Below are 55961 nucleotides of genomic sequence, written 5' to 3'. Positions count from 1 at the left end.
CGGCCAACGCCGCCAAAAGCGCCTTTCTCGCCAATATGAGCCACGAACTCCGCACCCCCCTGAATATTATTCTCGGTTTCGCGCGGGTGATGGCTAACGATCCCGGACTTCCCGCGGAACATCGAGAACACGTAGAGATCGTTCAACGCAGTGGCGATCATTTGCTGGGGTTGATTAACGATATCCTCGATCTCTCGAAAATCGAGGCGGGACGCTACACGATCGAGGAACGAGCGTTCGATCTGCTCGGTTCGATCGATAACCTGCGCTCCCTGTTATCGGAATGGGTTCACTCGAAAGATCTCCGCCTCTCGATCGAGATCTCGCCCGCGGTTCCCCGATGGATCGTCAGCGATCGCCAACGACTCCATCAAGTCCTCCTCAATCTACTCGGCAACGCCATCAAATTTACCGAACGCGGGGGAATTAACCTACGCGTGACCCCGGTGGATAGTCCCGTTTCCCCGGACGATAACGAACTCACCCTACAGTTCGAGATCGCCGACACGGGAATCGGCATCGCGCCGGCGGAACTGGAAGCGATCTTCGACGCGTTCATCCAGGCGAGATCGGAGGAGCGTTCGATCGGGGGAACCGGGTTAGGACTGACGATCAGCCGGAAAATTCTCCACCTGATGGGAGGGGAGATTTCCGCGCGCAGTGTCCCCGGCGAGGGTAGTACGTTTGTCGTTACCCTGCCCGTCCGCCGGGCGCTCGAACTCGTTTCCGTGTCGGGTTCGATCGGGCCTCGGGCGATCGAGATCGTTCCGGGACAACCGATCCGTCGTCTCCTGATCGTGGACGATCGCTCGGACAACCGATTACTCCTGAGACGATTTCTGAGCGAACCGGGGCTAGAAATTCGCGAGGCGGAAAACGGGATAGAAGCCGTGGAAATCTGGCGGGAATGGCGACCGCATTTGATCTGGATGGATATCCGTATGCCCCTCCTCGACGGGTACGCCGCGACGGAACGGATTCGCGCCCTAGAATCGGACGAAACGACGATTATTATCGCCCTCACCGCGCAAGCGTCCGAGGACGATCGCGAGCGATCTCTCGCCGCGGGTTGTAACGATTACATCAGCAAACCCTTTCAAGAAGAAATCTTATTCCGTAAAATGAAGGAATATCTCGGATTGGAATACCGGCTAGTAGGAACGGGTGGGGAGCGATCGATTCCCGCTCTGGCCGAGAAAAAATCCCCCGCGGAATTGAGGCAAACTCTCCAGAATTTACCGATAGAATGGCTAGAAGAATTAGAAAACTCGGCGGCGTGTGGCAATGATACCTCGATTCTTCAACTCGTCGATCGCGTCTCCCCGGAGTATCCCGAGTTAGCCGCTCACCTAGCCGACCTCGCCACTCAATTTCAGTTTGAACGAATCCTCGATCTCCTGTCCACTTAGGAGTCAGGAGGCGGGAAAGGGCGAAGGGGAAAGATAAATCGATTAAAAGTCGTCTTTTTCCGAAACCATTCCCCATCTCCCTCATTTCCCCCATCCCCTCACCTCCCGACACCCGACACCCGACACCCGACACCCGACACCCCGCTATGTCGTTATCCAGTGCAGATACTCCCGTTGAATTCCCCTTTTCCTCGTTAACCGATTTAGAGTCCTATAGCGACGAGTCGATCTACGCTCCGGGCTATATTCAACCGTTCGGCGTGTTGTTATACCTACGCGGGCAAAACCTGGAGATCGCGCGGGTGAGCGAGAACGTGAAAGAAACGCTCGGATTCAGCCCGACAGATTTGCTCGGTCAACCTCTGCGGGATTGGTTCTCCCCCGCGCGAGCGCGAGAGATCGCCCGCTATCTGACGCGAGAGGATTTTACCCCGAGCGAACCGATCGAGCTAACCCCGCGGCGTTTACCGGGAACGCGAGGGGGCGATCGATGGAGGGGAACGCTTCACCGAACCGAAGACGGGGTGATTCTGGAGTTGGAACCGCACCAGAATCTAGAAAACTCGCGGTTAACGGAGTTGTATACCGATCTGCAAACCGCCGGCACCCGTATCCGCGAGGCGATCGATCTCGACGATCTGGCGCGAACCCTCGCGAGGGAGATGAAACGGCTTACCGGGTTCGATCGGGTGATGATCTACCGTTTCGAGGCCGATCGGAGCGGGGTGGTGATCGCGGAAGAAAAGAACGATCACCCGTCGAGTTATCTGGGGCTACATTTCCCGGCGATCGATATTCCCGAGCCGGCCCGTCGCTTATTCTGTCGGAACTGGACGCGGCTGATTCCCGATATTCATTACATTCCCGCCCGCTTACTGTCCCTCTCCGAAGACGAGCCGCCCCTCGATCTGAGCGCGTCTATCCTACGGGGGGTTTCTCCCTGCCATATCGAATATTTACAGAATATGGGGGTGTCCGGCTCGATGACGATCTCCCTGCTCGACGATCGCCGGTTATGGGGGTTGATCGCCTGCCATCATTACCGTCCGAAACGCTTGAGCCACGAGATCCGCGGGGCCTGTCAATTTCTGGGACAACTCGCCTCTCTCGAACTGGTACACCGTCAGGAGCGGGAATCGATCGCCTATCGGGAACGGGCGGAATCCCTGCGCGAGGAACTGCAAAACGCCTTATTAGAGGAACCGGGGGCGATCGAACGGGCTTTATCCCGAAATACCGCCGGATTGCTCGATCTCGTTCACGCGACGGGGGCGGCGATCGTTCTCGACGATCACCTCTCGCCGATCGGTCAAACCCCCTCCGAAACGGAGATCCGAGCGCTGGTGGACTGGTTGGCGCGACGCTCCGGGGAACGGGTTTTCGCCACGGACGCGCTGACCTCGCTCTATCCCCCGGCCGGAAACTTTAAAGATCGAGCCTCCGGTCTGCTGGCGATCTCGCTCGGGCCCGGTCACGGTCAGGAGAGATCCTACCGGATTCTCTGGTTCCGTCCCGAACGCGCGCGAACGGTACACTGGGCGGGCAGTCCGCGGGAGGCGATCGAGTTCGACGCGTTCGGCCGGCCGAGACTTTGCCCCCGCGCCTCCTTCGATCTCTGGCAAGAAACCGTCCGGGAAACTTCCGACCCCTGGCAGAGAGCGGAATTAGAGGCGGCCGAACGAACGCGGGATACCTTGCTGTTAGCGGCCCTGGAGTTTTCCAGCGTCGCGCTACAACAGGCGGCCGAACGCGCGGCGATCGCCAATCGAGCGAAAACGGAATTTCTCGCCAAAATGAGCCACGAATTACGCACTCCCCTGAACGCGATCCTGGGATTTTCCCAATTAATGAACCGTAGCCCCCACATTACCCCGGAGTTTCAGGAGTATTCCGGCATTATCAGTCGCAGTGGCGAACACTTGTTAAGCCTGATTAACGACGTGTTGGAAATGTCGAGGATCGAGGCCGGTCAATTATTCCTCACCGAAAGCTGTTTTAACCTGCACCGATTGCTCTACTCCCTACAGGAAATGTTCATCCTGAAAGCCAGGGAAAAGGGCATCGAGTTGAAAATCGAGCTATCGGGGGAGATTCCCGTTCACGCTTGTGGTGATGAACCGAAATTACGCCAGATCTTGATTAATCTGTTGAGTAACGCCATTAAATTCACCGATAACGGTCAGATCGTTCTGAAAGTCAGTGTTTTTCACGAGCGAGAGGGCGGTTTCCCCGCGTGCGGGGGCTGTTCGCCGGATATCGCGAACGGTTCGGAAAATCCGCCGATCGCGCCGTCGCGCCGTGGCTGTACGTCGATCGGCCTGCGTTTGGAAGTCGCGGATACCGGGTGCGGCATCGAGCCGGACGAGCGCGAGGTGATTTTCGAGACTTTCGGGCAGACGGAACGGGGCCGCCGGAGTCAGGGAACCGGTCTGGGATTATCGATCAGCCGACAGTTCGCCCGTCTGATGGGGGGGGATATCGCGGTCGAGAGCGAGTTAGGCCGCGGCTCGATCTTTACCTGCGAGATCGTTCTCTCCCTGCCGGAGGCGCTCGATATCGAGCCGGAGAACGATCGACAGGTCATCCGTCTACAGCCGGATCAACCGGTTTACCGGATTCTCGTGGTGGAAGACACGGTGGAAAATCGTCATTTGCTGGTTAAAGTGTTAAGTTCGGTCGGGTTCGAGGTGCGCGACGCGGAAAACGGGGCCGCGGCGATCGAGCGATGGCGCGAATGGCGACCGGATCTGATTTTCATGGATATTCAAATGCCGGGAATCGACGGCTACGAGGCGATCCGCCAGATCCGCGCCGAAGAGGGAGCGAGCGACCCGGAAAGACCGAGAACGCGCATTATCGCCCTCACCGCGCGCGCTTTCGATCGGGATCGCGCGATCGGTTTCGACGCGGGTTGTGATGACTATATCGCCAAACCGTTTAGCGAGACGGTATTATTCGAGAGAATCGCCCGCTTTTTAAACGTTCGGTACGAGACCGCCGACACGTCCGCTCCCGAGGGGGAAATTCCCTCCCGACAACGGGAAACGCTATCCGATCAAGATTTGCAGATCATGCCGCCGGAATGGCTCGATCGACTCCACGAGGCCGCGCTCGATCTCGACGATCGCGCGATCTACCGTCTCATCGAACGAATCCCCCCCGAAGCCCGATTTCTCCGCGATTCCCTCATTTCTCTGGTCGATAATTTTCGCCTGGAGACGATCGCCACTCTCACAGCCCCGCGAGACGACAATCATGCTCACCCCCCTGAAAGCCCCTTCCGAAATTAATATCCTGATCGTGGACGATACCCCGGACAATCTGAGATTGTTAACCAAAATGCTGGAATCGCGCGGGTACACGATCCGGAAATCCCTCAACGGCCGGATGGCACTACAGGCCGCCCGTCGAGATCCGCCCGATCTGATTTTACTCGACATCACGATGCCGGATATGAACGGTTACGAGGTTTGTCAGCGGTTGAAAGCCTCGGAGATCACCGCTCACATCCCGATTATTTTTATTAGCGCGCTCGATCGAACGACCGATAAAGTTCGCGCCTTTGAATTGGGGGGACAGGATTATATTACCAAACCCTTTCAAGAACTCGAGGTGTTAATGCGCGTGAAAAATCAACTTTTGATCCAACACCAAAACCAACAACTATTGGTACAGAATCAACGTTTAGAAAAGGAAATTCAAGAGCGTATTAAAGCGGAAACGGAAATCCGAAAATTATCTCTCCAGGATGAACTTACCGGTTTATACAACCGAAGGGGTTTCTTTTTTTTGGCGAATCAACAATTGAAACTCGCCCAACACGCGCGGGTTTTCTTGTATCTTCTGTTTATCGATCTCGATGGTTTGAAGCAGATTAACGACTCTTTCGGCCACGAGGTCGGGGATAAAATGATTATGGAAGCGGCTGGATTACTGAAAAGAACTTTCCGCGATTCCGATATCGTTTCCCGGTTGGGAGGGGATGAATTCGTCGTGTTGCTTTCTTGTAATTCCGAGAGTGAAGGGGAATTCCGCTCGCGATTGCAGACGAATCTCGATCGCTTTAACCGAGAACGCGATGAACTGTACCGACTTTCCTTCAGTATCGGTGTCAAACGGTGCGAGATCGAGAAAGAAATTTCCCTAGAAAAGTTACTAGAGGAAGCCGATAAATTAATGTACGAACATAAGCGATCGAAAAGATTATCGACCCGAGAGAGAGCGATCGATTAAAGTTCGCTGGAAACCGCCACGCGTTCCTCGGGAGCGGTTTCGGGAATCTCGACTTTAACCAGACTAACTTTCGCCCGATACAGCAGTTTTTCCCCGTGACGGTAGCCGACATAGCGGACGAGGACGGTGGTTTCCGGTTCGGCGGTTCCGTCGATCAATTGGTGGGCGCGGGGATCGTAAGGGACGTGTTCGCCGACCGAGTGAATCGGTTCCACCCCCCAGCGTTGGAGTAAATTCCAGAGGGGTTTGACGAGGGGAAGAATTTTAACCGCGCTGAGTTCGGTATTTTTTCGCGCCACCGCTTCCGCGGTCGGCCACTGTACCAACCAGGACTCGATCGCCTCGATACTGGCACTTTGAAAGTCTCTGACTAACTCTTCCTTCTGTCGATCGAGTTTTTCCCGTAGATTCTCGCACTCTCTCTGTAAAGCGGCGATTTCTTCGGAACGATCCTCGACGGGAACGGTATCGATCCCGAAATGACGTAATAACTCGCCGGCGGGCAGTTGTAGCGCGTTGGCCAGTTTCGCGACATCCGCGGTCGGTAATTTGGCGATCAGTCCGTGGCGCACCCGTTGTAACTGCCAGGAGGATAGCCCCGATAATTGACTTAATTCCTGCAAACTCGTACAGTTTACCCGTTCCATCAACTGTTGTAACTGTTGTCGCGGGGATTCGTAGGGCGAGGGATTCATAGGACGTTTGTTAGGCGAGGTGTTTAGCTAACACGGCTTTCGGGGCGCGACGCACGCGACACACGATCGTTTCCTTGCCGAGACGCTGGTGCGCCTCGAAGCGATGACACCCGGAAAAACCGTAGTATTGTCCGTCCACTTCCAGAACGTCGATCGGTTCTCGCAATCCCTCGGCGGCGATCGATTCCATCAGGGCCGCCACTTTTTCGGGATCGGTTTGCCGGGGCAGGGGACGGCGAATGCTCGATAGGGGAATGGTTTTAATCTGTATCATACGTCAAGACGGTCACGATTCAATCTTTCTTAGGATCTCGATTCTAACGAACGGCGAATCGATTATCGTGTAAGGGATGGAGTTTGTACTGGAGTCGCGCCAATGACTACTATCACCCCGAAAGGAACGCTATACGATACCGATTATTATCGATGGGTCGAGGAGACGCTCGATCGACTTCGATCGCGCGATTACGAGGCGATAGATTGGGAAAATCTGATCGAAGAGGTGACGGATTTGGGAATAAGCCAGAAACAAGCGATCGAAAGTCTCACCACCCGTCTGTTAGAGCATTTTCTTAAGCTCGCTTATTGGGAGGCGGAACGGGAGTACAACGCTCGAAAATGGCGCTCTGAAATCGTGAATTTTCGCCGGCAAATTCTTAAATCCTTGCGAAAATCTCCGAGTTTAAAGCCGTATTTACGGGAAAATTATCCCGAATGTCTCGAAGACGCGCGAAAATCTATGTCTGAATTGTTCGATCTGCCGATCGAGATTCCGATCACTCTCGATCAAGCCCTCGATGAAGACTGGTTTCCCGAAATCGACAGCGAATAATCCCCGCCCCGATTCCCTCGCTTAGAATAGATCCATATCACTCCTCGGCATGGCGCGGGTATGCTTAGAAAGTCTTTATGGTTTGTCGTCGGTTTTATTGTCGCGGTTGTTTTAATTCCCTCGATCGTGTGGTCGGACTCGATCGGCGATCCGGGCATCTACGCCGATCGACTGCGATCGGAGCCGTATAATCTCTTCGGGCGGAAAATCGCCATCGGTCAGGTCGAGATCGGTCGTCCCGCCGTATTCGGCTTCGATAAAGTGGCCGCCTGGCAACCTCCCTACAAATTAGCGGGCGTTTTCTTCCGGGATTCGATCGCCAAACCGAATGCCAACCTCGACAATCACGCCGCGATGGTAGCCACGGTAATGATCAGCGACGATAAAAAGATCCCCGGTGTCGCGCCGGCCGCGAAATTATACTCGGGCGCGGTGGGTTCCCTGCGACGGGGGGGACAGCCGGAAGAGTGTTTAACCAGTCAAACCATCGCCCGACAGAATGGCGGCGACGTGCGCGCGATCAACTTCAGTTTCGGGGAATCCCTGCAACGCGACTCCAGAGACAACGCGAAACTCGACGGACAAGCTTTATTAACCAAGTGTATCGATTGGTCGGCGCGGGTACACGATACCCTGTACGTGATCGCGGGCAATCAGGGTAAAGGCGGCATCCCCATTCCCACCGACCACTACAATGGAATCACCACCGCGTACACCACCAAACGGGAAGGAAAATTCACGAAAGTCGATTTCGCGAACCTCAGCGCGTTACCGGTGGGTATCGGTCGTAATCTCATCCGACGGGAAATCAATGACGGGCAACGTCGATCGATCTCTCTGGTCGCGCCGGGGAATAAGATCGATCTGTACGATCTCAAGGGAAAAGTCAATAAAGTCAGCGGGACGAGTTTCGCCGCGCCCCATATTACCGCGTCCGTGGCGCTGTTGCAGGAATACGGCGATCGACAGTTACGGGATAAGCGAGCGGATTGGAGTCTCGATTCCCGCCGACACGAGGTAATGAAAGCGGTTCTTCTCAACTCCGCGGATAAAATTAAAGATACGGGAGACGGTTTACGTTTGGGAATGGCGCGCACCGTCCTCGCGAAAGATCAGAAAACCTGGCTGGATTCCGACGCGTATACCGATCCGAAAATCCCGTTAGATATACAGATGGGAACGGGACATTTAAATGTTTTTCGCGCCCACGAACAGTTTAGTGGCGGACGGGGACAACCGATCGAACCGGTCAAAGCGATCGGCTGGGATTACAATACCGTTATCCCCAACGGACATCGGGATTATCTTCTCTCGGAACCGTTACAAGCGAATAGTTTTGTCTCGATCACTCTCGCCTGGGATCGTTTGGTAGAACTGATCGATATGAATAATAACGATCGCTACGATCTCGAAGAAAATTTCCGCGATCGGGGTTTGAATAATTTAGACGTTTATCTATTACCGAAGGGGGAAGACAATCACACGAAATACACCTGCGCCTCGATTAGCGATACCGATAGCGTGGAACATATTTTCTGTCCCGTCCCCGCGTCGGGAGAGTATAAAATTCGCGTCGAGTACCGTCAACGGGTGAACGAGGCAGAACAGCCCTACGCGCTCGCCTGGTGGACGGTTCCCGCGAAATCGGACGAGTGATTCCCGATCGTTTTTCCCTTTCAATAGATAGTTATCCAATGGAGATTTTCATCGAGTCAACCAAGCAATTCGAGAGCGATCTAGAAAAATTTAGCGAACAAGCGCGAAACCTAGTAATGCAAAAAACTAATTGTTTCGTGTCTCTATTTCCCTCGGAAAAAGATTCCGAAGGATACCGTCGTAAATTACATCAACCCCCTCGAGCGATCGCTCTCAACGATTCTTCTGTATACACGTTGATAGTTTCTCCGAAACTACGGGTGATTTGGTCGATCGAGGAAGATATAGATCTCGATCGAACGGTTTTCACTCTCTTGCGGGTTGTCGATCGCGACGGACTCGATCGAGCGTATGAAAGTCTAGCCGAATCTCTATCCCGAGATCTCGATCGTCGAATTCCAGAAACCATCAAAATAGAGATTCGGGATAAGATCCCCTGCAAAAGCGAGAACCGAAATCGGTAAGCTTCTGGTGGGTTAAGCTTCGCGCTTCCCACCCCACGGCCTCTCGGAACCGTGGATCGATCGCCGGGATCGTCGGTATACAATAAGCATTGTCCCCTCATCGACCGTTTCATGTCCGCACCCTTCAGCCCACAAGAAATCGCCTCCGAAGGCATCAAACCCGAAGAATACGAGGAAATCGTCAAACGCCTGGGCCGCCACCCCAATAAAGCCGAATTAGGGATGTTCGGCGTGATGTGGTCGGAACACTGCTGTTATAAAAACTCCCGGCCCCTCTTAAAACAATTCCCCACCACCGGAGACAGAATTCTCGTCGGGCCCGGGGAAAACGCGGGCGTGGTAGACCTCGGTGACGGCTTGCGGCTGGCGTTTAAAATCGAGTCCCACAATCACCCCTCGGCGGTAGAACCCTTTCAGGGCGCGGCTACCGGGGTCGGCGGCATTCTACGGGATATCTTCACGATGGGGGCGCGGCCGATCGCTATTTTAAACTCCCTCCGCTTCGGCGACCTGGAAGATCCCCGCAATCGCCGCATCTTCGCGGGAGTGGTCGAGGGAATCAGCCACTACGGTAACTGTGTCGGGGTTCCCACCGTCGGCGGCGAAGTGTATTTCGATCCCGCCTACACGGGAAATCCCCTCGTCAACGCGATGGCGCTGGGTTTGATGGAAACGGGGGAAATCGTTAAATCCGGCGCGAAAGGTTTGGGAAATCCCGTTCTCTACGTGGGTTCTACCACCGGGCGCGACGGCATGGGCGGCGCGAGTTTCGCCAGCGCGGAATTAACCGATAAATCGATGGACGATCGCCCCGCGGTTCAGGTCGGCGATCCTTTCCTCGAAAAATCCCTCATCGAAGCCTGTCTGGAAGCCTTTCAAACCGGCGCGGTCGTCGCGGCGCAGGATATGGGCGCGGCGGGGATCACCTGTTCCACCTCGGAAATGGCGGCGAAAGGAGGCGTGGGGATCGAACTGGATCTCGATAAAATCCCGGTACGGGAAACGGGAATGGTTCCCTACGAGTACCTACTCTCGGAATCCCAAGAAAGAATGTTATTCGTCGCGGAATCGGGACGCGAGGGCGAATTAATCGAGATTTTCGAGCGTTGGGGACTGCACGCGGTGGTCGCGGGAACGGTGATCGAGGAACCGATCGTCCGGATTCTCTTCAAAGGGGAGATCGCGGCGGAAATTCCCGCGACGGCCCTGGCCGATAACACCCCCATCTATCACCGGGAATTATTGAGCGAACCGCCGGAATACGTCCGCAAAGCGCGGGAATGGGACGACAAGACGTTACCCGTCCCCGAATCCCCGCAAGATATTTTCCGGAAACTGCTCGATACTCCCTCGATCGCCTCGAAACGTTGGGTCTATCGCCAGTACGATCATCAAGTGCAGAATAATACGGTGATCTTCCCCGGCGGGGCGGACGCGGCGGTTATTCGAGTTCGCGAGAAAGATCGAGATCCGGGGAATTTTAAAAAAGGTGTAGCGGCGGTTACAGATTGTAACTCGTTATACGTGTATCTTGATCCCTATCACGGCGCTAAGTTAGCTGTCGCGGAAGCGGCGAGAAACCTTAGTTGCGTGGGGGCCGACCCCATTGCTGTCACGGATAATCTCAATTTCGGAAGCCCGGAGAATTCGGTAGGGTATTGGCAATTAGCAACCGCCTGTCAGGGTATCGCGGAAGCTTGTCGGGAATTCAATACACCCGTGACCGGGGGAAATGTCTCTCTCTACAACGAAACCGTTGACGCGAGCGGCAATCCTCGGTCTATTTATCCGACTCCCGTTATCGGGATGGTGGGAGCGATCGAGGATATTACGAAAGTTCGCGGTCAGGCATGGCAAGAGTCCGGGGATGTCATCTATCTTCTGGGCTGTCATCGTCCCACCTTGGGCGGTTCGCTCTATCTCTCCGCGATTCACGGGATCGTCGCGGGAAAACCGCCGGAATTGGATATAGAACTAGAAAAACAAGTGCAGGCGGCCTGTCGGGAGGGAATTCGTTCCGGACTGGTGAAATCCGCTCACGATAGTGCCGAGGGAGGGTTAGCCGTCGCCCTCGCGGAATGCTGTATCGCCGGATCGATCGGCGCGGAAGTCGAGCTATCATGGAATCGTGAGGATCGTCCCGATACACGGCTCTTTGGAGAGTCCGCCGGTTGTATTCTCGTCTCGGTATCTCCCGAAAATCAAGGCGATTGGGAGAAATTCCTGAGCGATCGACTGGGGGAAAATTGGCGGAGAATCGGTCGAGTGACGGAAAGAAACGGAAATTTAACGATTTCGGAGGTATCCGGTCGAAAATGGATCGACGCGTCGGTAGCCGAGATGACCGCAACCTGGTCGGGAGCGATCGAGCGGAGACTACACTGAACGAGATACGGGAACGCGTCTCGTGTATCCGGTTAAAACAATATTAAGATAAGTTAAAAGTTCCTGCAAACACACCCCAAACCCGAACCCCAATGAACAGCCATCGCGACTGTACTCCCTCCCTTCCCCGCGCCGATAAACCCGAAGAAGCCTGCGGGGTTTTCGGGTTATACGCCCCGGAAGAAGAAGTGGCGAAATCGACCTATTTCGGATTGTACGCCCTACAGCACCGGGGGCAGGAATCGGCGGGAATCGCCGCCTACGACGGGGATACGGTGCGCTGTCACAAGGAAATGGGGCTAGTTTCCCAAGTTTTTAACGAAACCATTCTCGCCACGATGCCCGGAACCCACGCGATCGGTCACACCCGTTACTCGACCACGGGATCGAGTCGCCGGGCCAACGCGCAACCGGCGATCGTCGAGACGCGCCTGGGGACACTTTCTCTAGCACATAATGGAAATTTAGTCAATACGATCGAGCTAAGACAGTTACTGGAAAAACGCGGCTGTGACTTCGTGACGACCACCGATTCGGAGATGATCGCGGTGGCGATCGGTCAGGAAGTGGATAGCGGTAAGGATTGGATACAGGCGGCGATCTCGGCGTTTCAATACTGTTCCGGGGCCTATAGTCTGGTGATCGGTACGCCGACGGGGATTATCGGGGCGCGCGATCCCAACGGGGTGCGTCCTCTCGTGATCGGGGTATTGGAAGAAGAGGGCAATCCCCGGCGTTACGTCCTCTCGTCGGAAACCTGCGGCTTGGATATTATCGGCGCGGATTACCTGCGGGACGTGCGGCCGGGGGAATTGGTCTGGATTTCCGAGGAGGGGTTAGCCTCGATCGATTGGGCGATGAAAGCGGAGAAAAAACTGTGCGTGTTCGAGATGATTTATTTCGCGCGTCCGGATAGTATCGTTCACGAGGAATCGTTATATACCTATCGTTCCCGTTTGGGGGAACAGTTAGCGCGAGAGGCTCCGGTAGAGGCGGATATGGTGATGGGGGTTCCGGATTCGGGGATTCCGGCGGCGATCGGTTTTTCCCGGATTTCCGGCATTCCCTACGCGGAGGGATTGATTAAAAATCGCTACGTGGGACGTACTTTTATCCAACCGACGCAACACATGAGAGAGTCGGGGATCAAGATGAAACTGAATCCCCTCAAGGATGTTTTGCAGGGGAAACGGGTGATTATCGTCGATGATTCGATCGTCCGGGGAACCACTAGCAGAAAGTTAGTGAAAGCCTTACGGGACGCTGGCGCGACCGAGGTACACATGAGAATTTCCTCGCCTCCCGTCACCCATCCCTGTTTCTACGGCATCGATACCGACAATCAGGATCAGTTAATCGCGGCGACGAAATCGGTGTTGGAGATTCAACAGCAAATCGGGGTAGATAGTCTCGCGTATCTGAGTCAAGAGGGAATGTTGAAAGCGACGGGTGAAGATCCGGCGAATTTCTGTACCGCTTGCTTTAACGGCGATTATCCGATTCCAGTACCGGACGCGGTGAAGCGATCGAAGTTAATGTTGGAGAAGGTGAAGTAATCACTCGTCTAGAAACTCGATCGGGCGGAAATAGAGTAGTTTATTTGGAAACAGAGAAATGCTAACCTACAAAGCCATGTATAAGTTTCTAGAGGAAGGGGTTCACGGGGAAGTCTTGGACTTTCCCGGTACGATTTCCTTCGCGGAAAATTTGGACAAGGCTCGTCGTTCTCTAGCTAACGCGCTAGTCGAGATGTCGGAAACGAATTTATTGATGGGAGAATCTTTACCGATACCGAATCCATCCCTTAGCGATCCCGAAGCGGATTTAGAAGAACCGATACATCTGATTTTAACAGCCGCCTCTCGCGTTTCGATCGTTCCCGATCGAGAAGCCTCATGAAACGTCGAGATTTAATCCGTTATTTGAGCCAACATGGTTGTCGCTTAGTACGCGAGGGAGGGGAACATTCTATTTGGGAAAATCCCGCGAATAACCGTCGAACCTCTATTCCACGCCATCGAGAAATTCCAGACTTTACCGCGTCCCGAATCTGTAAACAATTAGAAATAGTACCGCCAACATGAGTCCATCAATTAAGAAAGAAGATTGTTTCCTATGAATACAGATCGAGTTACTTATAAAAATACCAATCCTCAGACCAAAGCTGAAAAATATATTAAAGATATACAAAAAAAATCTTATATCAAGGAATGTTTTTGTGAAAATAAAGATTGCAACCTTGAGATTATAAAGTCTCATTCAATTCAAAACAATAAAATACTTAGCAAGATTTCTAGCGAAGGAAATGTTTTGTCATTTTCCAATCCTACATTTATGGCGGATAGTAATAGATTTTCATTTTTGCACGATCAACTTACCGGAAGAAAAAAGGCTACTACTTTTACAGGGTTTTGCCAGTATCACGACAACGAGATTTTTAAACCAGTAGAGTTGTACGATTACGAACCAAACAATATCGAACAAGAATTTTTATTTGCATACAGAGCCTTGGCGAAAGAGTATCATGCCAAACGCAGACAACATAAATCATTAATCGTGGCCATGGAAAAGGAGGGTCTTAAAAAATGTCCGACTCCCTTAAGGGAGTACGAGCGAGGAATTAAGGTTACAATTAAACAGTTAGAAAAAGATAGACGTTTTTTTAATCAACTTTTATTGAACAAAAAATTTGAGAATATAAAAACACGAATAGTCATTTTCGATAACGAGTATCATTTAGCGGTCTCCTCATGTTTTGCGCCTGAAAGAGATTTACATGGAAAGCTTATCAATGAATTCTCCCATTTAACAGTTGACTTAAACTATATTTATTTAACCATTTTTCCTCAAAATGGAAAAACTTTTGTGTTGTTTAGCTATTTACGAAAAAACCAAAGAAAGTTATCGGCATTTATTGACCAAATAGATGATGATAATTTGTCTATGACCGAGAAACAAAAAATAATTTCTAATATGTTAGCCATTTATTGCGAGAATATAGTATTATCGCCCGAACGCTGGAGCAAAGTTCCCGATTCACAGCAACAAATATTTTATGATGTGATCGACTCCACTATTAACACGAATCATATCTATAATTTGCAAAAACTGCAAAATATAAATTTATTTATATAAGATAAAGAATACAAAATAGAATCGGTTGGTTTTCCCTTATGATATTTTATAAAAGTTTCTATCGCTTTACCCGATGAAGTGGCTTCCTCTCTAGAAGAGAGAAGGGGAAGTTTAGAATGGATACCCCTCGATTTAAACAATTATAATTTTTGACTGTCTTGTAGAAGTACCTGTAAGGAGATACAAAAATGAGTGTCATTAATTTAGAAATTCCCGAAGAGATTTTCATTAGTCTTAAGGAAACTCCAGAAAGCTTATCTAGAGAGTTAAAAATTTTAGCGGCGGTTAAACTCTTTGAACTCGAAAAATTGTCTTCGGGACGAGCGGCACAACTCGCGGGAATATCACGAGTAGAGTTTTTAACTATTTTGGGACGCTATCAAGTTTCCCCTTTCTCTTTGACTACCGAACAACTAGAACAGGATGTTAACAATGCCTGATTCTCCCGTAATTGTCAATACATCTCCCCTGCTATATCTCCATCAAATTGGGCGTTTGAATTTACTCCAACGCTTGTACTCGGAAATTTTGACTCCTTTGGCTGTAGTAGGAGAACTAGAAATCGGGAAAAATCAGGGAATCGATGTACCCGATATTCAATCTCTCGATTGGATCGCTATCACTCCCGTTCGATCGCCCGAACTAATTCCCGCGATTATTGATTTAGGACAAGGTGAAGCGGAAGTCTTAGCTTTGGGCTTAGAAAAGGTAAGAAGTTTACTAATCTTTGATGACCAACTCGCGCGACGCATCGCCAATTTATATCAACTGAAATACACGGGAACTCTCGGAGTTTTAGTCAAAGCGAAAAAATTAGGCTATCTTCCCTCGATCGCTCCCGTTATTGACGAACTCCGTCAGCGAGGAATGTGGTTAACCGATCGAATCGTAGAGGATGTTCTTCGGTTAGCGGGAGAAACGGGAACGTAATCGAGTAAAATTCCCGCTCTCCCGAAAGAGAAGTTAACGATCGAGCCTAGTCATCATCGTCATCATCGTCGCGCTGTTTATTGTTGCGTTTATCCCCTTTGTCCTCTTTATCCCGATCGCTATCCTGGCGTTTATCCCCGTCGTCCTCTTCCTCTTGAGCGTTCTCGCGACGTTGTTGTTCTGGCTCAGCGGAATTGACTCCCGGTTCTTGTTTCTCTTTCTGTCCCGAGCAAGCGCCGAACAGGATCGTCAAAGCCAGAACGATCGGCAAAGCCACCATTTTTCCCGTCATTTTCCTAACTCCTAATGTAGCGATCGATAAACCGATTGTACCAGTTTCGATCGGGAGACAGTAGTGATCGCGGGGAAGATAGTGACGGAGACGATCCCCGGTTCGCGGTAACAGATGAAACGATCGATTTCGTTCCCTATTCGGTAAGACGCTTTCTCTCTTTGAGTCCCCATCGCTGACAGAAATCGGCGATCTCTCGATCGGATAACTGTATTCTCTGTTGAATTCGAGACTCGATATCCATTCCCATTTTATCCCATCCTTTCCGCTAGTTCCATCCAGCGATCGGTCGCGGTATCGATCGATTGACTTAATTCGGCTAACTGTTCGGTGAGGTGCTTCATTTCCTCAAAATCCGTCGGGGGATTGTTGTATAGTACCTGTTCGATCGCTTCTTTCCGCGTTTCCATTTCGGGAATTTTTCTTTCTAACTCCTCGTATTCCTTTTTCTCTTTAAACGAGACTTTTTTCGAGGGTTCCGCTTTGGGAGATGAAACTTTCGCCGATTTCGGTTCGGCTTTTTTCTCGATCGGTTCGGCGATGGTTTTCTGATAATCCAGATAGATAGAGTAGTTACCCGGATACTGTCGGATTTCCCCTCCCGTCTCGAAGGCGAAAATGGTATCGACCACTCGATCGAGAAAATAGCGATCGTGAGAAACGACAATCACACAGCCGTTAAAATCTTCTAAATAATCTTCTAAAACCGCTAAAGTCTGAACGTCGAGATCGTTAGTCGGTTCGTCGAGAATTAACACGTTCGGCGCGCTCATTAGCACCCGTAATAAGAACAATCGCCGTCTTTCCCCTCCCGAAAGTTTATGGATCGGCGCGTACTGTTGCTCGGGAGGGAAAAGGAATCGTTCTAACATTTGTGAGGCGGTAATCACGCTCCCGTCAAGGGTTTTTACCAACTCGGCCACATTTTTTAAATACTCGATCACCCGTTGATTCTCGTTCAGATTCAAATCGTCGGAATGCTGATCGAAATAACCGATATGAATCGTATCGCCGATCTCTACCTGACCGCTATCGGGGGAAATTTTTCCCGTGATTATATCCATCAGGGTCGATTTTCCTACCCCGTTACCGCCGATAATACCGACGCGATCTTCGGGAGTGAAAATGTAGGTAAAATCTTTAATTAAGGTGCGATCGCCGTATCCTTTAGACACCTTTTCTAGCTCGATCACTTTCTTGCCGATGCGTCTTCCCGCGGTGGCGATATCGACTTTCCCCCGCACTTGTTTGAATTCCCGCTCGCGCATTTCGGTAATACGATCGATCCGCGCTTTCTGTTTGGTGCTTCTGGCTTTCGGCCCGCGCGCGAGCCATTCTAATTCCCGTCGCAAAACTCCCGCGTGTTTGCGTCGCGTGCTGGCGATCGATTCTTCTGCGAGCGCTTTTTTCTCTAGATAATAAGCGTAATTTCCCGAATAGGCGTATAGATCGCCCCGATCGATTTCTAAAATCCGATTCGTCACCCGATCGAGAAAATAGCGATCGTGAGTAATTAATAATATCGCGCCGCGAAACCGCGCCAGATAACTTTGCAACCATTCCACGGTGTTCGCGTCGAGGTGGTTGGTGGGTTCGTCCATCAGCAAACAGTCGGGATCGGCGAGTAACGCGGTGGCGATGGCGATGCGTTTGCGATACCCCCCGGAAAGATCGCCGACACGCGCGGTAAAATCTTGAATGCCCAGTTTGCTTAAAATTACTTTAGCGTTGGTTTCTAACTCCCACGCGCCGAGTGTTTCGATTTGTTGCGATACCCTTGACAAACGGGCGAGAGTTTCATCGGAATGATCGGATTCGTTGGCGAGTTGATCCGATAGTTCCTCGTACTCGCGAATTAACGCCATACTCGGGCCGCTATCGGCGAAAACCTGTTCTAAAACGGTGCGATCGTCGTCTAGGTCTGGCTGTTGCGGTAGATAGACGATTCTCGCCCCCGATTGGGTTTGAATCTCTCCGGAGTCGATCGGTTCCAGTCCGGCGATCATTTTCAGTAGGGTGGATTTTCCCGATCCGTTCGTACCGATCAGGCCGACTTTATCGCCGACATCGAGACTGAAACTCGCGTCTTTGAGGATTTCTTTGATGCCGAAGTCTTTGTGAATCGATCGAACGGTGAGAAGAGCCATAATAAGGATTTAGAGAAGATCGCGGGCGACTGATCTAGTGTAACGTTTGTTCGTCGTCCTATTCCCGCATCCCGTCGCGCGGGAGATCTGTATCGCGAAGAGATCGATCGCCGGAAAAGTTTGTTTAAAATCACTGTCGGGAAAGTGAATGGCATACTATGACCGAACGTAACATTTCCTTGCCGGATGACTTACAGGAATTTATCGATCGACAACTCGCGACCGGCGATTACGATACGGTAGACGACTATAGTAACCATCTCTCGCGTCAAGAACGGGAAAGAGTCGCGGAAAAATAGTGAGAAACCCTTTTAATCGAGGGATTAAATAGTGGCGATCCCGTTAAGGTCGATGCGAATTAGCGGGACAAAAAGCGATCGATCCCGTTCGGGTGGATCGTGAGAGTAGCGATCGTTTCAAGCGAATCGCTCCCGAGTTTCGAGCGTTTTTGTGAAAAAAAGCCTCGAAAACTCGGGCGAATCTTCCCTCGATAACCGATTTATCGGGTTCCCGTTAAGCGGTTCGCCAGTTTTCGTAATCCCGTTTTAAACGGTAATCGGAAATAACTTCTATCGTGCGTGTAGATGTAATAATTAGTATAGATTCGTTCGGAGAGAACTTCCAACGGCGATTGAATATAGCGAGTATTTTTGAAAAGAACATTACTCGCGTAAAAACAGATAAATTCAAACGAGGGAAGAAGTTCCTTAATTTTATTTAAATTGATCTGATTCTCGTAGAGTTCTCGATCGGAATACTCGGTGTAAAAATACTTCGTTTTTTTGAGAGTTTCTAAACCGCCTTTAATGAGTTGTTCTTCGGCTCCCTGAACATCCGCCCAAATAAAATCTATTTCGGAGATATTATTTTCTCGCGCCCAAGTATCTAATCGAACGGTAGGGACGGTAATAGAATTATTAAACTTCACGTTAGGATAGGCGGTCAAGTGTTCCTTCGGTTTTTTTAGAGAGGAAGAAGCATCGTATTTCAATTGATCGTCAACCGCCTCGCCACTCTGGTAGAATGTCGCCTCTCCCTCTTCGTCGGAAATCGCGATCTCATGGAGTTTAGAACGTCGATCGGAAACGAGTTGTCTGTGCAGTTTGATGATTCTCGGATCGGGTTCAAAACTATGGATCTCTATCTCGGAAAATTTTTGGAGAAAGTCTAGCGTATCGGTTCCTCTGTGCGCGCCAATTTCTAATACGATCGGATTCTCTTTTTTCAACAGGTTCTTAATTAGATTTTTGTCCATGACAGGTTAAACCAAAAATAAAGTTTATGGCAGACTAGCATCGGGGCTATCCCCGATAGAGCGTTCGGAAGGTCGATACAATGGAAGAAAGATCTCGATCGCCACGATCGAGAGAAAAGAATCGCCTTTTCACGAAATCGATACTCTTCTAGCCGTCTTTATACAATTCGCTCGATCGATGATCGAGAGAGCGTTTGTTACGAGGATAGAATACCTATAGATCCTATAAATGATGGGTATCGAGAATGTTCCTCTATCCGTGGAATGAATTTTGTTTTCAGAAAAGACTATAATCTTCGGACAGGGATCTGTCAAGTAGATTGACTTTCGAGAAATACGCGACTGATTCCTCCCCCGCGAACCGGTGAGAGGGCCGGTAGGGGCGATCGATGGGAGTGAAGCGCGGGCGGCGAGAGAATCGATCGTATCCTCGCGAAGATCCGGCGGTTCAGAAACATCGGGGATCGACGGGAAAGAGTCGCTCGAAAATACCGTCCGTTTTTCCGAAATCACGATCGATTCGGGACGGATAGCGATCGACGATCGGTTATTATCGATCGTCGATCCCGCGAAATTACTCCTCGCTTTCCTCGCCATTTTCGGTGCCGTTTTCGGCGCTGGGGGGAACCAAAGCCACGGCCGCGATCGCGTCATCTTCATCGAGGCGCTGGACGCGAACCCCACCCGCGGATCTCGATTGCGGGGTGATCGCGTCCACGGTTTGCCGGATGATGATACCGCGTTCGGTGACGATGAGGAATTCATCTCCCGGATTCACGACGTGCAGGGCGGCGAGTTTATCGCCCGTTTTGCGGAATTTAATCACTCTCACGCCCATTCCCGCCCGATTTTGCAGACGGAATAGGGTGACGGGAACCCGTTTGCCCAAACCTCCCCGCGTGATGGCTAACACCCACGGGCCGTTATTGGCGAGTTCGGGATTGATTTCCTCGCTTTCGTCCTCGCTGTCCTCTTCCCCGGAGGCGATGCTGGCGACCACTTGAGCGGGTAGGATGTCCATACTGATCGGTTCATCCTCACCTTTGAATTTCATCGATCGCACCCCCTTGGTAGCGCGACTCAACGGACGCAGTTGATCGCTATCGGCTTTGAAGTGAATCGCCATCCCCTGCCGGGAACCGATGATCACGCTATCTTCCTCTTTCGCCAAACGCACCCATCGCAGTTGATCGCCTTCTTCGAGGGAAATCGCGATTAAACCGTTGGAACGGATGTTACTGAACGCGGAAAGGGCGGTTTTCTTGATAAAGCCCTTCTGGGTGAGCATGATCAGGTAATCATCCCCGGTAAATTGACTGACCGAGAGAACGGTCGTAATTTTCTCGTTTTTCGGGATTTCTAGCAGTTGCACGATCGGAACGCCGCGCGCGGCCCGGGAACCGGTGGGAATATGATAGGCGTTGAGACTGTAAACAACGCCTCGATCGGTGAAGAAAAGAACGGTATCGTGGTCGAGACAGGAGATAAAGTGTTCTACTCCGTCATCTTCCTTGATTTTCGCCCCGGCTTTCCCTCTGGTGGCGCGACTCTGGGCCTCGAAGGTATTCACCGGCATCCGTTTAATATAGCCCTGTTCGGTAACGAGGATCAGCGCCTGTTCGTTCGCGATCAGGTCGGTTTCGGCGATATCGCCCTCGCTTTGTTCGATGCGGGTTCTGCGTTCGGTCGCGTGGATGGCTTTGATCGCCTGCAATTCCTCCTCGATAATGCCGTCTACCCGCTCGCGACGGTCTAGAATGTCCTGTAAATCGGCGATTTTCGCGACGAGATCCTCGTGTTCTTTCTGGATTTTCTCCGATTCCAGGGCCGTTAAGCGACGTAGTTGCATTTGCAGGATCGCGTCGGCCTGCGCTTCGGAAAGTCCGAAATTCTCGACCAATCCCTCTTTCGCGCCGGCGGTATCGGCCGCACCGCGGATTAGCGCGATTATCTCGTCAAGACGACCGAGGGCGATCAGTAATCCCTGTAAAATGTGATCGCGTTCCTCGGCTTTGCGGAGTTCGTAGCGGGTGCGACGGGTGATCACCTCGACGCGGAAATCGAGGAAAACGCGCAGGAATTCGCGCAGGGTGAGCAGTCGCGGTTCGTTTTCCACCAACGCGAGCATATTCGCCCCGAAATTGATTTGAAGCGGGGTTTGTTTGTAGAGATTGTTGAGGACGACGCGGGGATAGGCATCGCGTTTGAGTTCGATAACCACGCGGATACCGTCCCGATCGCTCTCGTCGCGCACGTCGGAAATGCCGTCGATCTTGCGATCGTTGACTAATTCGGCGATTTTCTCGATTAATGCCGCTTTATTGGTCTGATAGGGCAGTTCGGTGATGATAATCGCGTCCCGATCGGGCCGTCCCCGGTGTTCGATCGTTTCGATGCTGGCTACCCCGCGCAGGGTGATCGAACCGCGTCCGGTGGTGTACGCGTCCCGGATGCCGTCTCTACCGAGGATCTGGCCTCCCGTGGGGAAATCGGGGCCGGGAATGTAGCGGGTGAGTTCGAGATCGGTGAGTTCGGGATTATGGATGAGAGCGACCGCGCCATCGACCAATTCCGCGAGGTTGTGGGGGGGGATGTTCGTCGCCATCCCCACCGCGATCCCCGAGGAACCGTTGAGGAGAAGTTGCGGGACTCTCGCGGGTAAGACCACGGGTTCCTGCTGGGAACCGTCGAAGTTATCGGCGAAATCGACCGTTTCCGACTCGATATCTTGTAATAGGGCGTTGGTGGCGAGCGAGTGAAGACGACACTCGGTATAACGCATCGCGGCGGGGGGATCGTTATCCACCGATCCGAAGTTGCCGTGACCGTTGATCAGGGGGTCGCGCATGGAAAAGTCCTGGGCCATGCGGACGAGGGCATCGTATACGGCCGTATCGCCGTGGGGGTGGTATTTCCCTAATACTTCCCCGACGACGCGGGCGCATTTCCGGAAGGGTCGATCGGGGGTGAGTCCGAGTTCGTACATGGCGTAGAGAATGCGCCGGTGTACGGGTTTCAGTCCGTCCCTCGCGTCGGGTAAAGCCCGTCCCACGATCACGCTCATGGCGTATTCTAGGTAGGATCGGGACATTTCATTACTTAAGTCTGTCGGCACGATGCGATCGGCGGAAGCGGTCATAGACGGGTATACTCCGATAACAAGAGAAAAGATTTAAAAAAAGTCAAAATATTCGGTGCTGTGGGTTTATTTTTCCAAAATCACGATCGAACACCAGTAAGGGCGAAAAAATGACAGGTTCTCTATAAATTTTAGCATAGTAGGGGGCTTTTTGGGCGGGGAGATCGAGCGATCGGACAAGAGCGGTTACAATCGGCGAATGTCTCGCTATCCCCGAAACACGGTTAAAATCGAGAGGTACAATTGTCGATCGTAGAACAAGCTTTCAGTAGTGTACGAGTTTGCCAACTCCTATCCAATCTCTACCAACCGATCTATCTCTTTCGTTACGATTATACTTTTCGGACGATTTTTATTCTAACGAAAAATTGCGGCGAAGAAGAATTGCAAATTGTTATTTTGCCCGACGGTCTCTGGAGGTTTATCGATGACACAATGCGACTATAAAGGTATAAATAGAAAGAAATTTAAAGGATTTCTTTTGAACAACTGGGATGATTAATCGTCTTGGTCGGCTTTTTTTGAAAAGTCGGGCGAACTAGATCCCGCGCAGGGATATTCACCCGATCTATCGTTCGAGTAAATAACAAGAATTATCTAAGACAAGTTAAATCAAAATCAATCGAATATTTAAGTTTACCGTTTGGATTTTTTCACTGGAGTGCCGGTCGGTGATGTTTCCCAAAAAGCTTTTTCGACAACTTGATAGGCGCGTTCTCCCGTGACGCGATGGGCTTTTTCGGTGGGGTGAATACTATCCCAAAACAGGAAGCGATCGGGGTGTTTACAGATAGATTTCCCGTTCAAACAAGCCGATCGAGTATTGTCGAAACCGAATCGATCGGGGTGAGAAAGTGCCGCGTTATAGAGGGAATAGGCGGAGAACTCGACGAATTGACTTTTTCCCGCGAACTGTCGATCGAGTCGGTCGATGATCCGCGCTAAACCCCGATTGTGCGCCACGACCACGGCACTCAGAGAAGAAGCGTTTTCCCGTCCGCAAGTCGCTGGAATCTTACCGAAATCGGGGAGATCGACGATTAAAAACCGTCGGATACCGAGACGGGATAGAGAAGTCAACGCGGTAGACAAATTCGCGAGGGGTTCGGTGACGCGGGTAGTCCCTCTTAAATAATCATTTCCCCCGATCCAGACGACCGCTAGAGCGCGGGGATCGATCGCCCGTTCCCTCGCGGAAAATTCCCGCACCTGTGACAATAAACTCGGCACCGTTTCATCATTTCCCGCGGTCGCCCCTCCCCACGCGAAATTATCCACCCGATCGGGTTTTATTCCTAATTTCCCGGCGAGGAATTCCACCCATACCCGACCGTTAGAATAGCGCCCCTGAAAATAGGGAGGATCGGGAGGGGAAGATTTCCCCGTGGAGCGGTAAACGTTACCCGTGTCGGAGAGACTATCGCCGAAAACGTACAGGCGATCGATCCCGGTCGCTCGTCGATCGATTTCCCCCGGCGAATTCATCGCTAAAGTTATCAACAACGCCCCGATCGCTAACCCGATAAAAAGAAAGTATTTTCGCATTTTTGAAGACGATTTTCCGAAAAAATAACGCTCGATCGAAACGCGATTCGCGAGTTATCGCTCCGATCCTAGATGATCTCCCCGAAATCTTCCCAGTAAATCTTCCTAGAAAAAACGCGAAAATCGTCCGCGCTCGATCGCCTATCCAAAATTTCTAAAGAGAACGTTAGCCAAATCGTATTACAATGATCCTCGCCGATACCGCGGGGTAAATCTATGAAATTTAGCGAGATCGTCCGTCAATTAAGTCCTTTCGTCACGGCGAGTAGTCTGAGCGAGTACGTCGATCGAGATCCGGAAATCACGGGCATCACCCCGATCGAGTCGGCGATAAGCGATACCATCAGTTACATCGAGGGGGGAAAATTCGCCTCCTTCGTGACGGAAACCCCCGCCAGCGCCCTGATCCTACCGGACGATCGCGCCCTACAAGAAAGCGCCAACGATCGAGGCATTGTCTGGATCGCCTCGCCCGCGCCGCGTCTGCTGTTCGCGCGCGCCATTCAACTTTTCTATCAACCCTTCCGTCCCCTGCCCTTCATCCACGCCACCGCGGTCGTTCATCCCAGCGCTAAAATCGGCCGGGAAGTGTCGATCGGCGCCCACGCGGTGATCGAGGCCGACGTTCACATCGGTGATGGCGCGTGTATCCATCCCAATGTTGTCATCTATCCGGGGGCGAGTATCGGCGCTCGAACCGTCCTCCACGCCAACTGCACGATCCACGAGCGGGTGCAGATCGGCTCGGATTGCGTGATCCATAGCGGCGCGGTCATCGGGGCGGAAGGGTTCGGTTTCGTTCCCGTTCCCGAAGGTTGGTTCAAGATGGAACAATCGGGGATCGTCGCGATCGAGGACGGGGTGGAGATCGGGTGTAATAGCGCGGTCGATCGCCCCGCGGTGGGAGAAACGCGGATCGGCAAGAACACGAAAATCGATAATCTCGTGCATATCGCCCATAATTGCCAGATCGGTTCCGGTTGCGCCCTCGCCGGACAGGTGGGCATGGCGGGAGGCGTGAAAATCGGCAATCGCGTCATTCTCGCGGGACAGGTGGGCATCGCGAATCAGGCCTCGATCGGCGACGGGGCGATCGCCTCGGCGAAAGCGGGCATTCACAACGATGTCCCCCCCGGCGAGGTGGTATCGGGAATTCCCGCCATGCCGCACAAGCTGTTCCTAAAAGTGTCGGCGATCTATAAACGTCTCCCGGAAATCTATCAGGCGGTGAAAAAACTCCCGAAATAAGTTTTTATCCCTTACTTGCGGGGATATAAACTCATGAGCTTTCTCACTTCCTCGGCGTGGTAGGAACTTCTTGTCAAGGGGGTGGAAACAACTTGTAAAAATCCGATCGATTCACCGAACTCGCGCCACGCGTCGAACTGTGCGGGGGTGACGAACTCCTGTACGCCGAGGTGTTTCGCGGACGGTTGCAGGTATTGCCCGATGGTGAGAATATCGCAATCCACGGCCCGGAGATCCTCCATCACCCCGCGTACTTCCTCGTCGGTTTCCCCCAATCCCACCATGATGCCCGATTTGGTGTAGGTGGAGGGGACAAGCTGACGGGCGCGCCGTAGGAGTTCTAGAGAGCGTTGGTAATCCCCTTGAGGACGGACGCGACGATAGAGACGGGGAATTGTTTCCGTGTTGTGGTTGAGAACTTCCGGCTTCGCGGACAGGATCGAAGCTAACGCGTCCCAATTGGCGCAGAGGTCGGGGATCAAGACCTCTATAGTTGTTTTCGGCGAGATCTGGCGCGTTTCCTCGATACAACGGACGAATTGACCCGCGCCCCCGTCCGGCAAATCATCCCGGTTAACGGAGGTGATGACGACGTGATTGAGGTCGAGACGCTTGACAGCCTCGGCTAATCGGAGGGGTTCGGTAGGGTCGAGGGGTTGCGGTTTTTTCTCGAAATCGATGTCGCAGTAGGGACAGGCGCGGGTACAGGCCGGCCCCATAATGAGAAAAGTCGCCGTTCCCGCGTGGAAACATTCGCCGATATTCGGGCAGGACGCTTCCTCGCAGACGGTATTCAGGTTTAAATCCCGTAAAATCTCTTTAACACTGCCCACTCTCTGCCATTGAGGGGCTTTTACCCGTAGCCAATCCGGTTTTACCGTCACGCTCTCATTACTCCGATCGATTCGATTTTTTACTATCCTACCAAGTGTCGATCGAACGCGGGAGGATGTGATACAATGATCAAGCCGTGAAAATTTTCGGGATGTAGCGCAGCTTGGTAGCGCACTTCGTTCGGGACGAAGGGGCCGCAGGTTCAAATCCTGTCATCCCGATTTCTCTAAATCCTCTCCGCCACGAGCTTTCAAGGCTTCGGGGACGACCGATAACCAAAGACCGCCGGACGCTCGATCGGCACCGGCGGTCGTGTCAGTTTTTCAGGATAGGCAACTAGGCGGCTTTGTCAGACGCGAGGTTCGGGATGAGGTTTCGCAGATCGAGCGGAAGGGCCGGGGCGAGCGCATCGAACACATCGGCGTAGTCGCGGGCCATGGCCTCTAAAAGTATCTCGCAACGTCCGGCGGTGTAAAAGCGAGGGTCACGGGCTTCCTTCAGGCTCTGGAGAAAGTAGGCGAGGTTAAATAGCGAACTGAATAGATCCTCGTCTAGCTGGTACGTTTTCTCTAGGTCTTCTCGGTCTAATTCAAGTGCCTCCCATCGGTCGGGTATACTTATGAGGAACTCATACCCACATCCGCGCGGGTAGAATCGGGTTTCGCTCTCTCCGCTCGAATAGAATGCTATATGGAGATCATTTAATCCGCTGTTCGTAAAGATCTCGTTAACATTCGCCGCGCGGGACGAATTGCGGTCTTGAATTACTCGAATTACTGGCATCAAGTGGGCCTGTCCTTGAACAGGGCGATCAGTTGCCTTCGGTCTCTATTCTAACAACTCAACATTAAGCTTGGTGTATCTCCGGAATATCCCGTAATTTCTTCAAGGCGAGAGCGCCGGCCCGATCGCCACGATCCGGAAAGCTTGGTCTTTCCCGCCCCCACCGGTAAGACGATCGACGACCACACTTTCCGCCGCAGAGCGTGGAAAAAGATTCTCGCCGGTTTAGGGATCGAGTATCGCAAACCTTACGCCACGAGACATACCGCGATTAGCCACGCTAATCGCGAACGGTGCTAACCCTCTGGCGGTCGCGGAGGCCACCGGACACGATCCCCAAATTCTCTTCAAATATTACGCTTCTGTCATACAGCGTTCGGCGGTAATGGTCGAGTTCTAGGAAATCGAGAGAACCGGCGAGCGGGAGTCGGCTAACGCCGCTCGCTTTAGCGATCCTGAACGCTCGCGAAAAGTACCGCCCGCTAAAAAAGGAGAAAGATCATGTTCACCACCATCAATGAATCCCTCTTCCCGATTTTCCTGTTCCTCCTCTACTTCTGCGCGATTTCGGTCACGCTTACCCGTCGATCAAGTGCGTCGGAAGCGAGCGGGAGTATGAGGGAAACCCCTTCCGCGCCGGACTCGGAAATCGAGATGAACGCCCCGACAATCGATCGGGAAATCGAGCCGGTTCCCGACGGGGAAAGTCAGGGGTTCGATCGAGAGGATAGCGATCTCCTTCCAACCGAGATTCTTATCGATAAGCTGACGAAACGCTCCTGCCGAAAAATCTGCAAGCCCCTCGGTATCCGACAGACCCGCGGCAAAACCGAGAAGCCGCTAACCTCCGTCAAAGCCGAAATCCGAGAACTCTTGCGCGAGAACCCAGCAAGAGTCCGATCGGTGATCGAGGCGAATCTTCCCGAACTTCTGCCCGCACCCGATCGCAAATCGGGAATCGCGTGAGATAGCCGGTTAAAAATCATTCGGGGCAGGAACGGATTGCCAGAGCGCGATCGCCCGCCCCGATCGATTTAACCCGAACTCGACTGAATTATTTGCCGTGTCAACCCGTCCCGATCGACGGGCTTTTTTGTAATTGGATAAACCGTCATGATACTAACCACAATAGCCTCGAAAGAACTTTTCGCGGATCGTCTCGATCGAATCCATCGGGAAACCGAAAATTTAACTCGAACTCTCACCATATTAGAGGCTCGAAAACAGCGAATAACGGAACGATTAAACTAGGTGAGTATCGCACTAGAACCGCCGTGTGATGAACGCATGGAGTTTTCGGTCTGACATGGTTAAGAGAGCGTTCGTAAATGAAGATTAAGCGTGGCTCGGCTCCTTCTTCAATCTTCGTCGTTGATTATCGGTTAAACGGCGAATCATTAGGCGTATCATGGCAATAAAACGACTGCCTCATGATTCTCCGGTAGTTCCTCATAATCCCGGCACAATCGTCTAGATTTATCCAACCAAGACAAAGTTCTCTCTACTATCCATCGCCAGGGAGCGACGACAAAACCTTCCCCCAACTTTCCGGCGATCTCTAGTACGCATTGGTGGGCGGCTTCGAGCCGGGCCCCGACTTCTCCCTGATACGCTCCATCGGCCAATACTTTTTCCACTCTGACCGAAACCTCCAAAAGGGGTTCGAGAACGGTACTGACGGCTTTCACATCAGCTAGATTGGCGGCACTCACAAAGCAAGTTAGCACTAATCCGAGAGTATCCACTACTATATGGCGTTTTCGACCTTTTATTTTCTTATTCCCGTCGAAGCCTTGTTCATCCCCTTTTTTTCCGCCGTTCTTACTGATTGGCTATCTATTATAACTAAGCTCGGTTCTTCGTCCCGGACCTCACTACGTCTGACCAGTTTTACCAAATGGTCATTCATCTTTTTCCAGAGACCTGTCTTGACCCAGTGACTGTAGTAATCGTATACGGTTGACCACGGCGGTAGATCGTGAGGCATGGCTCGCCACTTGATCCCGTTATCGACCCAATAGAAAATCGCATTGAGAATTTCCCGCGTATTTACGGTACGCGGATGACCAACTCCTTGATGGACAGGGATTAAGGGTTTGAGGATTTCCCACTCATCATCGGTCAGATCGGACGGATAGGGCTGTCTTTCCATCGACTTGTCTTTTCTTTTTCTCTATTTCTGGCTTACAACTTTTTTTTCGCTCCCGTCCACCTTCTTTACATTAATTTACGAACGCTTTCTTAGAGGCGATCGGGGAACGAGAGAAAAACCGAGGAAGCACACCAGCACTAGGGCCAATACTTCTCGGATAACGCCATTCACTCGTTCACAAGAATACTGAAACCCTCGCAATTTCGTGGGCGAGAAACTCCAGGAAATCCTTAACCGAGAGGTATTGGCACTAGGGCGAGAAAACCCGCGAAACGACTTTCCATCCATCGCGGGGTCAGAGTCTTCCCCCGTTGAACGTTCCTGCTCATGACGATTCTCCTAAAGTTCCGATCAATAAATACTGCACATCGGTCAAGTTATCGTATTTTAAAACAATTCAAGGTCAGCCTTAAAATAAAAACTCTTATTTCCGATAAACTTATTGTATTATTGTACAAAAGACGTGTACGACAAACCGAGGTTGTAACTCATGACCACCCGCTCCCTAACCCCGGCCGAGCGTTTCGAGGAAGTGTTCCTGTCTCCCGGCAGACAGGCGCTCGCCCTGCACCATCTCGCGCGCGCCCTGTATCTCGCGCGTCTTCCCCTCTTGCCGCGTTTGCTATCGTGGGTCAACCGTTTTCTGACGGGCATCGAGATCCATCCGGGGGCGAGAATCGGTCGGGGGGTGCGGAGCGTTCACGGGATGGGAGTCGTGATCGGGGAAACGGCGATCGTCGGCGATCATGTCACGATCCGCGAGGGAGTCACCCTGGGAGGGACGGGTAAAGAGACCGGCAAACGCCATCCGTCGATCGGCGATCGAACCGTTATCGGCCCGGGGGCGAGGGTATTGGGAAATATCACGATCGGCGAGGACGTTTATATCGGGGCCGGGTCGGTGGTTTTAGGGGATGTCCCCGCGAATCGAACCGCGATCGGGGTTCCGGGACGGGTCATCGAACCGCTCGTCCCGGCGAACGGCGATCGCCCCGACGACGCGCGACGGGATTGGCAAGCGGAGACGATCCGATCGCTTTTCGAGCGCGCGCGATGTTTGGAGCGGGAGATCGAGAGCCTACGAACCGGCCCGAAAAAATCGCCGAACACCGCGAGAGCGCTCGCCGACACCGTTATCGAGGATTTCCTTCACGGTGCGGGCATTTAATCCGATCATTCACTTTTACCGGGTTTACCAGCATGACTATCGCCTCTTATCCCCCGACCCCGCATCTCTGGCATTTCGATAATCGATCGATCCTGCCCCTGAGAAATCAGAATTTCTGGAAGATCGAGAGCGGGGTCGTGAGAACCGCCACTTGGTTAGAAGACGGAACCCCGATCGTTCTCGGTCTGTGGGGGCCTGGCAACTTCGTGGGCAAAACCCTCGACAAGATCGACCCCTATCAGATCGAGTGCCTGTCTCCCGTACAGGCGATCTCGCTTCCCGTCGTGGATAACCATCAATTGGCGGGTATCCTCTCGGAACACCTACAACAAAGTCAAGAGCTAACGATCATCCGGAGCTATAAACGCACCGATACGATGCTGTTAAAACTTTTGGGCTGGCTGGCGAATCAGTTCGGGAAACAGACCACGACCGGACAGTTGATCGATGTGCGTCTCACCCATCAGGATCTCGCCGATTTATTAGGAACGACGAGGGTGACGATCACCCGCGCGCTCAATAGTCTCGAACAACAGGGTTCGATCGAGCGTCTCCCCGTCCACCGTCTTCTTCTGAGAGAGGAAGAGATCTGGCACTACGAGATTTAAGATGAAAGAGATTTTCTGTCTATCGCGCCGATGAATTGGTTATTCGCGTTATCGATCGCCTCGGTGACGAGTTTCGTGGCCACGAACCTCGATGACATTATCGTGCTAATGCTATTTTTCTCGCGGGCTAACGCGAGCTTCCGACCGCGGCAGATCGTTTTCGGTCAATATCTCGGCTTCACGCTGATCTTGCTGGCGAGTTCGATCGGGATAATCTTCGGTCTATTTATTTCTAAAAAATGGATCGGATTATTGGGGTTCGTTCCTCTGGCGATCGGGGTGAAACAATTGCTCGACCCCTCGGAAGACGAGGTTCAAGAGGTATCGATCGATCTCACTCCCGCGGAAAGTCGATCGAGATGGCGTTCCTTTTTCTCCCGGATTCCCCCGCGTACCTATCACGTCGCCGCGGTAACGGTGGCCAACGGGGGCGATAATATCGGGATTTACGTTTCCCTTTTCGCCAACAATCGCCCGATCGACGTTTCGATTATCGTGGGCATCTTTTATATTATGCTCGGCATTTGGTGCGCGCTCGCCTATTTCCTGATCACCCATCCTAAAATCGCTAAGTTATTAGCGGAATACGGACATAAAATTATTCCTTGGGTGTATATCTTTCTCGGAATTTATATATTGTTCGAGAGCGAATCCTATCGTATACTGTTTCCCGCGTAGCTTATGCCGAAAAATCGTCTATTCGCTAGATCGATAAATTTTGTTTTTATCCTAATAATTTTAGGGATTATTTTTAACCCTTTCGTGATCGTCAACGCGGGAGAAAGAGGGGTTTTAATGGTGTTCGGTCAAGTACAGGAACGAATTTTGAACGAGGGAATTCACGGAATTATTCCCGTGGTGAACACGGTGAGAAAACTCAGCGTCCGTATTCAAAAACAACAGATATCGGCGGAAGCATCCTCGAAAGATTTACAGGAAGTGTTCGCGGATGTCGCGCTAAACTGGCATATTTTACCGATGGAGGTCAATCGCATCTTTCAACAGATCGGCGATGAGACGACGGTGATCGATCGGGTGATCGATCCCGCGGTAGAGGAAATTCTCAAGGCGGTGATGGCTAAATATACCGCCGAGGAATTAATCACCAAGCGCGAGGAAGTCAAAGGAGAGGTCGATCGACGTTTGACCGAAAGATTGCAACACTATCATATCGGGGTCGATGACATCTCCCTCGTTCATGTCAACTTTTCCGAGCGGTTTACCGACGCGGTAGAAGCGAAACAGATCGCCGAACAGGAAGCGAAAAAAGCGGGTTTCGCCGTATTGAAAGCGATCAAAGAATCGGAAGCGAAAATCAATCTCGCCCGCGGGGAAGCGGAAGCCTATCGGATTCTGCAAGATTCCTTAACCCCGGAAATCCTGCGGAACAAAACGATCGATCGCTGGAACGGAAATCTTCCCCTCGTCACGGGCGAAAATACGTTAGAGACGATCGATCTGACCCGATCTCTGTTCGAGCGCGGGGTGAAAACGGCGAAACGGTAATCTTTTGTCGATTGGCAACGGTGAATCAATTACAGCCGTTTCTTGTAGACAAGATACAGAAATCAGGGGTTAGGGAGGCCGGCGGACAATAAAGGATAAATTCATCTCGTTCCGAATTAATAAAATAAACCGAATGTCCCCCGAGTATTCAAGAAACGCTGTAGTAGAATTACATCAATTATTAAAGCGGATTTTACCGATGCTATTTTTATCGCGAGAGAAAAATAACCGGAAAAAATTTAACGCCGATCGCTGGCGGGATCATTCCGCGAACGAGCGAACGTATCAATCGTGGATGCGCGGCTCGATCGCCCTGATGGGGTTCGGCATGGTGATCCTCCGTCTACGGTCGGGTTCCGTTCCCGTCGTCAATCTCGGTTGGATCTTGGGATTCCTATTCGCTATCGTCGGGCTGGTAACGGTCGTGATCGCGACGGGAAATTATTTTCGCGTCCGTCGGGCGATCGATACCGATACCTACGAACCCGCCGGGGTTTGGATAATCTACTTCAGTTTGGCGATAGCCTGTCTCGGCGCGGGAATTCTCTATTTCGTGGCCATCAATCCCGATATCGGGGGACTAGAAACCGTCGGATTCGACTAAAAACCCCGTCCGAGCGCGTCGGAAACGGGGCGAAGACGATCGATGTGGAAGGAATCGGATAAGATGCTCCGTTTAGCGCCCGTGATCCTCTACCCCTTCCCACGAGGGGGCGAAGGGCGAACAGGCCAGACTGCAAACGCGCCAGTTACCGCGGACAGGTACTCCCAAACGTTGACAGTAACCGTTTCCCCGTCCCTGAAAGTTATAGAACCGACAGTGACGACAGACAGAGGAACAAGCGACAACGTTCGGGAAAAGACGGGCCGCCAGATCGCTCGCCGAAAGCGTGGCGGGGGCGATCGGGGGCGGTTTCACGGGTAGAATCCGGGTAGTGTCTTTCAAGGGAGTCTCCGCGGTAAACAATCGATATACACAAAGCCCATCGACTTTTTGTATATAAAGAGATTATGCCACGGTGAACTCCCTGGAAGAGGTATAACGAGTCACGATCCGGGAAAAAATAATTTTGTCCAAGAATTTCGGGAAAAGAGGCGCGGTCGATCGGGCGGGAAATGGCTAGGGAACTCGAATTTCTAACTTGCTCTCGCTAACCCAACGGTGGACGAATTCCCCGTTTTTCTGACGTACCTTAATCCGGACGCGTTTGCTTCCTAGTCGCACGACTTCGGCGGGGATTTTCCGGACTTCCTCGAAATCCGATCGAGCTTGATAGTTCCAGATCACGCGCTGACCGATCGATAGCGCTCGTGGATTCGGGTTATTAGGAAATCCATCGGCTAGAGCGGGGAGATAGAACGCGAGACAAAGCAGGATCATCGCGGTAAATAGAATGGACTTTATCAACATTCCCTCGAAAAATTATTCATTCTAGTTCGATAACGACGCGTTTGGAAAATCCCCACGTTAAGATCGTCGCGACTAAGATTAATACCATCCATTCCGGGGGTAAATAAGCGGGATGACAAGCTTTCACGAGTAATTTCCCTCCCACTCCCAAAACGGTTAAATACGCGGCATCCTGAAGATAGACGAATTCGGCCAACCATCGGAGGAACAAACCGGTTAAAAATCGCAGGGCTAACACTCCCAGAATCCCTCCCGTCAGGAGAATCCATAAGCGATCGGACAGGGCGATCGCCGTTGTCACACTATCGAGAGAGAAGGCGAGATCGGTAAAGGCGATCAGAACAACCACGCGGCCGAAAGAATCGATCCCCGTCGCGGAAAGTTCGTTTTCTTCCGGGTTCTCCCCGGTAAATTTATTCCAAAAATGTTTTCCCGCTAACCACAAAAGGTAAACCGCACCGATCGCTTCTATCTGCCAGAACCGTACCGTCCAACTTGCGGTTAATAACATGACGATTCTTAGGAGAAACGCGCCCGTCAATCCCCAGTTTAAAGCGTGGCGTTGTTGTCGGCGATCGGGAATCTCTCGGACTAAGGTGGCGAGGGCGACGGCATTATCGGCCGAGAGGATCGTTTCTAAAACGACTAATGCGAGAATGATTCCGAAAGTTTCTAGAGATAGATTTTCCGCGAGGCGATCGTGTAAACCGGATAACATCGCTCGTGCGCGCTCCTGTACGGTGGATAGGGAGATTCAACTATTTACAGTTCGTCGGATTCCAGTTGTCGGTATAGATTTAACGCCTGATTAGGGGACGGGGGGGCGATCGGTAGGGGTTTAAAGAGAACTCCGTCGAAAGTGACGAGAGGGAGGGAATTGACGGTCGTTTTTTCCTCTATTCGGGTGGAAACGTTTTTTTCTTCCGCTACGGTCGCGTTGTCGGCGATCGAGAGTCGGGCTTGCAGTTCGTCGATCTTGCGGTGCAATAATTCGATACTTTCGGCGGTTCGTACATTGACGAGATGATTGTTAGCGGCCTGTTCGCGTTCTTCGTCGGATTGCCGGTTCTGACTCATCAGCACTACCGGCGCGGTATAGGCCGAGGCGAAAGAAAACATCAGATTGAGTAGGATAAAGGGCGATTCGTCCCAGTGGGGGAGTCCGGGGATGGTATTCGCGCCGATCCATCCGGTCAATACCACCGTCTGACCGATCACGAACGTCCAGGAACCCACTCTCGCGGCCATCGCGTCGGCGAGTTTCTGCCCGAACGTCAATTTCGAGGTTGAAACGGTTTCGGGGGCTTTCGTCGGGAGATTATCGCGATCGGGGGACGTTTTCGCGGGGCGATCGCCGGGAGTTCGTTCTTGGCGGGCGTGAATTATCGGTTTTTCCCGCTCGACGGGGGTCTGTCGGGGACGCGCTAGGGTCATCTTTCCTTCCTTTCCCGAATGTTTTCCGGTTGGTTCGGGTACAAGTTCATCTTAAGAAGCGTAATTCATAAAATCAAATATTCTTAGTTGTCATATTAATAAATAAAAGTGATTATAAAATTTTGCTTCTCTCGTCGCTGAATAAATTAAATTTATCAATTTAAAAAATAAGAATATTTGTTTTTATGAAAAAACCTCTCTACAGTAAAGGCAGGCGCTCGATCGAGCGAAACCGAAACACCGATTCTCTATCGAGGAAAACCATCATGAAACAACTATCGACTTCCTGCCGCCGTATTCTGGGAGCGCTCCTTATCACCCTACTCGTCAGTTTTTCCCTTTTCGGGCCGGCCGCGAGAGCGGCTAGATTAGACGCGACGACCGCAACTCCCGTGACCGCTCCCGTGACCGCGCCGGTGGTCACTCCCCCTCCCGTAGTCGCCCCGATTCCCCCGGTCAAAGATAATCTTCAAACCTTACGGGAAACGAACGCCTGTGTCGGGTGCGATTTCGGCGGTGTTAGTCTGAAAGATCTGAATCTGCGCTCGGCCAATCTGGAAGGCGCGAACCTTAGCGGGGCCGACCTCGAAAGAACGAATCTAGAGGGCGCGAATCTGAAAGGCGCGAACCTATCCGGGGCCGATCTCGGGAAAACCGCCCTCGCGGGAGCAGATTTAACGGGCGCGAATCTTTTCGGCGCGGATCTGGAGAAATCCGACCTGCAAGGAGCGAATCTATCCGGGGCCGACCTGCAAGAAGCCGATCTGGAAAAAGTCAATCTGACCGACGCTACACTAGAGGGAGCGAACCTCCGTGGCGCGGACGGGGAAGACGCGATCGGTGTCGATCCGACTCTCTTCTAATTCGTTTCCGACATTCCTATCCCTGTCTTGGAGCGAAAAAGTTATGTCTATCTTTGTGGAAAATGTCTCCAAGCGAATCGCGGGCGATCCCATTCTCGATCGAGTTAACTTTCGGGTTCTCCCCGGTTCGATCGTCGCTCTGACGGGGATTTCCGGGTCGGGGAAAACCTCTCTTCTACGGCTGTTAGCGGGTCTAGAAACCGCCGATAGCGGTAGCGTCGAAACTTCTTCCCGAACGGTCTACGCGCATCCCGCCCCGTTCGAGAAATTAACCGTCCGCGAGAATATCGCCTTCGGTTTACAGATCCGCCACCGCTCGAAACGGGAAATTCGGGAAAAGGTGGAGGAAGTGCTTCAATTTTTGAATTTACAGGCACTAGGCGATCGGTATCCGGGTAAACTCTCCGCCGGCCATCGCCATCGCCTCGCGTTGGGTCGGGTAATGGCGATCGAACCCGACATTCTACTGCTCGATGAACCCTTCGATCTTCTCGATCCCGTCATCCGTCAGCGATCGAGTTCCTGGTTACGACAGCGAGCCGATCTTTTTGGAGCCACAATTCTCCTCGCCACCCGCCATTTAGAGATAGCGCGAGAGATCTGCGATCGTGCCCTCGTCCTCCACGAGGGGAGGATCGCCCGCGAGTATTCCCCGATCGATCCCTACGAGCTATTAGCCCTGAAAACATCCCTAGAGCTAGAGGAGCGGAAAAAACAAGACCGAGAGCGAGATTATTCCGTAACGATAGGGTAAAAACACATTTCTTACCGGTAATTCGTCTCGTTGGTTTCCGCGAAAACGCGAGCGCCGCGGGGACGAACGTGAACTTGATTCCCGACCTCGATATTCAGGTTCGCGAGTTGTTCCCGATCGAGGTGGGCGATGACGAGAGAGCGATCGGGTAAGGCTAATTCTACATCGACCGCCCAACCGAGATGGATAATCCGCGCGATCGAGGCGGTAACGGTGGCTTCCGCGGGAAAGGGAAGTACCTCCAGATCGTGGGGACGGATAAAAACGGTTTCCCCTCCCGAAATTTCTTCGGTGTTCTCGAAAAGCGCGGCGGTCGGCGGGAGGACGTTCACCTGTCCGATAAAACTCATCACGAAGGGGGATGCGGGATGATCGTAAATCTGCGCCGGGGTTCCCACCTGCTCGATTTTCCCCTCGTTAAAAATTACGATTTCGTCGGCCACCTCCATCGCTTCCTCTTGGTCGTGGGTGACGAAAACGCTGGTAACGTGGACTTCCTCGTGCAATTGTCGCAACCACGCGCGGAGTTCTTTCCGTACCTTGGCATCGAGCGCGCCGAAGGGTTCATCGAGGAGTAATACATCGGGTTCGACCGCTAATGCGCGCGCGAGGGCGACCCTCTGCCGTTGGCCTCCCGATAGTTGCGCCGGATAGCGATCGCCCAATCCTTGCAATTGGATCAACGCGAGTAAGTTCTCTACCCGTTCCTTAATATAGGCCGGCGAGGATTTGCGGATCTTTAGCCCGAAGGCGATATTCTGGCGGACGGTGAGGTGTTTAAAGAGGGCGTAGTGTTGGAAGACGAAGCCGATATTGCGTTTCCGAACGTTCAGATCGGTCGCATCCCGACCGTTGATAATGATCCGTCCGGTGTCCGGCGGTTCGAGTCCGGCGATCGCTCTGAGAAGGGTGGTTTTGCCCGAACCGGAAGGCCCTAACAGCGCGACGAGGCTATTCGGTTTGATTTCTAGGTTGATGTTTTCTAGAGCTTGGTAGGCTCCGAAGCGTTTGGAGACTCGATCGATAACGATACTCACTGACTCTATTCCTCTCCGCGTGAACGGTAACGTATTTTACAAAAACTCGATCGGAATAATGGGTTATCTCTCAAGATACCACTAAAAACCGGCGCGGGACACGGAACGTTACCGGTGCGTCTGCGTCGAGATCCTACAGGATAATCGCAAAAGTCTATCGATCTATCGTATTTTATTTTACCTTTCCTGGTAAAATACATTTAGTCGATATATTTTTTGTATTTATCGGAGGAAGGGTGATACGGGAACGACGGAAACAGGGGCGCGCACGGTTTTTCCCATTGCTAGGAGCGTGAGAGGGGGTATGGATTATTCTTTATTGGCTGTATTAAGCTTTTTTGTCGGGATTATTGTCGGATTAACGGGAATCGGCGGGGCTTCGCTGATCACGCCGATGCTGATCTTCGTGTTTCAGGTTCCGGCGACCACGGCCGTGGGTTCCGATGTGGTGGCCGCGGGTTTGATGAAGGTGGTGGGAAGTGTCCGTCACTGGCAACAGAAAACGATCGAGTTCGCGGTGGTGAAGTGGTTGGCGATCGGGAGTGTCCCTGGTTCTCTGCTAGGATTGGTTACTTTCCGCTATTTCCAGCACAGTGTCTTCTGGGATCTCGATCGGGTTCTCCCCCGCGCGATCGGCCTCGTCCTGTTGATCGTGACCGCGCTCGCGGCGATCGATCTGCTGATCTCCCTCCTTTTTCCGAGCGCGCGATCGATCTCTTTACCGAAGTTGAATTTAGACACTCGATCGGGCCGGACGATAGCGATCGTTCTAGGCGCGATTCTGGGCTATCTGGTGGGATTAACGAGTATTTCGAGCGGTTCTTTATTCGCGCTGGTGTTGATGACTTTTTTCCAACTGGACGCGCGGAAGTTGGTGGGGACGGATATTTCCCAAGCGTCGATCCTGTTAACCTGTACCTCGATCGGTCATCTAGGGTTGGGGACGGTGGACTGGTCGATCGTTCTGCCGATCTGGTTGGGCGCGCTACCGGGGGTACTGGTCGGGGCGAGATTATGCCAGTTTTTACCGAAAAACGCGCTACAGATTTTAATTTACGGTCTTCTCGTCTCGGTTAGTTGGCGGTTATTACAGACGGCTTGAAATTCGATCGTGTCCGGTTCCGAGAGCTTAGGTACACTAAAACTGGATCGGATCATCTGACGGGGGATGTAAACCAATTTTCAGCCAGAATCGTCTCGTTTCTCGAATCGAGTCATTTTCTGGGTAACGAGTATCGTTCAGATCGAGACGGATACAGGTAGCGCGACCGATCGCCGTGATTCCTTGAATAACAATACCCCGATCGAGCCAAATAAAATGTTCTCTCCACTCTTGCCGACGGGGATTAAAAAGAGGGACGATCTCTTGAGTTTCTGGATCGATACCCGCAACGAAATTGTAACGTCTCTCGTTACAGCGACGACAGGCTAGAGCGAGATTATCGCTATGATCGGAACCCCCCAAAGATCTCGGAATGATGTGATCGAACGTAAATCGATTGGCGCTCAACCGTTCTGGAGAATGGCAATACTCGCATACATAGTTAGCGCGTTCTCGGATAGCCCGCTTGATTTCATCGCTAATCGGCATTTTGAGCGGCGAGCATAGCGTTAATATGGGTGAAGATGCGATCTAACTCCCCGATCGCTTCTAGTTCATCGATCTCGTCGGCGGTTAGTCGATCGGCTTTTTTCTTTTCTAGAAGGCTCTCCATGCGGAGTTGCAGGGGCTCGCTGAATTTGAATAAACTCCAGTTTCCGACTTTCTCGATCTGGACTTCATGAATTAGCGAAGAGGGCTTATTAAGAATTGTAGTCATTTTTGCACCTAATTTAACAATTCAGATCGATGTTGACAGTTACGGGTTTATATCATCATTGTCCTCGGATAGAGTTCGAGTTTGTAGTTGTGCGAGTGCAGAAGCTAAATGGCTATCTTCCTCGGCGTACACGGCATTTAACTGTTGGGTGACTGTTCCACCGAAACCTTTTCTTGCCGCTCCTAGCCTTCTGATCCGTAAACGTGTCAAATCGTACTCTGCTCGTAAATCGTCTTCTAACTCTGGATTATCTGCGGTCATGTTTTTTCAGAGGCTCGTGTTAGTTATCGTTATCATCTAGATTCTAAAAGTTGAGCGAGTTTATGAGCCGCTTCATGGGAGTTGATAGGGGATACAATCGAATAGGTAGCTCCCGGTATTAAAGCGGGTTCTTCTTCTTTCGCTAGTTCCGCGACCAAAAATTGCATGACTTTTAGCTTGTCCGCACGGGTTAAGTTTCTCAGCGCGGGGAATAGTTCGGATGGTGTCATAAGATTTTGTACGACTCCTGATTTTACTATTTTTCCAAACTTTCCATGAATGGAACAACAAACGCATTAAACGGACTCGAAAATTATGACCAACTTCTACACTCTAAAAATTTCCATGTCAGAAACATTGTCTTGAAATACTGGTCTTAATAGACCAATAGAAATCGACTCACACCAAGTTAAACTTCTTTTCAAAGAAGTATTAAACTGCTTTGAATTTACTTCTTTATAATAAACACATATGTCATTATAAACATTTGCACGATCGTGAGATGCAAAAATACATCTTTCGTAATGATTAATTATCCATTTTAATTTATGGTGTCTCATACTAAAGGCTCTTTTTCCAATATTTTGGGCTTGTCCCACATAAAGAATTTGCGGATCGCACTCGTGAACGTATGCGTAAATTCCTGCTATTTGTGGAAGCTCGAAAAATTCGCGATCGCATAGATAATAGCTGTGCCATCCGAAAATATCTAATGAATTTCTATTTATATCCTCATCTTCATCCTCATCTTCATCCTCATCTTCATCCTCATCTTTTAATAACCGTTGTATTTTACCGTTTGTAAACCATTCAAGAGGAGTTAATGGCATAGGCAAATCAAGGGCTTTTAAAATCGAAAGCTATTATAGCATATAAAATCGATTTTGTGCTTTTGTTAATTTTTTGTAATCACTACTTTATTGTTACACTCTTACAACATCTGCTCGAAAACTTGACAGATGCGGGTTTGAAAGCGTTGGTTGTGCTTGATCTTGAGGAAAGGGCGGATGAATTCTAAAGTACGGGGAGAATCGCCCGATCGATCGACCACGCGGATCGATCGCAATGTCCCCAACTCCAACTCTTTCTTCACCATCAACTCGGAAATTCCCGCCGCGGAATGACTATTCTCGACGATCGCTTTCACCATCTCCCCCGTATTTAATACTAACGTCACCTTCAAGCGATCGAGATCGATCCCCCAATTCGATAAAGCTTCCTCGAATCGCTGTTGTGTTCCCGAACCCGATTCCCGCATCACCCAATCGGTTTCCATCAATTCCGGCAGTTCGATCGACTCCCGTTCGTACCAAGGATGGGAACGACCGACAATAATCACCAATCGATCGCTCCCGATAATATCGCGCTCCAAACAATTTTCTAAATCTTTCTTGACCTCTCCCTCGATTAAGGCTATATCGAAACGTCCGTTCGCGGTTCCGATACAGATTTCCTCCGTATTCGCGAGGGTACAATTAATCACGATCGCCGGATACTGTGACTGGAAATCGCTAATCTTTTCCGGTAGCCAATAGTTGCCGATCGTCAGACTCGATCCTAACTTCAACTCGCCCCGTTGTAGATTATTCAGTTCTCGTAGACCCCGCTCGGTTAGGGTCACTCGATCGAGAATCTGCCGCGCCTCGCGTTCTAACAATCGTCCCGTTTCCGTGATCTCGATGTGACGGCCGACCCGGTGGAATAACTTTACCCCGTACTCCGTTTCCAGGCTGGCGATCGCCGCGCTAACCGCCGGTTGCGTGATATACAACGCTTCCGCGGCGCGGGTGAAATGGAGATGTTCGGCTACCGCTAGAAAGATGTCTAGTTGGTCTAGGGTCATTCTCGCCATAGGTCTGCTGTGGATGGTCGCGGTCTTTCAATCATTTTAAATTATCAAAACGACAAAAAAGAATATTTGATTTTATAAATTTCTCTCCCTACAGTAAAAGATGAGTTCAGAGATTTAAAGCCGAGAGCCATTCCCCGAAAACACGATGACCCAGATTATTACCGCCATAACTACCGGTGTAGCGGCCTTTATCGCCACCAACCTCGATGACATCCTGATCCTGACCCTTCTTTTCACGCGAGTCAATCCGCTTTTCCGTCGCCGTCATATCGTCATCGGTCAGTATTTAGGTTTTAGCCTGCTTCTCGTGGCCAGCCTGACGGGATTTTGCGGTAGTTTCCTGATTCCCGTGGAATGGATTCGTTATCTCGGCCTGATTCCCGTCATTCTCGGAATTATGGCTCTGGTAAAAGGAGAGGATGGAGAAGAAGAAAATGTCGAGATCGATGCTGGAGCGGTGAACCGTTTCCCTCTCGGTCGTTGGCTTTCCCCGCAAACCTTCGGCGTGGCGGCCCTGACCGTCGCCAACGGGAGCGACAATATCGGCGTTTATACCCCCCTCTTCGCCAGTAGTAGCCTACCTAACCTGATGGCGATCGTCAGCGTGTTTTTATCTCTCGTCGGGGTCTGGTGTTTTACCGCGTACAAATTAACGAGTCTGCCGGCGGGCGCGCGGGGTTGGCGGAGTCAGATCGCTACCCTTCTCAACGATCAGGGCGCTACTTTCGTTCCCTGCGTCCTGATCGGTCTAGGAGTCTTTATCATCAAAGAAAATATCCCCCTCGCCTTTTTAGCGTTAGGGACGAGTTATCTGTGGGCGTTGTCCAATCGGGAAAACGGTTCGGAATCGGTCTGATACCGATTTTCAAAAATCATCCGATAGTTAGTCGATCCGCGCGCTCCAAACCCTTTGATTAGAAAGATGTAGAGCCTCGGATGTACCGCGCGATTCAAGAAAATTAATCGGGTTTTCTTTGGATTCTCTCGCAAGTTTTATTACAAATTCTCTATCGGTTTACAGTATTATAGGGACAGCACCAATAAGCTCGATCGCTCCCCGTCGAGTCAAAAAGGATGCGATTTTCCCTTTCTCCCTCGTGATTTTTCTGGAGATCGAGCGTGATCGAAACGAAGGAAACCGGCGTACCGAAGAAAATTAATCCGAATCGGGTGCGGGATCATCTAGCCAACGAACGCACCTATCTATCCTGGATGCGAACGGCGATCGCCCTGATGGGGTTCGGAATGGTGATTCTCCGTCTCCGCGCCTTTCACCCACCGATGACCCCCCGACCGGGTTACGGCTGGAAGTTGGGATTATTATTCGCTTTAGTCGGTTTATTAACCGTTTTTCTCAGTACGGCGCACTATTTCAGCGTGAGACGGGATATCGATGAGGATACCTACGAACCCGCCGATCGCTGGGTGATTTTGTTTAGTATGGCGATCGTCCTTCTCGGCGCGGGGATTATCTATTTCGTGGCCGTCAGTCCCGATCTCCTCATCGGGAACATGATGACTTTCGAGTAGCGGGGGCGAGTTTTCGGGAACGGGAGAAAGGGGATCGATCGATCGCCCGGTGAAAGAATAGGAAAAGCAAACTAAGCGTTATTAAACCGAGTACCCCGAAAATCGTAACGTGGGCGCGGGTGTGCCACCAGATTTTGGGGAACGGGGCCGGAACTCGGGAACGAGGTATCCAGCCTCGCTCTTTTTTTCGTGCCGCGGGAACGGGAAGCGTGATCGTCATGGTCACTCATCTCCAAAACACTTAAAACCGATAAACTTAGTGTAGTTGTAGCAGTATCGCACAACTACTCCCGCGAAATCAAGAGGGAAATCGGATTAAGTGGCGGAAAGCGAGATCGATCGCCGATAAATTTTAAGCTTCTCTCGCTAACGCGGATTATCTCTTTCCGATTTTTGTATAAGCGATATCCCTGTAAATTGACTTCCTCGATCGCCCGTGCTAAGACAATAAATACATAAAGTTGATAAGTTTTTTGTATTTTATTGTCCGAGGTGAATCCATGATGCGTCATCTTGTTGTCGGAACACTCGTTAAAGAAGCGCCGAGGGTGATCGCCGCCACCACGACCGGCGTGGCACTCGCACTCGTGACTGGAGCGACCGCGAGCGCGGCAAACTTTCTTCCCTTTTCCTTTCAAACGAACGTCACGGCCAGTCCGAACACGACGGGCAACCCGAACCTCCTGAACGATCCCACCCGAGATGTCCGCTTGGATTCGGTAGTTTTCAACGGTTTAACGGTCGGTCAGTTCGATCTGGTCAACTCGGCCACCGTGATCCGCAACGATACCTATTTCAATGCCGCCGATGGCGAGGCTTACGGGATTCTTCACGCGGGACAAGGGCCGAACACGGCGATCGATCCCCTCGTGGGTGAGGGGCCCGCTAAACCGAACCCCACGGGACAGGATATCGCGGACACGTTGGGCAATTTAAACCTGAATAGTATTCTCGTTACCCGTGAGAATGGGGATTCCGCCATTATCGGGGTTTCTTTCGTCCGTCCCGTGAATACCTTCTTTTTCTGGGAACGGGGCGGAACACCGGGCGGAACGCTGGCGGGAGATAGCGATCTGCTCGTGGAAGCTCTGGCCGATGATGGCGTGACGGTTTTGGCGAGTTATAAGATTTTACGGGCGAATTACACGAAAGCGGACTATAACATCAGCACGATCGTCCCTCCCGTTTTGAATAACGGGCCTTTCAACATCGGCTCGATCGGCATACGACTCGACGGTATCTACACGCGAAACCTGCGGTTGACTAGCGCGGGCAATAATTTAGGGGCGACGAGCGGCGATAACGGGCCGGATTTCAAGGTTATCGCCGCGGATGTGACGGTTCCCGAACCCGGCACGGTGTTGGCTACCTTAGCGGTGGCTAGTATAGGGATCGTTTGGAAACGGGAGAGAAGGTAATCTGGAAGATTTAGCGATCGAGGTAAGAGGTCAAGCGCTCGATCGCTATCGATTAAATCCGGTAATCCATCAAGAAATACACTTTCCCCCCGCGCGCGTTCGCGCTTAACCCCGCGGGCAGACCGTGAGCGATTCCCGTACCGAGAGTTTTCCGACGCTCTATCAAGGCGATCGAGAGGGGGTCAAAGTATCGTGTAACAGGTTTGCGATGACGAGACAGCCACTAAATCCGCCCCCGATAATGGCGATATCGAAACGATCCCGTTCGCGAGAAAAGATGGGAGAAAAAAATTGATTCCGAGAAAGATCGCTCGTGGGCGGATTTAGGGAGAATTATCGGTAAATAACGAGATTAAGCGGCTTTTTGCAGTTCGGCCTTTACGGTCGAGGTCAGGTCTTGCAAGGCTCGATCGCTTTCCTGTAGACTCTGTTTTACCGCGTCGATTCCCTGCTCAATACGGGTTTTTAGAAAAGAGGAGGTTCCTTTTTCGGCGCGCTCGGTGTCGTCCGCGAGGATATCGAGAATTTCGGCCGAGTTACCTAAATTCTGGCGGAGATCCTGTAGATTCTTTTGTAAGGTTTCATTCGCGGTAGTGGAAGCGGAACGGAAAAGATTTTTGCTAAATTTTCCGACTTTTTGCGCGAGATCGTCCAGATCCTCGGCCAGGTTTTCCAGATCATCTTCGTTGTCGTCAATAGCATCTTTATCGGGCGAGGCGCTGGCGAGTTGTGCGGATAAGCTATCGATCGCCGAGTTGGTTTTCTGTACGGTTTTCTCGTAGAAAAGTCGAGCGTCTTCGAGGGATTTCGGCAGGGCGATCTCGGTTTTCTCGGCGGAAGATTCCGCTTTCGGGGAAGTCGGTAGGGTTCGATCGCCGACGACCGCGCGATCGGGGGTCACGGGCAGGGCGATCGCCCGTCCCGGAAAAGAGAGAATTACCGTGAGAGCGAGAACAGACAGTGCTAGGGAAAAAACTCGTTTCGGAAGATTCGTCAGGTTTTTAAACGAGAAACTCATAATAACTCCTTTTTTGGCTAGAAAAATGGGAAATTACAACAAAATACTATAAGTCTATAAAAATAAAGTATTTTTGTCAAGAATGCTCGGTGCTAAATTTATATTCTGCGGGAATATCCTCGCTCGTTTTTGTAACAAACTTTATCGTTTTAAATTTTTTGGATTTTTATTTTCGATCTACCCCGAAAAATCGGTTGATCGATCGCGCGCTTTACTCGTCTAAATTCGCGAGAGAGTTATCGGGATTTTCGGAAGAAGTTCTTTTCTCGATTCCTTGATCGGTAATTTTTTCCGGGTTCGGATATATCTCGCGATTCCAAACCCGCCCCTACGACTGACTCTCTAACCACACAACAATTTTTGAATCCAGCGAGAGGTCTATTATCCGGCTAGGGCGGTTTCTAGATCGCGTTTCAGGTCGTTTTTATTCTCGATACCCACGGATAATCGGAGTAAATTCGGCGTGATTCCCCGTTCTAGTCGTTCGCGCTCCGGTAAAGCGGCGTGAGTCATCAACGTCGGGTAGCAGACGAGAGATTCCACGCCGCCCAAACTTTCCGCGAGGAAAAAGATTTGTAGTCGGGAGGTGAACGATTCCACTTCCGCCAATCCTCCTTTTAAGGCGATACTCATCATCCCCCCGAAGCCGGACATCTGTTCGCGGGCGAGGGAATACTGGGGATGACTCGGTAAACCGGGGTAATAAACTCGATCGATCTTCGGATGGTTGGCGAGGAAATAGGCGAGAAAAAGGGCGTTTTTTTCGTGTTCGCGCATTCGGATCGCCAGGGTTTTCATTCCCCGCAAAACTAACCAACTATCGAAGAGGCTGGGAACCGCGCCGATAGCGTTTTGGTAAAATTTTAAATCGGCGTGGAGGGATTCATCGGAGGTAACGATCGCCCCGCCGACAATATCGCTATGACCCCCTAAATATTTGGTGGTACTGTGAACGACGATATCCGCCCCTAATTCTAAGGGTCTTTGAAAGAAAGGCGAGGCGAAAGTATTATCGACGACCAAGATCAGGTTATGTTTTTTACCGAGCGTCGCGAGCGATCGGATATCGACGAGTTTTAACAGGGGATTGGTGGGCGTTTCGATCCAGATTAATTTCGTGTTCGGTCGGATCGCCTTCTCGAACGTATCGAGATCCTCGATATCCGCGTAAGTGGTCGTTACACCCCAATTACTAACCACCTTTTCCAACAGGCGATAGGTTCCCCCGTACAGGTCGTCGCCCGCGATCAGGTGGTCGCCGTTTTTGAGGAGACTTAATACCGTCGTCGTGGCCGCGAGTCCGGAGGCGAAGGCTAACCCGTATTTGCCGGATTCGATCGAGGCGAGGGCGGCCTCTAGAGCGTCGCGGGTGGGGTTGCCGGTACGGGAGTATTCATAGCCCCGATCCCGGCCGATCCCGTCCTGTTGATAGGTAGACGTGAGATAGATGGGAACCGTGATCGATCCGGTGAGTCGATCGGGTTCCTGTCCCTCGTGAATGGCTCGCGTTTCAAATTCCATTAACTTCCGAGTTCCGTGTATTCGAGATCGTTGAGATCTTTAAAAAGCGGGGTACTGAGGTAACGCTCGCCGAAACTGGGTTGGATCATGACGATCAATTTCCCCTCGTTTTCCGGTCGTTTCCCCACCTGAATCGCCGCCCACAATGCCGCGCCCGCGGAAATTCCCGAGAGTAATCCTTCCTCTCTGGCTAACCGTCGCGCGTAGGCGAAAGCCTCGGTGTCATCGACGACGAGCACCTCGTCGATCAGTTCGGGACGGAAAATCGCCGGGATGAAACCCGCGCCGATCCCTTGAATTTTGTGCGGCCCCGCTTGCCCCCCGGAGAGGACGGGACTATTCGACGGTTCGACGGCCACGACCTGAAAGCGCGGTAGACGGGCTTTCAACACTTCGGCGATGCCGGTGATCGTTCCCCCGGTTCCCACGCCGCCGACGACGATATCCACGCGGCCGTCGGTATCGGTCCAGATCTCCTCGGCGGTGGTTTCCCGGTGGACTTTCGGGTTGGCGGCGTTGCGGAATTGTTGTAGGGAGTACGCGTTCGGAATCTCGTTAACGATCTCCTCGGCGCGGGCGATCGCTCCTTTCATTCCCTGATTTCCCGGCGTTAATTCCAACCGCGCCCCGTAAGCTTTCAGCATCGCCCGCCGTTCTAAACTCATCGTTTCGGGCATAGTGAGGATTAATTGATACCCCTTGGCGGCCGCGACCATCGCGAGGGCGATTCCCGTGTTGCCGGAGGTGGGTTCGACGAGGATGGTTTTCTCGGGATGGATCAGTCCGGCTTTCTCCGCTTCCTCGACCATGCTCACCCCGATGCGGTCTTTCACCGAGGAGGCGGGATTCATGCTCTCTAGTTTGACCACGATCCGGGCGACCACTCCCTCGGAGCGCGGGATCTTGTTGAGTTGGACGAGGGGAGTCCGTCCCACCAATTGCGTGATGTCTCTGACGATCGGCATAGGTCTACTTGCGGCCTGTATGTGTTTTGATTTTATTGTATTTGCATTTTGATTGATATTCAATATATTTACATTTGATTCACATCGCGATCGGCTACGGCCGGTACGGTCGATCGGGAGTCGGCGGGGAAAAGTGCCGCCGATTTTTTCGCGGGAACGGGACGATCGACCCGCGCGGTTCGCCACCACCCGCGGACATTCCCGGTATAGCGGTACACGATTTTTACCCGATGTCCAGCCTTTCTCACTTAGATGAGGTACGGGGTTTCGGGTGGTCGGCGGGAGGCGAGAGGCCGTGTACTTCCTCTTGATTAGAAAGACTGTAAATCGCTTTTTAATCGGTCGAAAAACGTTATACCGATTTTCTGTATAGCGATACACGATCGAGTGAATTTTTCGTTCTCGATCGTGTCGAATTTTCTCTGGATTTCCCCGTATAACTATATACGAAGTTTTCAAAACGTAACCGAATTCTGAATAAAAAAGAAAGCGGTATACCGATTACAGGTATAACCGATCACGATCGAGAGAGTTTCCTGAAAAAAAGATCCAAAAAGAAATAGTTTATGAATCTGCCTAGCAATAATATTTAACAAATATCGATAGGAAAATAGGCTATAAAATTATTCATGGTAATAAATAAGGCAAATTCCGATAGACATACCGAGTATTTATCGAGATCGCGCCTTGTTTTCCTAAATACACGAGCTTTTGCCCGCTCTTTCGAGGAAGCTTTATTCCCGATGGATTCACGATCGAGGTGAGAAAAAATATTTTTCTCGGGGATTTATCCTACCCGATCGAACCGAGGCGAGCTTTTCTATACCTACAAACATTCTGAAATCACATTCGATCGCTAAGGAGATTGAAATTATGGTGTTAGACGCTTTCGCGAAGGTGGTAGCCCAGGCCGATACACGGGGAGAGTATCTCAGTGATAATCAAGTCGATGCCCTCATCGCCTTCGTAAAAGATGGTAACAAACGGGTAGATGTCGTTAACCGTCTTTCTAGTAACGCTTCGGCGATCGTTACCGACGCGGCCCGCCGTCTGTTCGCGGAACAGCCACAATTGGTCGCCCCCGGTGGCAACGCCTACACCAACCGACGCGCCGCCGCCTGCCTGCGGGATCTGGAAATTATCCTGCGCTACGTTACTTACGCCACTTTTACCGGCGATCCGAGCGTACTGGACGATCGGGCTTTGAACGGTCTGCGGGAAACCTACGTCGCGCTCGGGGTTCCGGGGGCTTCCGTCGCGCGGGGCATTAACAAACTCAAAGAAGCCTCGATCGCCATCGCGGGCGATCCCAACGGGATCACGCGGGGGGATTGCAGTTCGATTCTCGCCGAAGTCGCTTCCTACTTCGATCGGGCGGCGGCCGCGGTTTCTTAAGACAGGAGCCGGGAGTCAGAAGCCGGGAAAAAATCGGGAAATAATTTTGGGAAACAAAATTTATCGACGATTTATCGGCCGTGATCTCGCGCTTTCATTCTGGAATCGATCGAGAATTCTTTCCCTCGGGAGTCTCTTCCTTTTAAATTTCACGAACCGAACAATTTTATTGTAGGAGAAATTTCATCCATGAGCAAAACACCCTTAACCGAAGCGGTAGCCACGGCGGACTCTCAAGGTCGCTTTCTCAGCAGTTCCGAACTACAAGTGGCGTTCGGGCGTTTCCGTCAGGCGGCGATCACCCTGGAGGCGGTAAAAACGCTCTCGAAAAAAGCACCGGATCTAGCCTCCGGGGCGGCGAACGCGGTCTATCAGAAATTTCCCTACACCACCCAACTGCAAGGGCCGAACTACGCTTACGATGAGCGGGGAAAAACCAAGTGCGTTCGCGATATCGGTTACTATATCCGGATTATCACCTACGCGCTCGTGGTGGGAGGAACCGGCCCGATCGACGATTATCTCGTCGCCGGTTTGGACGAGATCAACAGCGCTTTCGAGTTATCGCCGAGTTGGTATATCGAAGCCTTGAAATACGTCAAAGCGAATCACGGTTTGTCCGGGGACGCGGCCGTGGAGGCGAATTCCTACATTGACTACGTGATTAACGCCCTGAGCTAACCCGCGTCATCACACGATCGAACAATCTCCTAAATTTACCCCGGGATGAGCGCCGGGGCTTTTTTTCGGCGAATTCACCGTTGTCAATCGGGAGGAACCGCGGGAAAATTCGCCCTCGGTGTCCCGAATAACCCGCGAAAGACGAGATAGATGATCGACGACCAGGCGATCGCCAGCATCCAAGAACCGAGAATATCGGTCGGGAAATGTACCCCTAGATAGAGGCGCGTCCAGGCGATCGCCAGAACGAAAGGAATCCCGACGAGTAAAACCGCGACGAACCAGCGAGTTCGCCAGGACAGGATCGCCAGAGAAATCACGAGCAGGGAGCTAAATAACGCGTGACCGCTCGGAAAAGCGAAATCTAGGGGTAAGGGATAAAATAACTCCCACAATTGCGGGCGAACTCGATGGAAGGCGATTTTCAGGTTATAACTAATCGCCCAACCGCCCACGACCATCAAAAGTAAATAGGCGAACCCGTACCGATATTTTTTCAGGGCGAAAACGAGGAGTAAAATCGCCGTTACGGGGGCGACCCCCCACTCGGTTCCCAGCCCCGTGAGTTTTTCCGCTAAATAATCCAGTTCCGGGGCGCGGGTTTGATGGATCGCCAGAAGTAACGCTTTTTCCCAAGAAAGTCCGGTCGGGTTATGCCGGATAGCGACCGCGATATCTACGAAACTTAAGACGGGAAGGGAGATTCCCAGAACGATCGACAGAAGTAATTTCCACGTCGGCATGATTAGGGAGAGAGAACGGCGATCGGGGGCAGGGTCGGCAATTCGAGAATTTTGAATTGAATTAAGGCTAGAATTACGAACGTGTAGACGGTCGAGGAAAGTAATCCGTTTCTCAATTCTTTCCGCCAATCCCGTTCTCGATCGCTATTATGAATCAGTTCCTTCGCCCCGAATTGCATGAGTAGAATTCCCACCACGTTCGAGAGCCAGTAACCGATCATGGCCGCGGGTAAAAAGAAATCCGCGTGGAACCAAGCGATTAAACGGCCGAAACCGTAGGCGATCGGTAGATTGAAGATCAGATCGTTCCACCAGCACAACGGCGAAAGCATATAACCGACTACTACGAGGGAACCGTTTTTGATTTTGTTCAGTATATCCATGTCGATCTATCGTTCGGTTGTCATCGATCGGGGAAAGGAAAAATGTCGTTTTCTCGCATGTTTCGCCAGGGAGCCGCCGAGTTACGACTATACTTTTCAAGATGATTCAATATTCCCGAAAATTGTTCTTGAAATATCGAAATATCGATTCCGACCGGTATCGAGCGCTGAATTTTCCTGTAGATGGCGGGATACCATCTACAGTCGATCGGCGAGACGATGGGATTTAACGCTGGATCTGGTCGAAAATCGCCCCGTCCGCGAAGAATTTTTTCTGGATCTCGCTCCAACTACCGATCGCCGATGCTGGAAACAGTTTCGCGACTTTCGGGTATTGTTTGCCGAATTCATTGGCGACCGTACCGTTCACGGGACGGAAACCGACCTTGGCGAACTCTCTCTGCGCTTCGGGAGTGAACAGGAACCGCGCGAAGGCCGTGGCGACCTCTCTCGTTTTGCGTTTATCGACGATCTTATCGACCACGGCCACCGGCGGATCGATCGAAACATTCACCGCGGGAATGGTATAGGAAAAATCGGTCTCGCCTTTCTGTCTCGCTAGAATCACCTCGTTCTCGTAGTTGAGCAGAACATCCCCCTGATCCTGTTTAAAGAATACGTCGGTAGCCTCGCGCGCGTCCTTGGGTAATACGGGGACATTCTTATACACGTTCCGGACGAAATTCGTCGCCTGTTGCTCGTTCCCGCCGTTGCGAGTCACCGACCCCCAGAGGGCGAGGAAATTCCAACGGGCGACCCCGGAAGTTTTCGGGTTGGCGGTGATCACTTTAATCCCCGGTTTGGCGAGATCCGGCCAGTTGCGGATTCCTTTCGGGTTGCCCTTGCGGGTGACGAGGGCGACGACGGAACGGGTGACGATGCCGTTATTGGGCAGTTCTTTCTGCCATCCCGCGCCGACTAAACCGGCTTTCTGTAGACGTTCCACATCCGAACCGATCGCTAGATTGACCACGTCCGCCTCCAGACCATCGATCACGGCGCGGGTTTGCGAGCCGGAGCCACCGTAACTTTGCTTGATCACCACATCTTGGTTTTTCTCGCGTTTCCACTTGTTCACGAACAGGGGGATGATTTTCGAGTAAGCGGACTGGGTAACGGCGTAGGAGACGAGGGTAATCTCGACGGATTTTTGTTTGGTCTCTTGTTTGCCGGCATCGATCGGCGATAGGTTCCCCGACGCGGACACGGGGCGGAACGCGAAGCCGACACCCGCTATGACGAGAGCGGCGGTAGATAGGGAAAGAACGGGTAATAGGGTCTGATGCTTACGAGGCTCGGGTTTGTCGGTCACGATAAATCGTCTCCTCATCAAAATACATTAAATTGATAGACATACTGGATTTGTGTATTATGTATTATATATAGATTAAAAATAAAATGCAATACAATTAGAATTCAATTTTATTGCGAATAGTTGTCGATTAACAGAATAGCCCGAGTCTTGGTAGAGTCGAGGGAGGGTCTTATCTCTCGCCCCTCTGTCGGTTAAGATTGGAGAATCGCCTCTCCGCCCCCCCCCAAGAACGGAACGTGATACTTGTCCTTAGTTTTCCCGTTAAGTCCCGAATATAGCCCGGGGAGGCAAGATATTCTTGAGTTCGTTATTGGGGTAGACTAGAGAAAACTTAGGGACGAGAAAAAAATGCTGAATTGGTGGGAAAAGAATTTCACGGGCTACCGACTAGGAGACGAACGACTTAACGACCGAGCTTTCTCTACCGGCAAGGCGTTAAGTCCGGGATTCGGGACAGCACTCTCGGAAATCTTCGCGAGAGCTAACGAATTAAAGAGAGCCTATGAATTTTTGCCAATGGGAAAACGGATTTCGGCAAAATAATCGAGCCGCACTGTCAGCCTTTCAACCGCCGCCGTCGAGGAATATGAGGTGATTGTATCGGTAGGGGACACTACCTTTCTAGATTATCTCTCTTGTGTCAATCTGGGAGGAGAATTAATTTTTTAAGGTCTGAAACCCTTGCCTGAAGGGGATTCGCTCTTTATTTCCGAGTATCAATTCAATCTTCCTATTTTCTACTGGCTAAACCAATTGAAACCCTTGCCATTCAAGGACTCTGGCCTTTGAGACCTGAAAACGCCTCCGAAAGTGACACAAGAGAGTTATCGCGGGATCAAAGTCAAAAAAGAAGGTTACGGACCGACCAGAGCGGGTGGCAACGGATTGATACTGCACAGTGCCCTGGCCATCGAACCATCGGAAGGGCAACCCCTCGGTTTGTTATGGCAGAAACTTTGGACTCGTCCAACCAAAGCCAGTCCGCCAGTCGGGGAAACTCCAGAGGAGAAAAAGCGGAGACGGGCAAAAGCGAAGAAAGAAGCAAGATCTAGATCCTTTTCGGAAAAGGAATTTTATAAATGGGTCAAGGCTCTCGATAGAGTGGATAAACAAGTAGAAGGGAACACGAGAGTGATTCATGTTTTTGACCGCAAGGGAGATATTGCCGAGGTCTTCGACCGGGTACGGGAATTGAAGCACACGGGAGTCCTGGTGCGGGCTACTTATAACCGAAGTCTAGACCTGACGGGCGAACGTCTTTGGCAGAAAATGGAATCCGAGCCGAACTGGCTTAGAGGGTGCTTCGCTCCCGCTTTCACGCGGGAAATCGAGGTTCCCGCCGCGGCGGGAAGAAAAGCACGTTCATGCGACACTGGCAGTACGTTTCCGTCCGATTAAATTACGAACCCCCTATCGATTCGATAACCGAGACCCTTTAAAGGTTTACGCGGTTTACACGGTGGAAATCTCGCCCCCGGACGGAGAGACCCCTTTATATGGGATGCTTCTGACTACTGAAAAGGTAGAGGATGTTCAAGCGGCGACGACGATTCTTCGTTGGTATACCTATCGCTGGCACGTCGAGGAATCTCCTAAAATTCTCAAGTCGGGATGCGAGAGCGAGCGTTATCGCCACTCGGCCGAGAGAATGAAAACTTTATTGGACTTTTTAAGTGTCATCGCTGTCGAACTGTTAACGATTACTTATCTCCACCGTACCCGACCGTCCGCCCCGGGCACGGAAATTTTCGACCCCGTTCAACTGGCCGTTTTGAAAGCCAGAGCGCGAACCCGACCGCCCGAAACTTTAACGATTTCTCAAGCGGTTGAAGTGGTGGCCACGGGGGGCTATCTCGAACATCGTCATCGAACCCCGCTCGGCATTCAAGTTCTCTGGCGGGGTTGGTTGAAATTACACGACCTTTGTGAAGGCTGGAAGCTGGTAAAAGAGACTTAACGGGAAAACTAAGGGTAGGGAAAAGTACGTGACCTTACCGAATTCGATCGCTCTCCCCGAAAGCGAATCGAAGCACTTTAGAAGCACTATGACGGTAAGCGTTTTCCCGTCAGTTACAAGACATCTGTAAGTCTTTTTTCGTCATCGAAACGCCACGCGGAAGAATTCTCTCACACAACACGATCTTCCAAACGCTTCCTTTTAACTTCGCGTTACTTTCTATCGACTTACTTGGTACTTTTAACCGCTTCCTTACGAGGCGTAAATTCGGAGAGCGAGCCATGTAAGTGTCATACAATTTTCTCTTTTTTATGCCACAATAAAAATGATCGGTGTCTCCTGTAATCGATCGGGGAGGAAAAGTTTTGAGCGCGAAAGAGGTGAAAGACAGTGTGGTTAGCGTCCGTTTTCTACGAGAGGAAAAACAACGGCTAACCGAGATAGCGACCGAACAACATCGAAGCTTGAGTGAAATGATCAGGTCGAACTGGCGGAGCCAGCGCTTCGCTCCCGCTCTCGGCCATCTAAAGAGAGAAAGGAAAAAAATTGTCCCGGAAGTCAACAGGAAACTCTACTTTGAACTGGGAAAGATTTCCGAGCGGCTTCAGGACGAAGAACTCGATCGAGCCGCTTTGGTCGATCTCGAAAAATTTCTCGTTCGTGTCCGCAGAGAATTACTCGGTTTAGAGCCACTTCCTGATCGGGAGGAGTGATCGATCATCATGATCGCCAAACAGATTCAAGGCACGGATTTTCACAAAGTTCTCGATTACGTTCATAACAAATCGGGAGCGAGATTAATCGGCTCGAATATGACGGGACAAGATCCCGACACCCTAGCCGAAGAATTTCGCGTGTCCTCGCATTTGAGAGAGCGGCTAACCAAGCGGGTCTATCATGTCAGTCTGTCCGCATCCCCCACGGAAAAGTTAACCGATCGAGCGTGGGTGGAAATCGCCCGCGCCTATCTCAAAGGGATGGAGTTCGATCGCAATCAACACGTTATCTATCGCCACATCGATCGAGAACACGAGCATATCCATATCGTCGCCAGCCGCATTCGGATCACCGACGGATCGATCGTGGCGGATTCTTGGAATTACAGGCGATCGGCTGTAGGGGCGACAAGGCAGCTGAAAGCCTTGCCCAATAAGGAACACAAGGGTGTAAGATCGAAAAAGATAGGT

General features: G+C 51.4%; 63 protein-coding genes and 1 tRNA gene (1 of these 64 running past the window's edge). 37 read left to right on the top strand and 27 right to left on the bottom strand.

The window, feature by feature from the left end:
• The 3 genes from V0288_RS10375 to V0288_RS10365 form a co-directional block, all read left to right on the top strand.
• Window positions 1-1409, top strand: partial view of a PAS domain S-box protein gene (locus tag V0288_RS10375; RefSeq protein ID WP_332865015.1) — the final stretch only. 3424 nt of this gene lie to the left of the window's left edge; the window shows 1409 of its 4833 coding nt (coding positions 3425-4833); its start codon lies off the left edge, out of view; it ends in the stop codon at window positions 1407-1409.
• Between the two features lie 146 nt (window positions 1410-1555).
• Window positions 1556-4699: a response regulator gene (locus V0288_RS10370; RefSeq protein ID WP_332865014.1), complete on the top strand. Its 3144-nt coding sequence runs from the start codon at window positions 1556-1558 to the stop codon at window positions 4697-4699.
• Window positions 4665-5642 (top strand): diguanylate cyclase, encoded by a 978-nt coding sequence (locus V0288_RS10365; protein ID WP_332865013.1) that lies wholly within the window; start codon window positions 4665-4667, stop codon window positions 5640-5642. The genes V0288_RS10370 and V0288_RS10365 overlap by 35 nt, the downstream gene beginning before the upstream one ends.
• Here V0288_RS10365 and grpE read toward each other — a convergent pair.
• Together grpE and V0288_RS10355 are read right to left on the bottom strand one after the other, a co-directional pair.
• Window positions 5639-6337 (bottom strand): nucleotide exchange factor GrpE, encoded by a 699-nt coding sequence (gene grpE, locus V0288_RS10360; RefSeq protein ID WP_332865012.1) that lies wholly within the window; start codon window positions 6335-6337, stop codon window positions 5639-5641. The two genes, V0288_RS10365 and grpE, sit on opposite strands and share 4 nt — an antisense overlap.
• A gap of 10 nt (window positions 6338-6347) precedes the next feature.
• Window positions 6348-6611, bottom strand: coding sequence for a sulfiredoxin (locus V0288_RS10355; RefSeq protein ID WP_332865011.1), 264 nt, complete (start codon window positions 6609-6611; stop codon window positions 6348-6350).
• A gap of 102 nt (window positions 6612-6713) precedes the next feature.
• Between V0288_RS10355 and V0288_RS10350 the strand changes: the two genes are divergently transcribed.
• The 10 genes from V0288_RS10350 to V0288_RS10305 all read left to right on the top strand — a co-directional run bounded on the left by V0288_RS10350 (window position 6714) and on the right by V0288_RS10305 (window position 15739).
• Window positions 6714-7169 carry a DUF29 domain-containing protein gene (locus V0288_RS10350; protein WP_332865010.1) on the top strand — a complete coding sequence of 152 codons (456 nt, stop codon included), beginning with the start codon at window positions 6714-6716 and terminating at the stop codon, window positions 7167-7169.
• Window positions 7170-7229: 60 nt separating this feature from the next.
• On the top strand, window positions 7230-8825 hold the full coding sequence (locus V0288_RS10345; protein WP_332865009.1) for a S8 family serine peptidase: 1596 nt from the start codon (window positions 7230-7232) through the stop codon (window positions 8823-8825).
• Between the two features lie 38 nt (window positions 8826-8863).
• Complete coding sequence (locus V0288_RS10340) at window positions 8864-9289, top strand: hypothetical protein (protein ID WP_332865008.1); 426 nt, start codon at window positions 8864-8866, stop codon at window positions 9287-9289.
• Window positions 9290-9400: 111 nt separating this feature from the next.
• Window positions 9401-11674 carry a phosphoribosylformylglycinamidine synthase subunit PurL gene (purL, locus tag V0288_RS10335; protein WP_332865007.1) on the top strand — a complete coding sequence of 758 codons (2274 nt, stop codon included), beginning with the start codon at window positions 9401-9403 and terminating at the stop codon, window positions 11672-11674.
• 92 nt (window positions 11675-11766) lie between these two features.
• On the top strand, window positions 11767-13230 hold the full coding sequence (purF, locus tag V0288_RS10330; RefSeq protein WP_332865006.1) for an amidophosphoribosyltransferase: 1464 nt from the start codon (window positions 11767-11769) through the stop codon (window positions 13228-13230).
• A 58-nt stretch (window positions 13231-13288) separates the two neighbouring features.
• Entirely contained in the window at window positions 13289-13573 is a 285-nt protein-coding gene (locus tag V0288_RS10325; RefSeq protein ID WP_332865005.1) for a type II toxin-antitoxin system HicB family antitoxin, read from the top strand.
• Complete coding sequence (locus tag V0288_RS10320) at window positions 13570-13758, top strand: type II toxin-antitoxin system HicA family toxin (protein ID WP_332865004.1); 189 nt, start codon at window positions 13570-13572, stop codon at window positions 13756-13758. The genes V0288_RS10325 and V0288_RS10320 overlap by 4 nt, the downstream gene beginning before the upstream one ends.
• A gap of 31 nt (window positions 13759-13789) precedes the next feature.
• Window positions 13790-14809 (top strand): hypothetical protein, encoded by a 1020-nt coding sequence (locus V0288_RS10315; protein WP_332865003.1) that lies wholly within the window; start codon window positions 13790-13792, stop codon window positions 14807-14809.
• A gap of 188 nt (window positions 14810-14997) precedes the next feature.
• Window positions 14998-15249: a UPF0175 family protein gene (locus tag V0288_RS10310; protein ID WP_332865002.1), complete on the top strand. Its 252-nt coding sequence runs from the start codon at window positions 14998-15000 to the stop codon at window positions 15247-15249.
• On the top strand, window positions 15242-15739 hold the full coding sequence (locus V0288_RS10305) for a PIN domain-containing protein (RefSeq protein WP_332865001.1): 498 nt from the start codon (window positions 15242-15244) through the stop codon (window positions 15737-15739). The genes V0288_RS10310 and V0288_RS10305 overlap by 8 nt, the downstream gene beginning before the upstream one ends.
• Before the next feature lie 46 nt (window positions 15740-15785).
• On the opposite strand, the gene V0288_RS10300 is transcribed toward V0288_RS10305, so the two are convergent.
• On the bottom strand, window positions 15786-16031 hold the full coding sequence (locus V0288_RS10300) for a hypothetical protein (protein WP_332865000.1): 246 nt from the start codon (window positions 16029-16031) through the stop codon (window positions 15786-15788).
• Between the two features lie 251 nt (window positions 16032-16282).
• Complete coding sequence (locus tag V0288_RS10295) at window positions 16283-18178, bottom strand: ABC-F family ATP-binding cassette domain-containing protein (protein WP_332864999.1); 1896 nt, start codon at window positions 18176-18178, stop codon at window positions 16283-16285.
• A gap of 158 nt (window positions 18179-18336) precedes the next feature.
• Between V0288_RS10295 and V0288_RS10290 the strand changes: the two genes are divergently transcribed.
• A complete protein-coding gene (locus tag V0288_RS10290; RefSeq protein WP_332864998.1) occupies window positions 18337-18477 on the top strand; it encodes a hypothetical protein in 141 nt (46 codons plus the stop codon).
• 200 nt (window positions 18478-18677) lie between these two features.
• Here V0288_RS10290 and V0288_RS10285 read toward each other — a convergent pair whose 3' ends face one another.
• Both V0288_RS10285 and gyrA read right to left on the bottom strand, forming a co-directional pair.
• On the bottom strand, window positions 18678-19433 hold the full coding sequence (locus V0288_RS10285; protein ID WP_332864997.1) for an FkbM family methyltransferase: 756 nt from the start codon (window positions 19431-19433) through the stop codon (window positions 18678-18680).
• 574 nt (window positions 19434-20007) lie between these two features.
• Window positions 20008-22572, bottom strand: coding sequence for a DNA gyrase subunit A (gene gyrA / locus V0288_RS10280; RefSeq protein WP_332864996.1), 2565 nt, complete (start codon window positions 22570-22572; stop codon window positions 20008-20010).
• Between the two features lie 243 nt (window positions 22573-22815).
• Here gyrA and V0288_RS10275 point away from each other — a divergent pair, with 243 nt between their 5' ends.
• Window positions 22816-23019: a DUF6888 family protein gene (locus V0288_RS10275; RefSeq protein ID WP_332864995.1), complete on the top strand. Its 204-nt coding sequence runs from the start codon at window positions 22816-22818 to the stop codon at window positions 23017-23019.
• 189 nt (window positions 23020-23208) lie between these two features.
• Here V0288_RS10275 and V0288_RS10270 read toward each other — a convergent pair whose 3' ends face one another.
• Window positions 23209-24117, bottom strand: a complete 909-nt coding sequence (locus V0288_RS10270) for an SGNH/GDSL hydrolase family protein (protein WP_332864994.1) — start codon at window positions 24115-24117, stop codon at window positions 23209-23211.
• Between the two features lie 216 nt (window positions 24118-24333).
• Between V0288_RS10270 and lpxD the strand changes: the two genes are divergently transcribed.
• Entirely contained in the window at window positions 24334-25365 is a 1032-nt protein-coding gene (gene lpxD, locus V0288_RS10265) for a UDP-3-O-(3-hydroxymyristoyl)glucosamine N-acyltransferase (protein WP_332864993.1), read from the top strand.
• An 11-nt stretch (window positions 25366-25376) separates the two neighbouring features.
• On the opposite strand, the gene lipA is transcribed toward lpxD, so the two are convergent.
• A complete protein-coding gene (gene lipA, locus V0288_RS10260) occupies window positions 25377-26270 on the bottom strand; it encodes a lipoyl synthase (protein WP_332865048.1) in 894 nt (297 codons plus the stop codon).
• A 76-nt stretch (window positions 26271-26346) separates the two neighbouring features.
• Here lipA and V0288_RS10255 point away from each other — a divergent pair.
• The 3 genes from V0288_RS10255 to V0288_RS10245 all read left to right on the top strand — a co-directional run bounded on the left by V0288_RS10255 (window position 26347) and on the right by V0288_RS10245 (window position 27948).
• Window positions 26347-26420 (top strand) — tRNA-Pro (locus V0288_RS10255).
• 706 nt (window positions 26421-27126) lie between these two features.
• Window positions 27127-27282 (top strand): hypothetical protein, encoded by a 156-nt coding sequence (locus V0288_RS10250; protein ID WP_332864992.1) that lies wholly within the window; start codon window positions 27127-27129, stop codon window positions 27280-27282.
• Between the two features lie 201 nt (window positions 27283-27483).
• Window positions 27484-27948 carry a hypothetical protein gene (locus V0288_RS10245; RefSeq protein WP_332864991.1) on the top strand — a complete coding sequence of 155 codons (465 nt, stop codon included), beginning with the start codon at window positions 27484-27486 and terminating at the stop codon, window positions 27946-27948.
• A 440-nt stretch (window positions 27949-28388) separates the two neighbouring features.
• Here the strand turns inward: V0288_RS10245 and V0288_RS10240 are convergent, their stop codons facing one another.
• Window positions 28389-28733 carry a transposase gene (locus V0288_RS10240; RefSeq protein ID WP_332865047.1) on the bottom strand — a complete coding sequence of 115 codons (345 nt, stop codon included), beginning with the start codon at window positions 28731-28733 and terminating at the stop codon, window positions 28389-28391.
• Window positions 28734-28750: 17 nt separating this feature from the next.
• Window positions 28751-29134 carry an IS5 family transposase gene (locus V0288_RS10235; RefSeq protein WP_332864990.1) on the bottom strand — a complete coding sequence of 128 codons (384 nt, stop codon included), beginning with the start codon at window positions 29132-29134 and terminating at the stop codon, window positions 28751-28753.
• Window positions 29135-29624: 490 nt separating this feature from the next.
• On the opposite strand from V0288_RS10235, the gene epsC reads away from it, so the two are divergent.
• From epsC to V0288_RS10210, 5 genes are all read left to right on the top strand, one after another.
• Window positions 29625-30302 carry a serine O-acetyltransferase EpsC gene (gene epsC / locus V0288_RS10230; RefSeq protein ID WP_332864989.1) on the top strand — a complete coding sequence of 226 codons (678 nt, stop codon included), beginning with the start codon at window positions 29625-29627 and terminating at the stop codon, window positions 30300-30302.
• A 32-nt stretch (window positions 30303-30334) separates the two neighbouring features.
• Complete coding sequence (locus V0288_RS10225) at window positions 30335-30910, top strand: Crp/Fnr family transcriptional regulator (RefSeq protein ID WP_332864988.1); 576 nt, start codon at window positions 30335-30337, stop codon at window positions 30908-30910.
• Window positions 30911-30940: 30 nt separating this feature from the next.
• On the top strand, window positions 30941-31588 hold the full coding sequence (locus V0288_RS10220) for a cadmium resistance transporter (RefSeq protein WP_332864987.1): 648 nt from the start codon (window positions 30941-30943) through the stop codon (window positions 31586-31588).
• A gap of 3 nt (window positions 31589-31591) precedes the next feature.
• Window positions 31592-32416, top strand: coding sequence for a prohibitin family protein (locus V0288_RS10215; protein ID WP_332864986.1), 825 nt, complete (start codon window positions 31592-31594; stop codon window positions 32414-32416).
• 199 nt (window positions 32417-32615) lie between these two features.
• The gene (locus V0288_RS10210) at window positions 32616-33020 is read left to right on the top strand and encodes a YidH family protein (protein ID WP_332864985.1); all 405 of its coding nucleotides are present in this window, start codon (window positions 32616-32618) and stop codon (window positions 33018-33020) included.
• Between the two features lie 72 nt (window positions 33021-33092).
• On the opposite strand, the gene V0288_RS10205 is transcribed toward V0288_RS10210, so the two are convergent.
• From V0288_RS10205 to V0288_RS10190, 4 genes are all read right to left on the bottom strand, one after another.
• Window positions 33093-33362 (bottom strand): hypothetical protein, encoded by a 270-nt coding sequence (locus V0288_RS10205; RefSeq protein WP_332864984.1) that lies wholly within the window; start codon window positions 33360-33362, stop codon window positions 33093-33095.
• A 174-nt stretch (window positions 33363-33536) separates the two neighbouring features.
• Window positions 33537-33827, bottom strand: a complete 291-nt coding sequence (locus tag V0288_RS10200) for a hypothetical protein (RefSeq protein ID WP_332864983.1) — start codon at window positions 33825-33827, stop codon at window positions 33537-33539.
• A gap of 16 nt (window positions 33828-33843) precedes the next feature.
• Entirely contained in the window at window positions 33844-34545 is a 702-nt protein-coding gene (locus V0288_RS10195; RefSeq protein ID WP_332864982.1) for a TerC family protein, read from the bottom strand.
• Between the two features lie 44 nt (window positions 34546-34589).
• On the bottom strand, window positions 34590-35261 hold the full coding sequence (locus V0288_RS10190) for a DUF1003 domain-containing protein (RefSeq protein WP_332864981.1): 672 nt from the start codon (window positions 35259-35261) through the stop codon (window positions 34590-34592).
• Between the two features lie 266 nt (window positions 35262-35527).
• Between V0288_RS10190 and V0288_RS10185 the strand changes: the two genes are divergently transcribed.
• Window positions 35528-36124 carry a pentapeptide repeat-containing protein gene (locus tag V0288_RS10185; protein ID WP_332864980.1) on the top strand — a complete coding sequence of 199 codons (597 nt, stop codon included), beginning with the start codon at window positions 35528-35530 and terminating at the stop codon, window positions 36122-36124.
• Between the two features lie 43 nt (window positions 36125-36167).
• A complete protein-coding gene (locus tag V0288_RS10180; protein ID WP_332864979.1) occupies window positions 36168-36878 on the top strand; it encodes an ATP-binding cassette domain-containing protein in 711 nt (236 codons plus the stop codon).
• 11 nt (window positions 36879-36889) lie between these two features.
• Here V0288_RS10180 and V0288_RS10175 read toward each other — a convergent pair whose 3' ends face one another.
• Window positions 36890-37915 (bottom strand): sulfate/molybdate ABC transporter ATP-binding protein, encoded by a 1026-nt coding sequence (locus V0288_RS10175; protein WP_332864978.1) that lies wholly within the window; start codon window positions 37913-37915, stop codon window positions 36890-36892.
• Window positions 37916-38219: 304 nt separating this feature from the next.
• Between V0288_RS10175 and V0288_RS10170 the strand changes: the two genes are divergently transcribed.
• A complete protein-coding gene (locus V0288_RS10170) occupies window positions 38220-39017 on the top strand; it encodes a sulfite exporter TauE/SafE family protein (RefSeq protein ID WP_332864977.1) in 798 nt (265 codons plus the stop codon).
• 36 nt (window positions 39018-39053) lie between these two features.
• Here V0288_RS10170 and V0288_RS10165 read toward each other — a convergent pair whose 3' ends face one another.
• From V0288_RS10165 to V0288_RS10145, 5 genes are all read right to left on the bottom strand, one after another.
• Window positions 39054-39506 (bottom strand): HNH endonuclease, encoded by a 453-nt coding sequence (locus V0288_RS10165; protein ID WP_332864976.1) that lies wholly within the window; start codon window positions 39504-39506, stop codon window positions 39054-39056.
• Complete coding sequence (locus V0288_RS10160) at window positions 39496-39735, bottom strand: hypothetical protein (RefSeq protein WP_332864975.1); 240 nt, start codon at window positions 39733-39735, stop codon at window positions 39496-39498. Before V0288_RS10160 ends, V0288_RS10165 begins: the two co-directional genes overlap by 11 nt.
• A gap of 39 nt (window positions 39736-39774) precedes the next feature.
• On the bottom strand, window positions 39775-39996 hold the full coding sequence (locus V0288_RS10155) for a hypothetical protein (RefSeq protein ID WP_332864974.1): 222 nt from the start codon (window positions 39994-39996) through the stop codon (window positions 39775-39777).
• Between the two features lie 326 nt (window positions 39997-40322).
• Complete coding sequence (locus V0288_RS10150; protein WP_332864973.1) at window positions 40323-40826, bottom strand: hypothetical protein; 504 nt, start codon at window positions 40824-40826, stop codon at window positions 40323-40325.
• Between the two features lie 101 nt (window positions 40827-40927).
• Window positions 40928-41848 (bottom strand): LysR substrate-binding domain-containing protein, encoded by a 921-nt coding sequence (locus tag V0288_RS10145; protein WP_422661953.1) that lies wholly within the window; start codon window positions 41846-41848, stop codon window positions 40928-40930.
• A 145-nt stretch (window positions 41849-41993) separates the two neighbouring features.
• Between V0288_RS10145 and V0288_RS10140 the strand changes: the two genes are divergently transcribed.
• The 3 genes from V0288_RS10140 (at window position 41994) to V0288_RS10130 (ending at window position 44796) form a co-directional block, all read left to right on the top strand.
• The gene (locus V0288_RS10140) at window positions 41994-42704 is read left to right on the top strand and encodes a cadmium resistance transporter (RefSeq protein WP_332864971.1); all 711 of its coding nucleotides are present in this window, start codon (window positions 41994-41996) and stop codon (window positions 42702-42704) included.
• A 266-nt stretch (window positions 42705-42970) separates the two neighbouring features.
• Window positions 42971-43378 (top strand): YidH family protein, encoded by a 408-nt coding sequence (locus tag V0288_RS10135; protein ID WP_422661956.1) that lies wholly within the window; start codon window positions 42971-42973, stop codon window positions 43376-43378.
• 500 nt (window positions 43379-43878) lie between these two features.
• Window positions 43879-44796, top strand: a complete 918-nt coding sequence (locus V0288_RS10130; RefSeq protein WP_332864969.1) for an exosortase-dependent surface protein XDP2 — start codon at window positions 43879-43881, stop codon at window positions 44794-44796.
• Between the two features lie 352 nt (window positions 44797-45148).
• Here the strand turns inward: V0288_RS10130 and V0288_RS10125 are convergent, their stop codons facing one another.
• From V0288_RS10125 to V0288_RS10110, 4 genes are all read right to left on the bottom strand, one after another.
• Window positions 45149-45814: a hypothetical protein gene (locus V0288_RS10125; RefSeq protein ID WP_332864968.1), complete on the bottom strand. Its 666-nt coding sequence runs from the start codon at window positions 45812-45814 to the stop codon at window positions 45149-45151.
• Between the two features lie 381 nt (window positions 45815-46195).
• Window positions 46196-47335, bottom strand: coding sequence for a cystathionine gamma-synthase (locus tag V0288_RS10120; RefSeq protein ID WP_332864967.1), 1140 nt, complete (start codon window positions 47333-47335; stop codon window positions 46196-46198).
• The gene (gene cysK / locus V0288_RS10115) at window positions 47335-48300 is read right to left on the bottom strand and encodes a cysteine synthase A (RefSeq protein ID WP_332864966.1); all 966 of its coding nucleotides are present in this window, start codon (window positions 48298-48300) and stop codon (window positions 47335-47337) included. The genes V0288_RS10120 and cysK overlap by 1 nt, the downstream gene beginning before the upstream one ends.
• 68 nt (window positions 48301-48368) lie before the next feature.
• On the bottom strand, window positions 48369-48518 hold the full coding sequence (locus V0288_RS10110; protein WP_332864965.1) for a hypothetical protein: 150 nt from the start codon (window positions 48516-48518) through the stop codon (window positions 48369-48371).
• Between the two features lie 658 nt (window positions 48519-49176).
• On the opposite strand from V0288_RS10110, the gene V0288_RS10105 reads away from it, so the two are divergent.
• Together V0288_RS10105 and cpcA are read left to right on the top strand one after the other, a co-directional pair.
• Window positions 49177-49695 carry a phycocyanin subunit beta gene (locus V0288_RS10105; protein WP_422661955.1) on the top strand — a complete coding sequence of 173 codons (519 nt, stop codon included), beginning with the start codon at window positions 49177-49179 and terminating at the stop codon, window positions 49693-49695.
• Between the two features lie 189 nt (window positions 49696-49884).
• Window positions 49885-50376, top strand: a complete 492-nt coding sequence (gene cpcA, locus V0288_RS10100; protein WP_332864963.1) for a phycocyanin subunit alpha — start codon at window positions 49885-49887, stop codon at window positions 50374-50376.
• Between the two features lie 83 nt (window positions 50377-50459).
• Here cpcA and V0288_RS10095 read toward each other — a convergent pair whose 3' ends face one another.
• The 3 genes from V0288_RS10095 to V0288_RS10085 form a co-directional block, all read right to left on the bottom strand.
• The gene (locus V0288_RS10095; RefSeq protein WP_332864962.1) at window positions 50460-51119 is read right to left on the bottom strand and encodes a phosphatase PAP2 family protein; all 660 of its coding nucleotides are present in this window, start codon (window positions 51117-51119) and stop codon (window positions 50460-50462) included.
• A 2-nt stretch (window positions 51120-51121) separates the two neighbouring features.
• Window positions 51122-51502 carry a DUF7980 family protein gene (locus V0288_RS10090; RefSeq protein ID WP_332864961.1) on the bottom strand — a complete coding sequence of 127 codons (381 nt, stop codon included), beginning with the start codon at window positions 51500-51502 and terminating at the stop codon, window positions 51122-51124.
• Window positions 51503-51728: 226 nt separating this feature from the next.
• Window positions 51729-52814 (bottom strand): sulfate ABC transporter substrate-binding protein, encoded by a 1086-nt coding sequence (locus V0288_RS10085; protein WP_422661952.1) that lies wholly within the window; start codon window positions 52812-52814, stop codon window positions 51729-51731.
• Window positions 52815-53165: 351 nt separating this feature from the next.
• On the opposite strand from V0288_RS10085, the gene V0288_RS10080 reads away from it, so the two are divergent.
• The 5 genes from V0288_RS10080 to V0288_RS10060 form a co-directional block, all read left to right on the top strand.
• The gene (locus V0288_RS10080) at window positions 53166-53360 is read left to right on the top strand and encodes an IS4/Tn5 family transposase DNA-binding protein (RefSeq protein ID WP_332864960.1); all 195 of its coding nucleotides are present in this window, start codon (window positions 53166-53168) and stop codon (window positions 53358-53360) included.
• Window positions 53361-53918: 558 nt separating this feature from the next.
• Window positions 53919-54215, top strand: coding sequence for a hypothetical protein (locus V0288_RS10075; RefSeq protein WP_332864959.1), 297 nt, complete (start codon window positions 53919-53921; stop codon window positions 54213-54215).
• Between the two features lie 103 nt (window positions 54216-54318).
• The gene (locus V0288_RS10070) at window positions 54319-54774 is read left to right on the top strand and encodes a hypothetical protein (RefSeq protein WP_332864958.1); all 456 of its coding nucleotides are present in this window, start codon (window positions 54319-54321) and stop codon (window positions 54772-54774) included.
• Between the two features lie 332 nt (window positions 54775-55106).
• Window positions 55107-55487: a hypothetical protein gene (locus tag V0288_RS10065; protein ID WP_332864957.1), complete on the top strand. Its 381-nt coding sequence runs from the start codon at window positions 55107-55109 to the stop codon at window positions 55485-55487.
• Between the two features lie 9 nt (window positions 55488-55496).
• A partial coding sequence (locus V0288_RS10060; RefSeq protein WP_332864956.1) for a relaxase/mobilization nuclease domain-containing protein occupies window positions 55497-55961 on the top strand: 465 nt, incomplete at its 3' end.

The sequence above is a fragment of the Pannus brasiliensis CCIBt3594 genome (assembly GCF_036688125.1).
Classification (GTDB): domain Bacteria; phylum Cyanobacteriota; class Cyanobacteriia; order Cyanobacteriales; family Microcystaceae; genus Pannus; species Pannus brasiliensis.
Note: the sequence above shows the minus strand (reverse complement) of the source record. Positions and strands in the feature narration are given on the sequence as shown.

What these genes read in the sequence shown, in the direction of transcription:
- V0288_RS10370 (WP_332865014.1), top strand. Translation starts at nt 1,556, where the DNA reads ATGTCGTTATCCAGTGCAGATACTCCCGTTGAATTCCCCTTTTCCTCG.
- V0288_RS10365 (WP_332865013.1), top strand. Translation starts at nt 4,665, where the DNA reads ATGCTCACCCCCCTGAAAGCCCCTTCCGAAATTAATATCCTGATCGTG.
- grpE (WP_332865012.1), bottom strand. Translation starts at nt 6,337, where the DNA reads ATGAATCCCTCGCCCTACGAATCCCCGCGACAACAGTTACAACAGTTG.
- V0288_RS10355 (WP_332865011.1), bottom strand. Translation starts at nt 6,611, where the DNA reads ATGATACAGATTAAAACCATTCCCCTATCGAGCATTCGCCGTCCCCTG.
- V0288_RS10350 (WP_332865010.1), top strand. Translation starts at nt 6,714, where the DNA reads ATGACTACTATCACCCCGAAAGGAACGCTATACGATACCGATTATTAT.
- V0288_RS10345 (WP_332865009.1), top strand. Translation starts at nt 7,230, where the DNA reads ATGCTTAGAAAGTCTTTATGGTTTGTCGTCGGTTTTATTGTCGCGGTT.
- V0288_RS10340 (WP_332865008.1), top strand. Translation starts at nt 8,864, where the DNA reads ATGGAGATTTTCATCGAGTCAACCAAGCAATTCGAGAGCGATCTAGAA.
- purL (WP_332865007.1), top strand. Translation starts at nt 9,401, where the DNA reads ATGTCCGCACCCTTCAGCCCACAAGAAATCGCCTCCGAAGGCATCAAA.
- purF (WP_332865006.1), top strand. Translation starts at nt 11,767, where the DNA reads ATGAACAGCCATCGCGACTGTACTCCCTCCCTTCCCCGCGCCGATAAA.
- V0288_RS10325 (WP_332865005.1), top strand. Translation starts at nt 13,289, where the DNA reads ATGCTAACCTACAAAGCCATGTATAAGTTTCTAGAGGAAGGGGTTCAC.
- V0288_RS10320 (WP_332865004.1), top strand. Translation starts at nt 13,570, where the DNA reads ATGAAACGTCGAGATTTAATCCGTTATTTGAGCCAACATGGTTGTCGC.
- V0288_RS10315 (WP_332865003.1), top strand. Translation starts at nt 13,790, where the DNA reads ATGAATACAGATCGAGTTACTTATAAAAATACCAATCCTCAGACCAAA.
- V0288_RS10310 (WP_332865002.1), top strand. Translation starts at nt 14,998, where the DNA reads ATGAGTGTCATTAATTTAGAAATTCCCGAAGAGATTTTCATTAGTCTT.
- V0288_RS10305 (WP_332865001.1), top strand. Translation starts at nt 15,242, where the DNA reads ATGCCTGATTCTCCCGTAATTGTCAATACATCTCCCCTGCTATATCTC.
- V0288_RS10300 (WP_332865000.1), bottom strand. Translation starts at nt 16,031, where the DNA reads ATGACGGGAAAAATGGTGGCTTTGCCGATCGTTCTGGCTTTGACGATC.
- V0288_RS10295 (WP_332864999.1), bottom strand. Translation starts at nt 18,178, where the DNA reads ATGGCTCTTCTCACCGTTCGATCGATTCACAAAGACTTCGGCATCAAA.
- V0288_RS10290 (WP_332864998.1), top strand. Translation starts at nt 18,337, where the DNA reads ATGACCGAACGTAACATTTCCTTGCCGGATGACTTACAGGAATTTATC.
- V0288_RS10285 (WP_332864997.1), bottom strand. Translation starts at nt 19,433, where the DNA reads ATGGACAAAAATCTAATTAAGAACCTGTTGAAAAAAGAGAATCCGATC.
- gyrA (WP_332864996.1), bottom strand. Translation starts at nt 22,572, where the DNA reads ATGACCGCTTCCGCCGATCGCATCGTGCCGACAGACTTAAGTAATGAA.
- V0288_RS10270 (WP_332864994.1), bottom strand. Translation starts at nt 24,117, where the DNA reads ATGCGAAAATACTTTCTTTTTATCGGGTTAGCGATCGGGGCGTTGTTG.
- lpxD (WP_332864993.1), top strand. Translation starts at nt 24,334, where the DNA reads ATGAAATTTAGCGAGATCGTCCGTCAATTAAGTCCTTTCGTCACGGCG.
- V0288_RS10245 (WP_332864991.1), top strand. Translation starts at nt 27,484, where the DNA reads ATGTTCACCACCATCAATGAATCCCTCTTCCCGATTTTCCTGTTCCTC.
- V0288_RS10235 (WP_332864990.1), bottom strand. Translation starts at nt 29,134, where the DNA reads ATGGAAAGACAGCCCTATCCGTCCGATCTGACCGATGATGAGTGGGAA.
- epsC (WP_332864989.1), top strand. Translation starts at nt 29,625, where the DNA reads ATGACCACCCGCTCCCTAACCCCGGCCGAGCGTTTCGAGGAAGTGTTC.
- V0288_RS10225 (WP_332864988.1), top strand. Translation starts at nt 30,335, where the DNA reads ATGACTATCGCCTCTTATCCCCCGACCCCGCATCTCTGGCATTTCGAT.
- V0288_RS10220 (WP_332864987.1), top strand. Translation starts at nt 30,941, where the DNA reads ATGAATTGGTTATTCGCGTTATCGATCGCCTCGGTGACGAGTTTCGTG.
- V0288_RS10215 (WP_332864986.1), top strand. Translation starts at nt 31,592, where the DNA reads ATGCCGAAAAATCGTCTATTCGCTAGATCGATAAATTTTGTTTTTATC.
- V0288_RS10210 (WP_332864985.1), top strand. Translation starts at nt 32,616, where the DNA reads ATGCTATTTTTATCGCGAGAGAAAAATAACCGGAAAAAATTTAACGCC.
- V0288_RS10200 (WP_332864983.1), bottom strand. Translation starts at nt 33,827, where the DNA reads ATGTTGATAAAGTCCATTCTATTTACCGCGATGATCCTGCTTTGTCTC.
- V0288_RS10195 (WP_332864982.1), bottom strand. Translation starts at nt 34,545, where the DNA reads ATGTTATCCGGTTTACACGATCGCCTCGCGGAAAATCTATCTCTAGAA.
- V0288_RS10190 (WP_332864981.1), bottom strand. Translation starts at nt 35,261, where the DNA reads ATGACCCTAGCGCGTCCCCGACAGACCCCCGTCGAGCGGGAAAAACCG.
- V0288_RS10185 (WP_332864980.1), top strand. Translation starts at nt 35,528, where the DNA reads ATGAAACAACTATCGACTTCCTGCCGCCGTATTCTGGGAGCGCTCCTT.
- V0288_RS10180 (WP_332864979.1), top strand. Translation starts at nt 36,168, where the DNA reads ATGTCTATCTTTGTGGAAAATGTCTCCAAGCGAATCGCGGGCGATCCC.
- V0288_RS10170 (WP_332864977.1), top strand. Translation starts at nt 38,220, where the DNA reads ATGGATTATTCTTTATTGGCTGTATTAAGCTTTTTTGTCGGGATTATT.
- V0288_RS10165 (WP_332864976.1), bottom strand. Translation starts at nt 39,506, where the DNA reads ATGCCGATTAGCGATGAAATCAAGCGGGCTATCCGAGAACGCGCTAAC.
- V0288_RS10160 (WP_332864975.1), bottom strand. Translation starts at nt 39,735, where the DNA reads ATGACTACAATTCTTAATAAGCCCTCTTCGCTAATTCATGAAGTCCAG.
- V0288_RS10155 (WP_332864974.1), bottom strand. Translation starts at nt 39,996, where the DNA reads ATGACCGCAGATAATCCAGAGTTAGAAGACGATTTACGAGCAGAGTAC.
- V0288_RS10150 (WP_332864973.1), bottom strand. Translation starts at nt 40,826, where the DNA reads ATGCCATTAACTCCTCTTGAATGGTTTACAAACGGTAAAATACAACGG.
- V0288_RS10145 (WP_422661953.1), bottom strand. Translation starts at nt 41,848, where the DNA reads ATGGCGAGAATGACCCTAGACCAACTAGACATCTTTCTAGCGGTAGCC.
- V0288_RS10140 (WP_332864971.1), top strand. Translation starts at nt 41,994, where the DNA reads ATGACCCAGATTATTACCGCCATAACTACCGGTGTAGCGGCCTTTATC.
- V0288_RS10130 (WP_332864969.1), top strand. Translation starts at nt 43,879, where the DNA reads ATGATGCGTCATCTTGTTGTCGGAACACTCGTTAAAGAAGCGCCGAGG.
- V0288_RS10125 (WP_332864968.1), bottom strand. Translation starts at nt 45,814, where the DNA reads ATGAGTTTCTCGTTTAAAAACCTGACGAATCTTCCGAAACGAGTTTTT.
- V0288_RS10120 (WP_332864967.1), bottom strand. Translation starts at nt 47,335, where the DNA reads ATGGAATTTGAAACGCGAGCCATTCACGAGGGACAGGAACCCGATCGA.
- cysK (WP_332864966.1), bottom strand. Translation starts at nt 48,300, where the DNA reads ATGCCGATCGTCAGAGACATCACGCAATTGGTGGGACGGACTCCCCTC.
- cpcA (WP_332864963.1), top strand. Translation starts at nt 49,885, where the DNA reads ATGAGCAAAACACCCTTAACCGAAGCGGTAGCCACGGCGGACTCTCAA.
- V0288_RS10095 (WP_332864962.1), bottom strand. Translation starts at nt 51,119, where the DNA reads ATGCCGACGTGGAAATTACTTCTGTCGATCGTTCTGGGAATCTCCCTT.
- V0288_RS10090 (WP_332864961.1), bottom strand. Translation starts at nt 51,502, where the DNA reads ATGGATATACTGAACAAAATCAAAAACGGTTCCCTCGTAGTAGTCGGT.
- V0288_RS10080 (WP_332864960.1), top strand. Translation starts at nt 53,166, where the DNA reads ATGCTGAATTGGTGGGAAAAGAATTTCACGGGCTACCGACTAGGAGAC.
- V0288_RS10070 (WP_332864958.1), top strand. Translation starts at nt 54,319, where the DNA reads ATGCTTCTGACTACTGAAAAGGTAGAGGATGTTCAAGCGGCGACGACG.